Below are 51646 nucleotides of genomic sequence, written 5' to 3'. Positions count from 1 at the left end.
CTGGCACTTATTTTTTATGATAATTAATAAATTTTGAAATTATCTATACCTTTTACAGATTCTAAATATTTTATGAAATCTTCTTTTTCTTTACAATCTTTTGCTATAAATTGAAAACTTAATATAAATTTTTCATTATCATAGGTTAAATTGTATGATTCTTTTTCTATCCTTATATTTTCAATATATTTATCTATATAGTTTACTGTATCTGAAATTTTAGACTCAATAATTACTGTATAAACCATATAATGAAATTTCATAAACTCTCCTTTGTAGAGAAATGTTTGTAAAATTAAGATAATAAATGAGGATATTATACCTATAAAATACATTCCTGCCCCAAATGCCATTCCAATTAAGGAAGTTGTCCAAATTCCAGCAGCGGTTGTAAGTCCTGTAACGTTATTATTGTAGACAAAAATTATTCCTGCACCTAAAAATCCTATGCCTGAAACTATTTGAGCCGCAACTCTTGCTGCATCAAATTCTGCAGAATCAGCAAAACCATACTTTGATATAATCATACCTATACATGCACCTAAAGCTACAATTGTATGAGTTCTAACTCCTGCAAATTTATGCCTATTTTCTCTTTCAAATCCTATTAAAAAGCCACATATACAGGCTATTAATATTCTTATAAAAAAATCAAAATAAATATCAATTTTATAATACATTTAATCACTACTTTTCTAATCAATAACCTTATTATAATACATTATAAATTTCTTTGAAACTTTTATATATTAAAAAACCTTAAGATGGGCTTAAGGTTTTTCCTTTATTATTATAATAATCATATATATTTAGCAATATAAAAAATCAATTCATCATACTTCCATAGTTTTTTTAATTTCTTTTCTCATTTTTTCTAAAACTTTTTTTTCTATTCTTGAAACTGTCATCTGAGAAATATTTAATTTTTTAGCTATGACTATTTGAGTTTTTTTATTAAAATATCTGTCTATTAATATAGTCTTTTCAACTTCATTTAGATTTTTCATTGATTTTAGAAGAAAATCTTTTAAATCAATTTTATCAAAATATTTTTCATCTTCGCCTATTAAATCTTGCAAAGACATCTTCTTATCATCACCAGAATCATAAACTATATCCAATGACTGAGGAGTATAAACTTTTGATGCTTCCATTGATTCTATTATTTCTTCAGGACTAGCATTTAAAAATTCAGCTATATCTTCTACTGTTGGTGTCCTCTGATATTCTTGAGATAATTTATTTTTGGCAATCATAATTTTTTTTGAGAGTTCTTGAATTCTTCTAGGTACTCTTATAGTCCAACCCTTATCTCTAAAATATTTTTTGATTTCACCTATAATTGTTGGTGTGGCAAAGGATGAAAATTCATAACCCTTAGTTGGGTCAAACCTATCTACTGAATAGATTAAGCCTATAGAAGCTACTTGATATATATCGTCATAGTCTATGCCTTTTCCTATATATTTTTTTGATAAGATTTCCGCTATATATAAATATTCTTCGATCAATATAGTTCTTAAATCTTGATCTTTTGTTTTATAGTATTCTAAAAAAAGTTCTTTTTTCTCTTCTTTTGTAAGTTTCCTATCTAATTCTTTTATATTCATAAGCTTATAAATTTTTAATTAAATGAATACTCATATCTTGAAAATAAACTTTATCAACTAAGCATTCAATTATAGTTATGGCAAGTTTAAGTTCATCAAAATTATCTAATAAATTTGAATCTATATTAGATATTTGAATTTCTAAATTATCTTTTTCAATTTTAAATTCTATATCTATTTGTGGAGATAGACTTAAAGTTAAACAGATATTTAAACATTCTGTTACAGATATTTTCATATCTTCTATTTCTTCTATATCTCTTTTTAAAGTATTTAATATACCCCCTACAACAAGCCTTACAGAAGAAAAATATATTGCGTTGTTTGGTATAGAATATAATATATTTTCCATCTTAACTCCTTATTTCAAACATTTCGTCTAATTTTGTTATTTTAAATAATTTTAAAATTTGTTTATTTAAATTACTTATGGAAATAGTATTATCGTCATCATTTACAGTTTTCAAAAGAAATATTAAAGCTCCTAGACCTGTAGAGTCTAAATATTCAAGTTTTGAACAATCAAGTTCAATATCAAATTTGTTATCATTATAAGCTTTAAGGGCTTCTTCTTTAAATTTATCTGTTGAATAAACATCAAGTTCTCCTGATGGTATTAATATTAACTTTTTATCTTTTACTAAAGAACCAATTTTAAAATCCATAATTCCTCCTAGTCACCTATATATTTAGCTATGGCTACAATTTTAGAATCATTAAGATTCATGAGTTTTACACCCATTGTATTTCTTGATGTTACAGAAATATCATCTATTAAAAGTCTAATAATAATTCCTGAATCTGCAATTAGCATTATATCATCTGATTTATTTACTACACTTGCTGCACTTACCTTACCTGTTTTTTCACTTATCTTATAGGTGAATATACCTTTACCACCTCTATTTTGAGGTCTGTATTCTTTAAGTTCAGTTAGCTTTCCAAAACCATTTTCAGAAACTGTTAGTAAGTAATTTCCATCTCCTACAATATCTGATGATACGATAGTATCATCTTCATCAAGATTCATAGACTTAACTCCCATAGTGTTTCTACCTTGATCTCTTAATTCATCTGTAGAAAATCTTATAGATTTTCCTTCTTTAGTTACAAGAATTATTTCTTCATCGCCTCTAACCAGATGAACACTTATTAATTTATCATCATCTCTAAGTTTAATACCTATTAGACCATTTTGCCTAATATTTTTAAATTCTTTATTAGATGTCTTTTTAATCAATCCTTTTTCTGTTACCATCAATAGATAATGATCAGGGTCAAATTCTTCAACATTTATTACAGATGTTATTTTTTCACCCTTATCAAGATTTAAGAGATTAACCACTGCTGTTCCCTTAGCATTTCTTCCAGCTTCAGGTACTTCAAAAGCTTTTAGCCTATAAACTTTTCCTTTATTTGTAAAGAATAGTAGTCTATCATGAGTTGAAGTAACAAATAATTCTTTAACAAAATCATCTTCTTTTTGTGTTAAAGCTGTTATACCTCTTCCTCCACGTTTTTGTGGTTTATAAGTTCCCTCTGGCATTCTTTTTATATAACCAAATTGAGTTAATGTAATTATAACATCTTCTTCTTTAATAATATCTTCAATATCAATATCCGATTCACTTGATTTTATTACAGTTCTTCTCAAATCTCCATATTTATCTTTGATTTCTAAAAGTTCAGTTTTTATCAGTTCCATCAAAACATGATTATTTTCAAGAATTTCTTTAAATCTCTTTATATCTTCTAATAATTTATCATATTCATTTTGCAACTTTTCTCTTTCAAGTCCAGTTAGCCTTTTCAATCTCATATCTAAAATAGCTTGAGATTGAATTTGTGTTAAAGAAAATTCCCTATCAAATTTTTCTATTACTTCCTTATCATCTTTTGATGATCTAATTATTTTTATAACCCTATCTATATTATCAAGGGCGATAAATAAACCCTCAACAATATGAGCTCTAGCTTCTGCCTTATTTAAATCAAATCTTGTTCTTCTAGTAATAACTTCAACTTGATGGTCAACATAATATCTTATAAGTTCTTTTAGATTTAAAATTTGTGGTCTTCCATTAACTAAAGCTAGATTAATAATTCCATAAGTTATTTGAAGTTGAGTTTCTTTATAAAGTTTATTTAAAACTACATTGGCATTGGCATCTTTTTTCAGATCAATTACAATTCTTATTCCTCTCTTATTTGAAGAATCTGTAATTTTACTGATTCCATCTATTATCTTATCTTTTGCCAATTCTGCAATTTTCATGACTAAAGCAGATTTATTAACTTGGTAAGGAAGTTCTGTTATTAAAATTTGTTCCCTTCCTTTTTTGGGCTCAACAATTTCTGCAACAGCCCTTACTGTTATTTTTCCTCTACCTGTTTTATAAGCTTTATTTATACCATCTCTTCCCATGATTAAAGCTCCTGTTGGAAAATCAGGTCCTTTAATCACTTCTTGAAGATCACTGATTGAAATATCATCGTCATCAATATATTTTACAATTCCATCTATGACTTCATTCATATTGTGAGGTGGCATATTTGTAGCCATACCAACAGCTATACCAGAAGATCCATTGACAAGTAGGTTTGGAAATCTTGAAGGTAAAATCGATGGTTCTTCTTGGTCATTATCAAAATTAGGAACAAATTCAACAGTATCCTTATTTATATCCCTAAGCATTTCCTCTGCAAGTTTTGTCATTTTGACTTCAGTATAACGCATAGCTGCTGCGCCATCACCATCTATATTACCAAAGTTACCTTGACCATCAACAAGAGGATATCTCATGTTAAAATCTTGGGCAAGTCTTACAGTTGCTTCATAAATTGATGAATCACCATGAGGGTGGTATTTACCCATTACATCCCCAACAAGTCTTGCAGATTTCTTGTAGGAACCTCCTGAAACTAAGTTTAATTCGCTCATCCCATAAAGAATTCTTCTGTGAACTGGTTTTAGTCCATCACGCACATCAGGAAGGGCTCTTGCAACTATTACAGACATTGAATAGTCTAAATAGGAGGAACGCATTTTTTTACTTATATCTACATCAAATATTCCATTTTCAAATTCTTTTGTATCTGTCATATTTCCTCCTATGCATCTATATAATCTGCATATTGTGCATTTTCACTAATAAATTCACGTCTAGGTTCAACTTCTTGACCCATAAGCATTTGGAATGTATCATCTGTTTCATCAAAATCTTCAATATTTACTCTTAAAAGTAGTCTGTTGTCAGGATTCATTGTTGTTTCCCAAAGCTGGTCATAGTTCATTTCACCAAGACCCTTATATCTTTTTATATTAATATTTTTTTCACTCTCATGAGCTTTTAAGGCAAGATTTAATTCTTCTTCATTATGGCAATATCTTAAAATTTTAGAATTTTTTTCAAGTCCATAAAGAGGAGCTTGTGCCACATAAACATGACCATTTTCTATTAATGGTCTCATATATCTGAAGAAAAATGTTAAAAGTAGGGTCATTATATGAGCTCCATCGACATCGGCATCTGTCATGATTATAATTTTATTATATCTCAACTTGCTAATATCAAATTCACCTGAATATCCTGTACCAAAAGCAGTAATCATAGCCTTTATTTCTGATGAATTTAGCATTTTAGCTTCTGTAGCTTTTTCAACATTCATAATTTTTCCACGAAGGGGTAAAACAGCTTGAAATTCAGGATCACGACCATCTTTTGCACTACCACCTGCGGAATTACCTTCGACTAGAAATATTTCACTTTTTTCGCTACCAACATCACTACAGTCAAAAAGTTTTCCGGGCAAAGTCATATCTAAATTATTTTTTGCCCTTGAAATTTCTCTTGCACGTCTAGCTGCATCTCTTGCACGTCTGGCTGCGACAGCTTTTTCTAAAATTACCTTAGATGTTTTTGGATTTTCTTCTAAAAACATAGAAAGTTTTTCAGACACTACAGAATCTACAACACCCTTTGTTTCAGAGTTACCAAGTTTAGCCTTAGTTTGTCCCTCAAATTGAGGATTAGGAAGTTTGACACTTAAGACTGCTGTCATACCTTCTCTTATATCATCACCAGATAAATTTTCTTCTTTTTCTTTTATAAAATTATATTTTCTTCCATAATCATTTACAGTTTTAGTAATAGCTGATCTAAATCCAGATAAGTGACTACCACCTTCTTCTGTATTTATATTATTTGCAAAAGTCAAAACTTCTTCTGAATATGATTTTGTATATTGAATTGCTACTTCTATAGAAGTATTTTCTCTTATTTCGTCAATATATATAATTTCATCATGGATGGGTTCATATTTCTTTTTGCTATTTATATATTCAACAAAAGATTTAATTCCACCTTCATAATGGTAAATCTCATTTTTATTTATTCTTTCATCAGTAAAATCAATTTTTATTCCCTTATTTAGAAATGCCATCTCTCTAAATCTTTTTGAAAGAATATCAAAAGAAAACTCTACAGTATCAAATATCTCAGGATCCGGTGTAAATTCAATTTTAGTTCCAGTTTGATTTTTATCCACTTTACCAATTTCTTTTAAGCTTGAAATAGCTTTGCCTCTTTGAAATTCTTGCGAATAAATTTTCCCGTTTCTTTTTATTGTCGCTTTTAAATGAGTTGACAAGGCATTTACAACTGAAACGCCAACTCCGTGAAGTCCTCCCGATACCTTATATGCTTTGTTATCAAACTTACCACCAGCATGAAGTATTGTAAGTACTGTTTCTACCGTTGATTTTCCTGTTTGTGGATGTATTTCTACTGGTATACCGCTACCGTTATCTTCCACATAACAAGAGCCATCTTTAGTAATAACAATTTTTATATGGTCACAGATACCTGCAAGGGCTTCATCAATAGAGTTATCAACAACTTCATATACAAGATGATGTAGACCTTTTTCTCCGGTAGAACCTATATACATCCCAGGTCTTTTTCTTACAGGTTCAAGTCCCTTTAAGACTTGTATATCTCCTGCATCATAATGTCTCTTTTTTTCTGCCATTATTTCTCCTATTCTTTATTTATATCTTCTATATTGTAAGAACTGATATTTAAATTTTTAAAATAATCTTTAAATTCAGTAGTTGTAATAAATGTCTGTGTATCTTTAATTGAATCTAAAAGATACATAGTCCTTTTTTCATCTAATTCTGAAAAGACATCATCTAATAAAAGTATAGACTTATCATTAAATTTTTTATAAATTAAATCAAATTCAGAAAGTTTAAGGGATAAGACTACACTTCTTTGTTCGCCTTGTGAGCCAAAAGCTTTTGTTGATTTATCATTAATTTTAAAATCTATATCATCTCTGTGAGGACCTATACTTGTATTTTTTCTTTGAAAATCTTTATATTGATTTAATTTTAAAAAATTATAAAAATTCTCTCTTATTTCTTCTTCATTTGACGATAGAGGAATGGTTGAAAGATAAGTAGTTTTTAATCTATCATTTTTTGAGAGATTTTGGTAATGCTTATTCGCATATTTATTAAGCTCTTTTATAGCTATTAACCTCATAATAATTATTTTTGAGCCAATTTTTGACAATTCTCTATCATAAATTTCAAGCAAAGACATATTTTTAGAAATTTTTAAAAGTTTATTTCTTTCCATTAAAATCTTTCTATATTGAGATAAATAATAATCATAAGAAAGATCTATGTTTGAAAGACTCTCATCTATGAATCTTCTTCTATCCGATGGGGAATTTTTTATAATATTTAAATCCACAGGTGAAAATAAAATTATATGTCTTGCTTGTCTAAAATCTTTAGAATTTGTTTTTTGTTCATTAATAAAATATTTTTTTACATTATTTCTTGTGATCTCTATCCTATAATTGTCTTTATAGCAATTATTTTCATAAGTTCCCAGGATACAAGCCTCATTTTTTGAAAAATTTATTAAATCATTATCCCTGGGATTTTTAAATGAATATGCTTTACATGTCATATAAATAGCTTCTAAAAGATTAGTTTTCCCACTTGCATTTTTACCATAAATAATGTTAATTTTGGGACCGGTATTTAATTTTAAACTTTTATAATTTCTAAAATTATATAGACCTATAAAGCTTAGGTTCATTTCTCACCTATTACATATTCTTTATTTTGAAATTCTACAATATCTTTTGGATAAAGTTTTTTGCCACGCCTATATTCAACTTCACCATTAACTTTGCAAAGACCTTCTTTTATAACTTGTTTTGCAAATCCTCCACTTTCAACTAAACCTTGAAATTTTAAAAAGGAATCTAGTTTTATATATTCATCATTAATTATTACTTTTTCTTTCATCATTGTGCTAACCTTACAGGAAGAACTAAATATATATAATCTTCATTATCTTCTTCTTTTATAATGCAAGGATTAATAAAATCAGTTAAATTTAAAATTATATTATCTGTTTCCATAATCTTTATGCCTTCCAAAATATATCTTGAATTAAAAGCTATCTTTAAATTTTCACCAATTTGTGAACAATTTATTACTTCATGAACATTTCCAATTTCAGATTTAGAATCAATATATATTTCTTCATTATTTAAAGTCATCTCTACTAAATTTGCTCTATCTTCTCTTGCAAGAAGAGAAGCTCTTTCAAAGGCTGATTGAAATTCACTTCTTATTACACTTGTTTGAATTTTATAGGAATCTCTTAATAAATTTTCATAGTCAAAAAATTTGCCACTTATTAGAGTTGAATAAAATACTGTATTGCCAAATTCAAAAACTATATTGTTTGATTCCAAATTTATAACTATATCTTTTTTATCATCATCTAATATTTTTTCAAGTTCTACAAAGGACCTTGATGGAACTATAGCTGAAGATGTAAATCCTGTATTTTTATTTATTTTCATTATAGCCATTCTAAAACCATCTAGGGCTACAAAATTTATATGGTCTTGTAAAAAGTCCATATAAACTCCCGTAAATTCCATTCTTGTTTCATCAAGTGATACAGCAAAAGATGTTTTTCTAATTGCTGATTTTAATTCATCTACAGAAAGAGAAAATACTTTATCCTTTTTAATATTAGGAAGAGCAGGATATCCTTCAGCATTTTGAACTGAAATATTAAATTCAGAATTACCACATTTTATATTCATGTTGAAGTTTTCAACCTTTATGAATATATCATCATTATTTAATTTTCTAATAATATTTCCAAATAGTCTTCCGTTAACAACTATTTGACCTTCTTCTTCAACAAGAGCTGAAGTTTCTGTGACAATTGATATTTCTGTATCAGTTGCAGTTAAACTTATTTTATTGTCCTTTGATTTAATCAGAATTCCTTCTAATATCTGCATAGTGGTTCTAGCAGAGATTGCTCTTTGAACTATAAAAATATGTTTAGCTAAATCCTTTCTATTAATTTTAAATTTCATTTTTTCCTCCTGAATAAAGTATATTAATTAGTAATAGTAGTAGGGCTTGTTAATATGTGTATAAGTATCAGAAAATTCCAAATATTAAAAAAGTTTATTTTAATAACTTGTGGATAAGTTACTTATACTTTTATTATTTATTCACTACATTTTTATTTTTTTTATAATATCATTAACTTTAATTTTAAAAACTGGGTCTTCCTGCATATCCTTTTCTATTTTATCATATGCATGAATAACTGTTGAATGATCACGCCCTCCAAATTCTTCTCCAATTTTAGGAAGAGAAAGATCTGTTATTTGTCTAGTTATATACATAGCTATTTGTCTTGGATAAGCTATCTGTCTAGTTCTTTTTTTAGAATCAATATCACTGATTGTAATATCAAATTCTTTGCAAATAACTTCCTTTATAAGTTTTACATTTATAACTTTCTTCTTTTTAGATTCAAAAATATCTGCTAAAACTATAGCTGTATTTTCTATTGAAATATCTCCGCTTGTAAGCTTAGAATAAGCTACAACCCTTGATAAAGCTCCTTCTAACTCTCTTATATTACTTTTTACATTTTCAGCAATATAATTAATTACATCTTCACTAACATCAAAACCTTCAACATTAGCTTTAGATCTTAATATAGCAATTCTAGTTTCAAGATCTGGTTGACCAATGTCTACCACAAGTCCCCAGGCAAATCTTGAGATTAACCTATCCTCTAAAGATTTAATTTCTTTAGGAGGTTTATCTGATGTCAAAACTATTTGTTTATTAGCCTCATGAAGCTCATTAAAGGTATGAAAAAATTCTTCTTGAGTCCTATCTTTATCAGCTATAAACTGAATGTCGTCAATTAGAAGTAAATCTACTTTTCTGTATTTATTTCTAAATTCTTCATTCTTATTTTTTTGAATTGAATTTATTAATTCATTTGTAAACTGTTCACTTGTTACATATAATATTTTCTTTGTGGGGTCCTGATTAATAATAAAATTACCTATCGCGTGCATAAGGTGAGTTTTTCCAAGTCCCACTCCTCCGTAAATAAATAAGGGATTTGAATAAGACTTTCTGGGATCTTCATAATTTTCTGCAACTGCAAGAGAAGCAGCATGGGCAAATTCATTAGATTTACCTACTACAAAAGACTCAAAACTATATTTTGGATTCAATCTAGTGCTTTGAAAATTATCATCAAAGCTATCATTATTTTTATTCAAAACTACATTTTTTGCTTCATCTTCAGAAATAATATTTAGGTCAAAGTCAATCCCTGTAACTTCAAAAAGACACTTCTTAACCAAATCAAAATGCCTCTTGTTGTTTACTAAATAATCTCTTATGAATTGAGATGGTACACTAATTATTATTTTTTTATTTTCATAATCCCAGGATTTAGGCAACATTCTGGAAAACCAAGTATTATATGTAACAGATGACATGGATTTTTTTTCAATATCTTTTAAAAAAAGTTCCCAAATAGTGGAAAAATCATTATCCATATAGCCTCCTGTTAACAATTTAATATTTGTGAATAAAAATAGAGTATAGACTTATCCACAAATGTTCATAAATTGTGAAAAATTTTTATTAAATTTCAAAAAATATTTAATAATATAAATTAAACTGTGAATAAATAAAGAAAACAAAAAATCTATTAAAGTTTTCAACAAGTTATTAACAGACTGTTAATAAATATATTTATTAACAATTTTTAAATTTTCCACAAGATTAAATAATTATCCACATATATTTTAACAAATTTACTATAACTTATCAACAAGCTAACTCTGTTATTAGGGTTAAAATGACATTATTTCTTGACAAATTGCTAATTCATACATATAATTTTAAGGATGAAAGAGGTGAGATTATGAAGAGAACTTTTCAACCAAAAAACAAACAAAGAAAAAGAGAGCATGGTTTTCGTGCAAGAATGAGAACTAGAGCAGGAAGGAATGTAATTAAAGCAAGAAGAAGAAAAGGAAGAAAGAGACTTTCAGCTTAATTTTAAATGGATAGGGATTGTTTTATAAGAAAAAATAGTGAATATCAAAAGGTTTATAGGGCTAAAAAAATATCTTCTTGCAGATATATAACTTTATTTACAAAAAAGAATAATTTAAATATAGCAAGGGCTGGCTTTACTACTACAAAAAAGATAGGCAATGCTTGTAAGAGAAATTTTGTAAGAAGAAGATTTAAAGCAATATATAGGGATTTGTATCCTTTAATCTATAAGGGTTATGATTATGTTTTTGTTGCTAAAAAAGAAGCAGTAGATTGTGACTTTACAGATTTTAAAAAAGACTTTTTGAATGTTTTAAAAAGACAAAGGAAAGTGAAAAATTGAAAAATATTTGTGTGCTTTTAATTAAATTTTACCAAAGGGTTATATCTAGATATTTATTGCCTGGAAGCCACTGTAGATTTACACCGACTTGTTCACAATATAGTATTGAAGCCTATGAAAAGTATGGTTTTTTTAAAGGAACTTACCTTACACTTATAAGATTAAGTAAGTGCCATCCTTTTCACAAAGGTGGTTACGATCCTCTTATCTAAATTTTGGAGGGATAAATGACAAAACCGATTAGTGTTGTTTTAGGTATATTTATTCGTTATGTCTATAATCTTATAGCTCAAATTATACCTAATGAACCTACAAATATTTCTTATTATGCTCTTTCTATTATTATTACTACATTAATTTTAAAGATATTAGTTTTACCATTAACTATATCACAGATGAAAAATCAAAAGAAAATGGCTGAACTACAACCAGAGATAGCAAAGATCCAAAAGAAATATAAAAATGATCCACAGACTCTTGCTATGAAGCAACGACAACTATATAAAAGTGCTAATTATAATGTTCTTAGCGGATGTTTACCAATGATTGTACAGTTGTTAGTTTTATTTGGTTTTTATCGTTGTTTTTATAAACCACAAACTTATATTTTTAGTCAAGCGGGTTTTTATCAAGCAATGAATAAAAATTTCTTTTATATAAGTAATTTAGGAGTTGCTGATAAGACAATGATATTACCAGCACTAGCTGCTATTACAACATTTTTTACAAGTTATTTAGCTACTAAATCTCCAGCAGCAGGAGCAGGTCAAGATCAAGCAAAATCTATGATGAATTCAATGATGGTTGCAATGCCTATTATGATTTTCTTTATGGGTAGAACTTTACAAGCTGAACTAATTATTTATTGGACAGTATCTAATATTTTTGCTATTGTTCAACAACTTGTAGTTAATAATTTTGTAAAAAAATCAGTGGAGGAGTCTAATGAATTACGTAATTAAAACGGGAAAAAATGTCGATGAAGCCGTAAATGAGGCTCTAAAAGAATTAAATATTTCAAAAGAAGAAGCTAATATCGAAATTTTAGAAGAAGCTACAAAAGGATTTTTGGGTATTATAGGTACCAAAGATGCTACTGTAAAGGTCACTAAAAAAGAAGAATCTACAAGTGACATTTTAAAAGAAATATTTGATAATGATATTGAACCAGAGAAGAGCCAAGAACAGGAAAAACCTGAAAAAGAAATAGAAAATAATTTTTCTTCATATGTTGATTCAAGTGATGAAAAAAACACTTCTGATGAAGCAAGTTTAGATTTAGATGAAGAAAATGAAAATATTATAAAAGTTGCCAGGGAGTTTATGAATAAAATTATAAATGTCCTTGGCTTAGAAGCAGACCTTTCTTTAGGTCTAGAAGATAATGTTTTATGTGTAAATATTATAGGTGATGAAAATAAACTCGGAATCATTATTGGAAAAAGAGGCGTAACTCTTGATTCTATACAATATATTTTAAATTTAATTGTTAATAAACACAGTTCAAGATATATAAAGGTTAACCTTGATTCCAGTGGTTATAGAGAAAAAAGAAGACAAACTTTAAGGGAACTTGCCATTAAAATGGCAGATAAGGTAATAAGAAACAATAGGTCCATAAGACTTGAACCTATGAATGCTTATGAAAGAAAAATAATTCATGAAGCACTTCAAGATTACGAAGGTGTTATTACACATTCTGAGGGTAAGGATCCTTACAGAAAAGTTGTTATTCAAAAAGAAAGAAAGTATTGATTAGAGGGACCTTAAAAGTCCCTTTTTATTTTAAAGGAGCTTTATGGATACTTATGACACAATAGCTGCCATTTCAACTGCTGTCGGCGAGGCAGGAATTGCCATTGTAAGGACGAGCGGAGATAATTCTGTTGAAATTGTAGACAAAATTTTCAAGGCTAAAAGCAAAAAAAAGTTAAAAGATAGCGAGAATAGAAAATTTATTTATGGTCACATCTATGACAATGATAAGATTATTGATGAGGTTTTGGCTGTAAAAATGCTTGGACCTCATTCCTACAGTGGAGAAAATATTGTCGAAATTCACTGTCATGGAGGTATTGTTGCTGTAAGAAGAATTTTAAATTTACTTTTAGCTAATGGAGCTAGGCTTGCTCAAAAAGGAGAATTTACAAAAAGAGGATTTTTAAATGGAAGAATTGATTTATCCCAAGCTGAAGCTGTAATTGATTTAATCAAAGCAAAAACAGAAGATTCTTTTGATATAAGCATGAAACAATTAAAGGGTAGCATCTCCAAAGAAGTAGAAAAAATTGAAAAAAATCTTGTAGGTATGCAGGCTCTTATTGTTGCTAATATTGATTTTCCTGAAGATGAGGTTGAAGATGCCACTTATGATGAATTAAAAAGAAGAAATGATGAGATTACTTTAAATATAAGAGAACTTCTAAATAATGCAGGCAGAGGAAAACTTTTGAGAGAAGGAATAAACACATTAATATTAGGTAAGCCTAACGTAGGTAAATCTTCACTTCTAAATGGAATGCTTAAATATGAAAGAGCCATAGTAACAGATATACCCGGAACAACAAGAGATACAATAGAAGATTATATCAATCTAGATGGTTTATTACTTAAGGTTACAGATACTGCAGGGATCAGACAAACTGATGATGAAGTAGAAAAAATTGGTGTTAAAATTGCAAGAGATAAGATTAAGGAAGCTGATCTTGTAATTGTTATTTTTGACTTATCTAGGCCTTTTAATAAAGATGACAGGGAAATTTTAGATTTAATTCAAAATAAAAAAGCACTTTTCATTATGAATAAAGATGATTTACAAGCTAGAGTTAGTGATGAGGATATAAAAGAATTATTAAATGATAGAGATTACCTTAAACTTTCAGTTAGAAATCCTGAAGAAATTAAGCTTGTAGAAAATGCAATAAAAGATATGTTCTTTTCAGGAGAAATTATTCAAAAAGACCAAGTCTATGTCAATAATATAAGGCACATAGATGCCTTAAAGAAAGCTTTGAAAACAATGGAAGAAACAAGACTAGATTTGGAAAATGAAGTTTTTTTAGATTTAGTTGAAGTTAATTTAGAAGAAGCTCTGGAAGAGATTTCAAAAATCACAGGTGAAATTACCACTGAAGATGTTTTGGACAGGGTTTTTAGTGAATTTTGTATTGGGAAGTAGGACTTATGACACAAGTAAAATATTTTGATGCTGGAGATTATGATTGTATAGTAATCGGAGCAGGTCATGCAGGAAGTGAAGCAGGTCTTGCTGCCGCTAGAATGGGCTGCAAGACTTTAATTTTATGTATTAATTTAAATGCTGTAGCTAATATGGCATGTAATCCAAATGTAGGTGGTACTGGCAAGGGTCATTTAGTTAGAGAAATTGATGCTCTAGGCGGAGAAATGGCTATAAACATTGACAAAACTTTTATTCAATCAAGAATGCTAAATACTTCTAAGGGGCCTGCTGTCCATTCTTTAAGAGTACAAGCTGATAAAAGAAAATATCATGAAACAATGAAAAGAGTCTTGGAAAATCAAGAAAATCTTGATTTAAAAGAAGATGAAGCTGTAAGGATTTTAAAAGAAGACAACAAGGTTTGTGGTGTTTTAACAAGAAATGGGGCCAGATACAAGGCAAAAACAGTAGTTTTGTGTTCAGGTACCTACTTAAGAGGTAGGGTTTATATGGGTGAGGTTAATTATTCATCTGGACCGACTGGTTTTGGACCTGCAAATGAACTCTCAAAATCTTTAGAAGAAGATTTTTCTATGAAATTAATGAGATTAAAAACTGGAACACCCGCAAGAGTATTGAGATCATCAATAGATTTTTCCTGTATGGAGGAACAAAGAGGAGATGAGAAGATCGTTCCCTTCTCTTTTAAAAACTATGATAAAGATATGAATATTGACCAAGAGCTTTGTCATTTGACATATACCACAGAAAAATGTCATCAAATTATCAGGGATAACATAAATAGAAGTGCATTAAGCCTTGGAGATATTACAGGAAAAGGTCCAAGATATTGCCCTTCTATTGAAGATAAGGTTACAAGATTTAAGGATAAAAACTCTCATCAAGTTTTTATAGAACCAGAAGGCTTAACTACTGATGAAATGTATATCCAAGGAGTATCATCCTCTTTACCAGTTGAAGTTCAAAATGAATTTTATAAGGAAATTATAGGCTTAAAAAATTGTAAGATATTAAGACCAGCCTATGCCATTGAATATGACGCAATTGATGCAACTCTATTGAAAAGAAATTTGGAACACATGGACTATGAAGGTTTATTTTTTGCTGGTCAAATTAACGGTTCAAGTGGATATGAAGAAGCAGCATCACAAGGGCTTGTTGCTGGAATAAACGCAGCTTTAAAAGTTCAAGGAAAAGAACCCTTTATCATTGATAGGTCCCAAGGTTATATTGGTGTCTTAATTGATGACTTAGTAACAAAAGGCACAAAAGAACCATATAGAATGATGACTGCTAGGGCTGAATATAGACTGACATTAAGACAAGATAATGCTGATCTAAGACTTACTCAAATTGGTTACGATTTAGGGCTTGTAGATGAAGATAGATATAAAAAATACCTTTATAGAAAAGAAAATATAGAAAAGGAACTTGATAGGGTAAGAAGTATCCGAATAAATCCAACTGAAGAAAATAATAATATAATTAGAAAATTAAATTCAACTGAGCTTAAAAATTCTTTAACCCTTACTGAACTTTTGAGAAGACCTGAGCTTAACTACGAAAAACTTGCAGATTTAGACAAAGATAGGCCAAAACTTAGAAAAGATATTATTGACAATGTTGAAATTGAAATCAAATATGAGGGATATATTAAAAAACAAGAGATACAAATTCGTCAATATAAAAAATTGGAGAACAGAGTGCTTTCTAAAGACTTAGATTATAAAAAGATTGATGGTTTAAGACTTGAAGCAAGAGAAAAATTATCAGATATAAGACCGGAATCTATAGGTCAAGCAGGAAGAATAACAGGAGTTTCTCCTGCAGATATCAATGTTTTGTTGATATATTTAGAAAGTCAAAGGAGAAGGCATGACGCTTAAAGATTATTTTATAGATTATAAACTTAATAATGAAAATATAGAAGATTTTGAAAAATTCAGAAAATTTTTATTAGAATATAATAAAATAACAAATATAACAAGAATTGTAGATGAAGATGAATTTAATGTAAAGCATTATTTAGATTCTCTCTCTATCTTTAAGACGGGTCTTATAAGAGATAATATGAAAATATTAGATTTAGGGACAGGCGGAGGCTTTCCTGGTGTGCCTTTAAAATTATATAAAAAAGATCTAGATATCTCTCTTGTAGATTCGTTAAATAAAAGAATTGTTTTTTTAAACAAAGCAATAGAAGAGCTTGATTTAAAAAATATAAAAGCTATACACGCTAGAGCCGAAGAATTAGCCTTTGATAAAGACTATAGAGAAAAATTTCAATTAGTAACTTCAAGAGCAGTTGCAAGATTAAGAACTCTACTTGAATATGCACTTCCCTTTGTAGAAGTTGGAGGCTATTTCATAGCTATGAAAGGTCCAGAATATAATGAAGAAATAAAAGAAGTTTCAAATACCTTTAATATTTTAGGTGGCAAATTAATAGAAGTTATGGAAATTGATTTACCTTTGGACATTAAACATTATTTATTGATAACAAAGAAAATAAAACCAACACCTATGAAATACCCGAGGCAAGGTGGAAAACCAAAAAGTAAACCCTTATAAATTAATAAATGCTCCACGTGGAGCTTAAAAAAATTAATGCTCCATACGGAGCATTTTTTAAATTTTTATCTATTTAAAAAAATTTGTAAATCTGTTATTATTAATATAGAAGTGAGGTTTGAAATGGCGAGTGTATTTACTGTATTTAATCAAAAAGGTGGAGTTGGGAAAACAACTACTGTCGTAAATCTTTCTCATGCCCTTGCAAAAATTGGTAAGAAAGTTTTAATTGTAGATATGGATCCTCAAGGAAATTCCACATCGGGATTAGGATTCTATGATTTTGACCTTATGATATATGACTTTTTGATGGAAAATAATGGCAAAGCCCTTTATAAAACTAATTATGAAAATGTCCATATTATACCTGCAAATAGAGAATTTTCTGGAGTTGAAATTGAACTTGCAAAAGGTGGAGATTGGCAATTTAAGTTAAAAAATGCCCTTGAACCTGTTATAAATGATTATGATTATGTATTAATAGATTCCCCACCATCTTTAGGGATATTATCAATGATGAGTTTGATTGCGTCTAATTATATAATAATTCCTGTTCAGTGTGAATATTATGCCTTAGAGGGAGTAAGTCAGCTTATGGATACAATTAATCTTGTAAAGGATAATTTTAATCCAAACCTTGAAATTGGTGGAGTTTTAATGTGTATGTTTGACAGCAGGACTAATCTTTCACTGCAAGTTGTTGAGGAAGTAAAAAATTTCTTTAAAGGAAAAGTTTACAAAACAATAATTCCTAGAAACGTAAGATTAGCAGAGGCTCCATCATTTGGAATGACTATTCTCCAATATGACCCTCTCTCAAAAGGAGCAAAAGCTTATTTGAACTTAGCAAAAGAGATAGAAGGTGAAGTATGACAAAAAAAAGGTCATTAGGTAGAGGTATAGGAAATTTTTTATCATCTGAAGAAAATATAGCACAAATTATTAATTCGGATAAGGAAAGAAACTTTTTATATATAGATATAAATTTAATTGAAAGAAATTCTGACCAACCGAGAAAAGTTTTCGATAAAAAGTCATTGGATGAATTGGCAGAATCTATAAAAAATTATGGAATAATTCAGCCTTTACTTGTAAAAGAAAATGGTGATTCTTATATAGTAGTTTCTGGCGAAAGAAGGCTAAGAGCAGCTAAAATTGCTGGATTAGAAAAGGTACCTGCAATAATAAAAGATGTTGATGAAGAAATTTCTGATAAGATTTCTTTAATAGAAAATATACAAAGAGAAGATTTAAACCCAATAGAAGAGGCAAAAGCCTTTAGATATTTGTTAGATGAATATAATTTAAAACAGGAAGATTTAGCTAAAGAGATAGGTAAATCAAGGCAATATGTTGGAAATACTATAAGACTTTTAAATCTTGATTCTAGGGTAATTGATTTGATACTAAATGGAGAATTATCCCAATCTCACGGAAAAGCTCTCCTAGCCATAAAAGACAAGGAAAAGCAGTATAAAGAGGCTTTAAAAATAGTTAAAAACTCAATTTCTGTATCAAAAACTGAAAAAAACACTTCAAAAAACAGATATGAAAAGCTAGATATTTTTACAAGAGATATTAAAGATAGATTAAGTTCTCACCTATCTACTAAAGTCAATTTTAAAGGTAGAGGTAAACATAAAAGACTGGAAATAGAATATTATAGTGAAGAAGATCTAGAAAGAATTTGTGATTTAATATTGGGAGGAAATTTAGAAAGATGACTAGATTTTATAATATGTACTTGGTTTCCGCCTTTACAGATAAGCCCTTTAAAGGCAATTCTACAGGTGTAATTATTGATAAAGGAGATTTAACTGAAGAAGAAAAGTTAAATATAGCTAAGGATATTAATCAATCAGTTACAGTATTTATAAGAAGAATGGATACTGGTGTTTATGAAACTAGATTTTATACTCCTCATGGAGAAATAAAACTCTGTGGTCATGCCACAATGGCAACTTTTTATGCAATAGCTAAAAATGAATATATATTACCTATTGAAGAAGGAATAAACAAAATAAAGCAATTTACAGCCTTAGGAAAGGTAAGTGTAGAATTAGAATACGAAAACTATCAGATTAAAAATATCTATATGAATTTGAAGATGAAAAATGAAGAGAAAGTTGAAAATTTGGATAAAGTTTTATCTATTTTAGGTTTAAAAAAAGAAGACATAGGTCTACCCTATGTAGATTGTATGCCTAAAAAAATTTCTACAGGACTTTGCGATATAATAATTCCTGTTAAAAATGAAGATATTTTAAAAAATGTTCAAGTTGATTTTAAAGAAGCAAAGAAGCTTTCCGAAATTGAAGACATAATTTCCTACCATGTATTTACTACTAAAGATGGGATAAATATTCATCAAAGAACATTCTCTCCTGTTATAGGAGTTAACGAAGAAACAGGATCAGGTACATCAACTGCTGCTACTATGTATTATCTTCATAATAATTCATACACTAAATCAAATGTGATATATTCAACACAAGGAACCTATGTGGATAGAGTTTCTAAAGTTATTGCTCAGTACAAGGAAAAAGACGGTATAGTGAGAGTCGGAGGTCGTGCTTATACTTTCATGAACGGGGTTTTAGAAATATAATGAGAAAAAATAAAAAGAAGAGTAATTTGTGGAAAATAATTTTAATTTTATTTTTTGTTATACTTCTATTTGTTGGGACTTCAATAATATCTTCCAGAAATAAATTGGTAGATATTGAAGTAAAAGATGTAGATTATATAGAAATTATTGCAAATAAAAGTCAGGTTATGCAAACTATAAAAAATAATAAAGAAATTAAGGAAATTGTATACTCATTGAACAAACTAAGAGGAAAAAAATCCAACAGAGATACTTCTGCAGATACTATAAATTATATCAATGTTTATTTCAACTCAGGTAAAAAAATTGAATTCGTAAAAAGCGGACAAGTAATTAGAGTTGATAATAAGTGGTATGCTTTAAATAGAAGAAATTCTAAATTAATAGAAAAAATAATAAATAAATATCAAACAATTGATTAAAGTGATCTTTATCAAATATCCTTGGTAAAGATGAGTTTATAAAAATATGGTCTGAGAAATAAAACTTGGACCATTTTTTTATGGGATAAATTTCAAATAAAAATATTTTTTATAATTTCTCACCAAAATAAAAAAAAAGACTCCATAAAAATTTTTTAATCAAAAATCTATGAGCCTTCTTCCATTTTTTATATTTAAAAAATTTTAACTTAAATTTTTTAAATTGGTCTTTTATCTGCAGGAATAAAGATATCAACAATTCCTAAAATTACGGCACCAACAACTGCTCCAATAATAGTAACGTGGAAACCATCAACCAATTTACCTGTTATGAAAAGAATAATTGCAGCTGCAATAAAACCTACACTACCTCTACCAAATGGTGAAGCATCAATTCCTGTGAATCTATTTATTGCCCAGTCAAGTAATCCAATCACAACGGCAGCGCTAATAGCTACACCAAAACTATCAACCTTAAAACCTCCTGGTAGCCATGAAGCCACCAAAATAGCTAGTGCACTTACTAAAATTTTAATAATTAATTTAAACATAATTACCTCCTATAATTTTTATATCCCAAATATAGGTATTTCAAACATTTTTATGTATAATTAATTAAGGTGATACTATGAAATATTATAAATTTGAAGTTTTTATTCCACAAGAAAGTTCCAAAATTTTAATTAAGGCCCTTAATGATAGAGGTTTACTTAGGGATGGTTCCTATGATTATTGTTATTCCAAAACAAGTGTAAAAGGTCATTTTAGACCACTTAAAGGAGCAAACCCCTATATAGGAGAAGTTGGAAAAATAGAAGAGCTTTGTGAAGATAAGTTAGAATTTAGGATAAGAGAAAAAGATAAGGATATAGCTTTAAAGATAATAAAAGAAAATCACCCTTATGAAGTTCCAGTAATTAATATAATTCAACTCTTAGATTTATAAAAAAATTATTGGGAAATATAAATAACAAAATAATTTAATATAAAATTGTGAAAGGATGATATTATGTGTACTACAATTCTTGTAGGCAAAAATGCAAGTTATGACGGTTCTACCCTTGTTGGTCGTATAGAAGATTCAGGTTCAGGTATGTTTAAGGCTAAAAAATTTATAGTTGTAAGCCCTGAAGAACAACCTATAGATTACAAATCTGTTAGAACTGATTGTCAAATTAAATTACCAGAAAAATCTATGGCATACACCTGCCTACCAAACGTAAAAAAATGGAGAGGTGTTTGGGGTGCTTGTGGTGTTAACGAAAAAAATGTTTCAATGACAGCAACAGAAACTATAACAACAAATGAAAGAGTTTTAGGAGCAGACCCCTTAATAGAATACGAAGAAGGAGTAGTTAAAAAAGGTGGTATAGGCGAAGAAGATTTTGTAGTTATAACCCTTCCCTATATTGAAAATGCCCGTCAAGGAGTTGTAAGGCTTGGAAAATTAATAGAAGAATATGGAACTTATGAAAGTAATGGTGTAGCTTTTCAAGATGTGAATGATATTTGGTGGTTTGAAACAATAGGAGGACATCATTGGATAGCCAAAAGAGTACCAGATGATGTTTATGTTGTAATGCCAAATCAATTCGGTATTGATGACTTTGATTTCGATGATGCCTTTGATAAAAAAATAAATTATATGTGTTCTGATGACCTAAAAGAATTTATAGAAGAAAATCATCTTAATAGAACTTTAAATGGTCAATTTAACCCAAGAGAAGCTTTTGGAAGTGACACCTATAATGATCTTTTATACAACACTCCCCGCGCCTGGGCTATATATAGATATTTCAACAGAAATTCTTATATTTGGGATGGTCAAGATGCTGAATTTTTGCCTACTAGCAATAATTTACCATGGTCTATGGTTCCTGAAAAAAAGATAACCATAGAAGAATTAAAAACAGCATTCTCAAATCACTATGAACTTACACCTTATGACCCCTATATGATATATGGTGATAAATCACAAAGCGGAAGATTTAGACCAATTGGCATAAACCGTTCAGATGTTCTTGCTTTAACTCAAATAAGACCCTATGTAGACGAAGAAATAAGCGCAATAGAATGGTTGGCATTCGGTTCTAACGTATTTAATGCAATAGCACCTTTTTATGCAAATATAAAAGATACACCCCAATATCTGAAAAATACTACACTAAAGGTAACGACAGAAAATTTTTATTGGGTAAATCGAATTATAGCAACTATGGCTGATGCACATTTTCAAGAAACAGCAGCAGATGTAGAAGAATATCAAAGTGACATCGCAGCTAAAGGACATTACATCATTAAAAAATATGACAAAAAATTCAAAGAAATTAAAGGACAAAATGATGATGTTCAAAAACTATTAGAAGAAGCAAATCAAGAGATGGCAGATTATTTAAAAGAAAGAACAGATAAATATTTAGATTCAATACTTTACACTGCATCTATGGGTATGAAAAATTCATTCCAAAGGTCAGATGCTTAAAAATTAAAAAATAGAAAATAAAAGGTCAGTTCAAAAGCTGACCTTTTGTGGCATTTGTAAAAGAAGTAGAAACTGTGAGCAAAAATACAGAAAATACTTTGCAAGAAAAATAAATAGGACGCAATTTTATAAAGGTTTGTATAGCTGTTAAAATATTGGAAAATACAGCATTGCAAGACTTACAAAATATAAATCACTTTTCAAAACTCTAATTTTACTATAATTTATTTATTAAAAATCTAATTAATTAAAAAATTTTTTGGCAATTAATCTGCTTACTATTTATTTTAATTTTTCTTAGTTATAAATAATTTTTCAATTCTTTTTTGGACATTTTACTAATATCTTTTTTTCTTATTTGTTTTGTAGAAAGGCGGTGTTGCCTTATTATCTTCTTAAAAATGTGTCATTAATAGTCATTTTGGTTATTTTTATAAATAATCTTGTAATTCTTTTTCAGACATTTTACTAAAGTCCAAATCAGATAGTGGTGTCAAGCCATTTTTTCTATCTTCTTCCATTAATCTGTCCCCATCCAATTCATTTTTTATGTTTCCATTAATTAGTTCTGGTGCCCATTTTTCATAACAACCATACCAGCGTGCATTTGGATCTGTAATGATACCATTTACCCTATCTAAGTATGCTTGTCCGTATTCTTGTAGTAAGTCTGGGTTTACGATTGGTTGTTTCTTTATTTTATCTGTGATTTCTGGGTCATTGTCAAATGCTGTTGGCCTATTTTCTGGGTATTTGTCTACTATTGCTTGTTGAATTTTATATGGCTTTCCATATTTGTCTTTACCTTCTAATGGTAAAGGAAAAGTTCCTTGTGCTAGTGGTTTTGGGTCTGGTTTGTTTGGTGTAGGTGTTGATGTACCACCACCTAAGCCTTTTATTATTACTGCTGTTTCTGCTCTTGTTAGTGATTTACTACCATTAAAGTTTTGGTTTTCATCACCTTTTATAAGTCCAGCATTTACTACACTTGCCACCAAATCTTTGTATTCATTTGGAATGCTATCAAAGTCTTTTATACTTGCTGGTGTTGTTGTATCTATCTTTTGATTTTTTAATTTTTCTAGTCCTAATGACAAATATTTTGCCATTTCGTTACGAGTGATTTCTGCGTTTGGGTTTTGGATGTTTGTAATTACTCCCTTTTGTTTTAGATAATCAAATGTTGGCTTGTACCATTCTTCTGAGTTTTTGTAATCAGGACTTTGTTTTTCTCCTATTGAGTTGTTTTGTAGTGTTAAAAATTCAGCATAGGATACTGCTTTTTGTGGTTTGAATGTATTATCTTCATAACCTGAAATGATGCCTTTGTCTGATAATTCATTTACAACACTGTAAAACCAGTCATTATTATTAACATCACTAAAAGTCTTTGCCAAAATATTTGTAGGTGCTATTAAAATAGCACTCAGTGTAATGGTTGAAATTAGTTTTTTGTTCATTGGTTTTTCTCCTTTATAATTATAAATCGTATATACCTTATTTTTAATTATAAGCTTTAGGTAGGTTTAATAAAAGTTTAATATATGATTATTTTAAACAGATCTTTATTAGCAAAAATAGCCTCAAATCTTTTATTCATTTCTCTAAGCAGTTTATTGTAAATTTTAAAAAATTGTGAAAAAAAATCACCTGCTAATGCAAGTGATTTGTGGCGTCCGCGAGAGGAGTCGAACCTCCGGCCCCACGCTTAGGAGGCGTGTGCTCTATCCAACTGAGCTACGTGGACATAATAAAAATATTTTAAAACATTAGTAAAATTATGTCAAGTAAAAGACTACTTGACATAATTTTTTAATTTTTAAATGAATGAATGGGGCTTGGTATAAAGCCACCACGATTTGAAAAATTAGTTGATTTGCTTTTTCCAATGTCCATTATAGGTGCATGACCTAATAATCCACCAAATTCAGCACTTTGTCCTACATCTTTACCTATAACGGGGATAAGTCTTACGGCAGTTGTTTTTCCGTTAATAACACCAATAGCGGCTTCATCTGCAATAATTGCAGCTATAGTTTCACTAGGAGTTGAACCAGGAATTGCAATCATATCAAGACCAACTGAGCATACACATGTCATGGCTTCAAGTTTATCAAAGGAAATATATTTATTTTGACTTGCTTCTATCATACCCTCATCTTCTGAAACAGGAATAAAAGCACCGCTAAGTCCACCAACATGAGAAGAAGCCATGATGCCACCTTTTTTCACAGCATCATTTAGCATAGCAAGAGCAGCAGTTGTGCCATGACCGCCAACGTGTTCTACTCCTATTTCTTCTAAAATTCTTCCAACGCTATCGCCTACGGCAGGGGTTGGGGCTAGAGATAAATCAATTATGCCAAAAGGAATGTTAAGCTCTTTTGCAACTTCTTTTCCAACAAGTTCGCCCATTCTTGTTATTTTAAAGGCAGTTTTTTTGATAGTTTCAGAAACTTCTGTAAAAGATTTATCCTTCACTTTTTTTAAGGCACCAAGAACAGTTCCTGGACCTGAAACTCCAATATTTACTGTGGAATCTTTTTCACCTACTCCATGAAATGCTCCAGCCATAAAAGGATTATCCTCTACTGCGTTAGCAAAAATAACTAGCTTTGCGCAACCAGATGAATCTGAATCTTTAGTAAGTTCTGCAGTTTTTTTAACAATTTCACCCATTTTTTTGCAGGCGTCCATGTTTATGCCTGATTTAGTTGAGCCTATATTTACAGAAGAACAAACTAAAGAAGTTTCTGCCATAGCTTGAGGAATAGAATTTATTAAAACAAGATCAGAATCTGTGTATCCCTTTTGGACCAGGGCAGAAAAACCACCAATAAAATCCACTCCTAAATTATGGGCGATTTTATCAAGAATCTTTGCATAGGGTACATAAGATTTTTCTGAAGTTGCAGCACCTATAATAGATATTGGACTTACAGAAATTCTATTGTTGATAATAGGAATAGAATATTTTTGCGAAATTCTTTCTGTTACGTTTAATAAATTATATGCAATTCTATTTATTTTTTCATAAATTTTTTTACAAGACTTATTGATATCTGGATCTATACAATCAAGAAGAGAAATGCCTAGAGTGACAGTTCTGATATCTAAAAGTTCATTATCCAGCATATTTATAGTTTCTAGAATATTATCTTTATTATTCATAAGAAAAAAACCTCAAATTTTGTGCATAGCATTGAAAATATCTTCATGCATTACTTTTATCTTAACAGATAATTTTTTTGATAAAATATCATAATCATTGATTAAATTTTCAAATTTATCACCTAAGTTAGAAATATCAACAATCATAATCATTGTGAAGAAATCTTCTAATATTGTTTGGGTGATATCAATAATATTAATATTATATTTAACTAAAAGCCCAGTAGATTCATGAACTATACCAGGTTTATCTTTTCCAATAATAGTTATAACAGCTTTCATAAATACCTCCAAGAATAATATCTATTATATATTATTGACATAATATTTTCATTAGTATATATAGAAAATAAAATATTTTATAAAATAAAAAGAATGAATAATTATTTTATAGACCTTACTATAACCAATAATAATTATTCATTCTTAATAAAGACTCATTTGCAATTCCATCCTATGAAAATTTTCTGGTTCTATCACTTATTCTATCACCTATTACCTTCGACTATTAAACTTATATGATTAGGACAATTTATTATGCTAATACTCAAATTTCTAACTCTCAAAATTTGTAGCCATCTAAAAGTCTTATCAATATAAATAATACTGTAAATTTTTTTATATAATCAACAAATTTGAATTTAATTTATATTCAGAAACTTTTAACATACAATTCAAAACCTAAATGTTTTAAATTTAATTTATATCAAAGTCAATGACTGATAAATTTTAGCACATATTATTCTGTTCTGGTCTTTAATCTCTCTATTTTGCTTAATTTCTTAATTAAATTTTTGATAAGTTTATCCTTAAATATAATAAACACAACTACCTATGCTAATTAAAATTTTAGTAAAGGTTAATCATATTACAAATAAGCTCTGATAAAATTTTAAAATCTTTACTAATTTTAAAATTTATATCTGGACTATTAGTTTTAAATAAATATTTAAAATCTAACATCTTTAAATTTAATTTCAAGAACTAAATAATGATTAAAGTCACAAAATAAATATTTTTTGATATAGGATGTAATTGTCATGATTCGAGCCACCAAGATGCGTTCTCTTTATCGCACTAATGAGTTACCGTTCTTGGTATTTATATTATACCCTAAATAAAAAAAATAAACAAAATATTTTAAAATTTTTGTCTATTTTTTATTAATCTTATAAAATTAATTTTTACATTAATATAAATTGAGATTTTCTTTAAAGAAATTTTTTGGAAACTTCATTTTTAATTTTTGCCAATCATTCTCATCAATTTTTAAAATCTTAATGAAATCTTTATCAGCCTTTATATCTTTTGCAAAGGCATAAAAATTGAATTTAATATCTTTATATTTATATGGTCCTTCTACATTGATTTTTGAAGTAAAATAATAATTTTTCTCTAAGGAATCAAATTTAACTTGAAACCTATCTATCCTATTCCAGGCTAATATTTTATAGTTTTGTGGATAGTATGAAATTCTAAAAAACTTTCCCTTGTAGTAGCCTTTAATCATGTTTCTGTTTTCATAATTTTCTCTTATAAAATCAAGAGATATTGTTGGAAATTTAAAATTAAATCCATTAGTGAAATCTAGCAAGTATTTATTATCTGCTGTATATATTTTTTTTATTTCTTTATTCTCATCTATACTAACATTTAGGATAATAATAGAATTATCCTCTATTTTTTCCATAAGTCTATTAAATCTTATTGAAATATTAGGGTATCTGTCAAAAATGTAAGAGTTTTTCTCCTTAAGATATTCAAAAGTTTTTAAGAAAAGAGATTTGGAATCCTTACTATTTAAAATAAGTTGGTAAGAATTATCATCAAGTCTTTTGACCCTTGTGGTCTTAATAAAGTCTACCCATTCTTTTGCTACATATTTTTTTAAATCAACCTTTAAGTCCTGAAAGCTTTTAGGATAGGAAAAATTTTCTTCTTTACTAAAATCCCAGCCCATATCCTTAGAAACATTATTATTTTTTGAAAAGCTTTCAGCAGTATTTTTGTCTATGTAAAAACTTTTATCAAATATTTGAGGATAGGCGATATAAATATCTGAGTTTATAATTTTCTCACTATATTCATTAATATTCTTGTCCTCAACCTTATTATAATACAAATATTTTTCCTTTTTAGTGGCATCAGAAGTATAAATAATATTAATCTTATCATTATTTGAATTTTCTGTATTTCCCAAAAGGGAAAAAGTAAAATTCCCAGAATCACTTATTTTATCAGCCATATTTTTTAATCCTATATTAGGGAAAAAATTATCTATAGATATTAATATTTTATCGTCAAGGGAATAAAATGCTTGAGCAATAATTTTTTTGGGATTATTTTTATAAGAATTGTAGCAATAGGCACTAGCTAAAAGCACTATAATTGATAAAATTATATATTTTTTCTTTCTTTTCATCTCAACACCTGTAATAAATTATTCTTACAAATTAGTTATCTTCATTTATTTCAATATTTAAAGGTATTAAAATAAATTTATTTAAAAGTGCAAGGGCAACAATAAAGGTAATAAATTCTGATATTGCCAAAACATACCATATATTATCTCCACCTGAGAATTTTTCATACAAAAACATAACCATACTTATATTTATAGGAGTTCTAAGTAGAGAGATTATAGTTGCAATTTTTCCCTTTCCAAGAGAGGCAAAAAGAGTAACCATTAAAATATTGGCACCAAGAAACAAAAAGGCTAAGGCGTATTTCTTCAGAGCCTTGTCTGCCAAGTTTAAAAGTTCAACATCATCACTTAAAAATATAAGTGATAAATCTCTGGAGAAAAAGTAGCATATAAGTATTAGAATTATTGCGATACTTGTAACAAATATCAAACCTCTTTTAAGAGATTTTTTTATGTAAGAGTAATAAGCTCTGCCATAATCATATGCAAATAAAGGAGCAAGCCCCTGACTGATTCCAGACATTGTAGATTGACCAAAGGTTGATATATAAGATAAAACTGTATAAACAATTACACCCCTTTGACCAAAATTTCTTAAAAGAACATTATTAAAAAGAAAAACAGTATAACCCATTGAAAGTTCAGAAATGGAATCACCAAAACCTAGGGGTATTATTTTTTTTAATTTTGAAAAATCAAGTTTTTTAGAAAATCTCAGCCTACCTTTTTTTAAAATAAAATGAGAAAGCATAAGAACAGTTGAAACAATTTGACTCATTCCCGTAGCTAGACCAGCTCCAAAAACTCCCATTTTTAAAGGAACAATAAATAGATAATCTAAAAAAATATTAGATATAGCAGCTACAACCACAGAAGCAACCGCAAGTTGGGGATATCCATCCACTTTTACAAGAACTTCTAATTGATAGGTAACCATAAAAAACACGCCAAATACAAGTATTATTCCCAAATATTCTAAAATAAAATTGTGAGTCAAATTATTAGCACCTAATATGGTTGAAATGGGAATTAAAAATATTTTAAGCAATATGGATACAATAATACCAACAATTACAAGACTAATAAGACCAGTTGAAAATACTGTATTTGCAATATCAAATTCCTTTTTGCCCAGCTCATAACCAACTATTGCCTGAGTTCCTATAGAGAAAAGAATACCCAGGGCAAAAAGCAGAGTAACCAGGGGCATAGAAATATTTACGGCTGAAAATTGTATTTCTCCCACATAATTAGCCACAAAAAAACCGTCAACCATTGTATATAAGGAATAGACCCATAAAGACAAAATTGACGAAATTGTAAACTTAAAAAAACGTTTCATGATTAACCCCATATATAGTATATTACATTACATTAATATTATAGCATAGGTAATTTTTAATTGAAATAGAGGGATTTGTTAATAATAAAAGATATATTAGTTTGGGAAAATATGAACTTTAATTATAAAAAAATCCCGCCTTAGCGGGACTTTAATTTTAAATTATCTAATAACTGAAAATAAAAGTTTAGAAGCTTCTTTTGCAGAATCTTTGATATCTTCACTTACATCTTTAGATTCTTTTTTATCTTCTTCTTTTTTTACATCTTTATCATTTGCTGGAGCTTTATCTTCTTTTTTAGCTTCTTCTACTGATTTTTTAGCTTCTTCAAGTGCCTTTTTTTCTTCAGCCTTTATAAGTTCATCAAGTTTAGAATCTTCAACATTATATAAATCAACAGTACTAAAGAAATCTTCTTTTTGATATTTAACCTTATAGCCTAAAGATTCAGCTACAAATCTTACAGGTAAATAAGTTTTGTTTTCAATTATTGTTGCAGGAGTATCAAGCTTAACTTCTTTGCCGTTAACAGTTGCAACATTTTTGCCTATAGTTAATTTGATTTCATTTTTGTCAGATTTTAAAGTAACTTCTTTTTTAGCTTTGTCATAAGAAACTTTAGAGCCTAAGCTTTCAAATAAAGATCTGCAAGGAATCATTGTTCTGTTATTAACGATTTTAGCTTGGTCAGGTGTATCAAGAACTTTGCCATTAACTCTTATAATAACAAAACTTTCAACGTCTGAACCCATTATAGACATTAAATCTTTTTGTGTTAATTTCTTAACGTCTGTAGGAATAACAACCTTGGCATTTTCATCTTTTTCAGTAACTGCTTTCATATCTAGAGTAAATTTAAATGAATTTTCTACATTAACAGTTATTTTTGAATTTTGTGTAACTTTGTTGTCTTCAAAAGTTGTAGTTTGATTGATGCTAGAACCTTTTAAAATATTTTTAATTTCAGCGAAAGTTTTATTTAAATCTTCTTTTTTATAAGAATCTTTAAATTTAGAAATTTCATCTTTATTGATAAGTTCATTTGGCATTTGAGCTTTTTCAAGCATTGGCATTAATTTTTCAACAACTTTATCCCAATTAGATACTGAAAGTTCAATAGCCTTAGAAAGGTCGGCTAAAATATCATCAATATTTGCTTTATAAGTGTAAGTATTTCCTTTTACTTGAATATCAGTGCTTGGTTTGAAGTTTGGAAGTGCAGTTTTATAAAGATCTATTAAATCTGCCTTGAATTCTTCAGAATCAAAATATTTTATTGAATTTTGGTTTTGACCATAAGAACTTGGAAGTTCAATATAGTTTTCCTTGATATCTTTAGCAAATTCAGGACTTAAAGATGTGAAGAAATCTTTAGAGAAGATAACTCTATCTTTATCAACAAAGATATCAAAAGATAAACTATCTTTTACGTTTTTAAGTTCTTCAGCTTTTGCACCCAATTTTGTCATTTGAGCTTTAAAGTCTTTAAGATTAGCTGTTACAGTAACTTTAGCTTTTTCTTGACCTTCGCTTTGTCCCTTAAAGCTAGCAGGTAATTTGAAAGTTACTTTTTGACCATTTTCAGGGTTAGTAACTTCAAAATTATAAGTAAGTTCAGCATTTACATTTGAACCTTTCCAGCTTGATACTTTTTTACTAGCATCTAAATAAGCTGTAGTATTTGGTGTACAAGCAACTAATGACATAAGCATTGCTAGTACTAGAAATATACTAATTAATTTCTTTTTCATATAGATCCTCCTAATTCATATACTATAAGCTATATTTTAACTTATATCCGTACACAATACAATAAATTAATCATTAAGTAAATATTAAGTTTTTATTAAAAACCAGAAAAAATGAAAATAATATTTGCAAAAACTAAGAATTAAAATTTAATTTATTTTGGTCAAGTTTTCCATTTTTTGCAGCATCTTCTAAAATTAGTACAGCACGGGCTGCAGAATTTAAAGAATCAATGTTTACCCTATAAGTACCAAATTGGTCTTTACCTTTTATAAATATGCCAATTTTTTTCTTAGCAGTAGCACATGATTTAATTGATTCATAGGGAAAATAATAATCACCTAAGACAATCCCATCATCATAATAGCCAACAACTGTCGCATACTTATCTCTTCCATTTTTAAAAGAACCCTTAGCAAGAATAGTATAAACATTAGTTTGTCCATCTTCTTTTATTGGGAAATTTCCAAATTGTAGGTTCATTATATAAAATATAAATAGGAATATAAGCACATAAGGACTGGCTAAATTTTGGAAGAGCTTATCTTTTGGGAAAAATAGCATTGCAGAAAAATAAATATTTACAAAAACAATTATCAAAGTATAAAGAATCATATTAGTGTAATACGTAGCTTTTCTAATTTTTAATCCTGGAAGACTTAAAATTTTTTTATAAGATGAAAAAATACTTATGATTGTTGATAAAAATAAGTAATTTATCATGACCCACATAAAAAGATATAAAACTCCGCCTTCCCCTACAATATTGGTATTATAAAAAAGCTCCAGTCCCAAGGGTATGAGAGCTGAAATAAACATAATTAATAAAGTTTTTGATTTTGGCAAAATTATCCCTCCATAAAAAAATTATATCATTTATAATATTATTAAAAAAGAGGTCTTATATGAATTTTAAAACTTATGGAAATATAACAAATGAGAAAATTTTACTACTCGCACCAGTTCTTCCTAAGGATCAAGAACTTACAAATATTTTAAAGCCCTTAAATGATTATTATTTAATAATTCCAGATTTAGCTAAAAGAGATGAAGATTTTATTTCATTTCAAAGAGATGTAGATAGCATTTATAAATATTGTAGAGATGAGAATATAAAAAATTTTAAATATATTTGTTCTTTTTCATATTGCTCAAACATTGCTATTTATATGCTAGAAAGAAATTTAGTAAAGGTGGAAAAAGCAGTATTAGAGGGAGTTATAAATATAAATATTAATTTTATTTTTAAAAAAATATTAAAAATGAAATTTTCAAATTATAGGAAAAAAATTGAAAAAGATGAGCATACAATTGAAAAGATAAATAATCTTTATCCCAATATGTATAAAGAGATAAAGGAACTTGCAGAAAATATAAATGACAAAAGTTTAGACAACTTTTTAAGCGAAGTTTCTAATTTTAAATTTAGTAAAATAAAAATACAAGTCTTTTATTTATATATGGGAAAAAAGATCCGTCTTTAAAAAATATTGAAAAATTAAAAAAGAAATACCTTCAAGCAGACTTTTTGAGCCTGGAAGGTATTGAACATGGAAATATAATTTTTAAAGATTCAAAAACTTATTTTAATCTTCTCAAAAGTTAGGTCTATCAAATTGACCTAAGTGGTATTTTTCAACAATTGCAATAATTTTTTCTGCGTAATGCTTATCTGTAGCATAACCTGCATCTTGAAGATATTGAGAAGCTTCTCTAAAATCACGAGCTTCTTTAACCTTTTTGTATCTTTTGCTTTGACTTATAAGTTTACCATAATGGTTGAATGAGTCGCTTTTTGAAAGATATTTTTTAAAAGCCTCATTTACAGAAGTTGTCTGTCCATTTATAACTTCATTTGTTTTTAAAACTACAGAATCTTCATTAGACCTTGCCTTGATTCCAAAATAATTATTATATTCAAGCGATAACAAACTCCTGCCATAATCACTTTCTAAGGCTGATTGTGCCAAGACAACTGACGTAAAAAGTCCAAACCTATCGGCTGTTGATTGGGCAAGTTCAAGAGTTTCATCGAGATATTCTTTTTTGTAGTCACTAAAATTATTAGGACTTTTAAAAGTTAGGAAGAATAAGGCAAAAAGCACACATATTATAAGTGGAAAAAATAGTAAGCATCCACAACCTTTTCTGATCATAAAAAACCTCTCTTTTATTTTATTATAGCATAGCTTATTAGGTTAAATATTTAAGAAATTCTTAAAATCATTGTCTTATATGGTTTTACAATTAAAATATTATTTGTTAAAATAAGTACCGAGGTGCTTTATGAGAAGATTTACAGCCCTATTTTTATTAGGAATAATACTTATTTTAAATATAAATGTCTTTGCACAAAAAGATGTTTCTATTGACAAGAATACTTCAGTAAAAGCTACTGAAGAGGCTAAGGAAGAAAAAAAAGAAATTAGAGATCAAAATATTCTTGTACCTACAAAAGACGGAGTGCAAAAAGCAACGGCTGAAGAAGCTGGAAAAATTGAAGAATATGAAAAATATTCTTTAGAAGAATTATCTAAGTCTTATCTTTTGGGAGATTATCAATCAGGAAAAATTCTTGAAGCCTATAATATTGACGAGGTTAGACCCATGGCCTCAACATCAAAACTTGTAAGTATTTTTGTAGTTTTTGATAAGATTAAAGACGGGACCATTTCAAAATCTGACGAGCTGACAATAGATAGAGAATCATCAATCTTAGGAGGCTCAACTTTTAAACTTAAAGAAAATGATAAGATGACAGTGGATGATTTAATTAAGGCTAGTATGGTAGTTTCAGGAAATGATGCTATTACAGCCCTAGCTAAACATATTTCTGGTTCTGTTGAAGCTTTTAGTGTTCTTATGAATAAAAAATGTAAAGATTTGGGACTTAAAAATGCACATATGGTTAATCCAACAGGACTCACTAATTATGCTATTGAGGATTACAACAAAATGACCACAAGGGAAATGTTTATCCTTTCCTGCGAGCTTATAAAATATTATCCTGAAATTCTTAATTATACTAAAGAGGCTTATTTAAAAGATGAAGACAGAAACTTTTTGGAATACAATACAAACCCGATTTTGGGGATAGTACCAGAAATTGACGGATTAAAAACAGGATATACTAACGCATCAGGAAGGACAGTAATTTCTACAGGTTTAAAAAAAGGAATTGAAGGCAAGTCAAAAGATTTAAGATTAGTAGGCATTGTAACAGGATGTAACGGTGATTGGCAAAGATATGTTGCAATAAAAAGGTTAATGAGCAAGGGCTTTGACAATTATGAATATACAATTTTTGGGACTGAATCAAAACCAATTCAAAATATAAATGTTGAAAATGCACAAGACGCGCAGACGCCAGTATTTATTAAGAGCAAAGGCTATGCACTTGTAAATAAAAAAGAAAATATTAAAAAAGATATAAAAATTATCAGTGAACTTAAGGCTCCTATTGAAGCCGGAAAAAAAGTTGGAACCATTAAATATTACTCTTCAGGAGATTTAATTTTTGAAAGTGATTTAATAGTTAAAGATAAAGTTTATGAAAAAGGCATATTACAAAGATTTGTAAGAATTTATGAAGATATATTTAAGAATATTGAAAGGGAAGTTAGTTGAATATAATAGCAGTTTCTTTGGGAGGAGCTTTAGGTTCAATATCTAGGTATCTCTTAGGCTTTATACCAATAAAAATATATGACAATAATATTATTACTATAATAATAAATATTTTAGGCTCATTCTTAATAGGTCTAATAGTAGCAGCAAGTTTAAAATCAAGCATAAGTGAATTTAAGATTAATTTTCTAAAAACTGGATTTTGTGGAGGGTTTACAACATTTTCCACCTTTTCCCTTGAAATAATTAATTTATTAGAAAAAGGGAAAATAATATTAGCCCTATCATATTTGTTGTCATCAGTAATATTTAGCCTTCTAGCAATATACTTTGCATTTAAGCTTGTAAAATAACCACACCACCAATTAAATTTGGTGGATTTTTTTGTTTTTTTAGATAATTGAAATAGGATATATAAAAATATTAATAAAATAAAAATATATAGGATATTATCTTTAAATAAAAAAGGTTTTCACATATATTAGATTAATATGGTTAGGAAAAATAAAGAAGGAGAATATACTTATACAAATAAGTATAGAGAAATTAAGGAAAAAAAAGAAAATAAAAATTTAGATGAAGACTTTATTTGTTATATAAAATATTTAGAAAAGAAAAATATCTTTTTAAAAGATATTTTTATTGAAGGCTTTAAAGAATACGTAAAGATAATAAAAAAACTTAGCTACCTATTTTCACTCCACTAGAAAATTTTTATGTGATAATTTATTATAAATCAATAAAAATTTCAATAAAAAAATCTCGAGATTTTTCTCTCGAGATTTAAAAAAATATTTTATTCTTCTTCTGATTCTAATATTTTGGCAGCCATTTCTTTACCGAGATTAATCAAGTCTTCTAATTCTTCTCTAGTTGCAGCGCCTTGAATTTCTGGTTGATGTTCTAATACATTGTACTTTCCATCTTCCATATATTTTTTAAGATTCTTTAAGGCTCCACCGCTCCATGAGTAAGAACCGAATATTGCCCAGAAATTATTTTTCATTCTTTGGTGAGATATTTCTGTAAGAAGGAAATTCATTGGTGGGAATAGAGAATTATCGTAAGAACAAGAACCTAAAATAACACCTCTATATCTCCAGGTATCTGTTAATAAATAGGATAATGGAGTTTTTGCCACGTCCCTAATTTTTACATCATTAAGCCCGCCACGAACTAGACCTTTTGCAACGGCTTCAGCCATTCTTTCAGTATTTCCATACATTGAGCCATAAATTACAACACAGCCCTTAACGGTTTCTTGTTTTGCAAGAGAAATATAAAAATCTACAATTCTTTTTGGATCTTTTCTCCAAATGGGACCATGAACGGTACAGATTGTAGAAATTTCTAAATCTTTAAGTCTTTCTAAGGCTTTAAGAGCTTGTTTTGCATATTTACCAACTATATTTATAAAATATCTTGCAGCTTCTTCTTTGTAGTGGTCATCAAATTGAATTTGATCATCGAAAATGCCACCGTTTAAAGTTCCAAAACCACCGAATATATCTTGTGAAAATAAAACTTTACTTGCTTTTTCGTATGTTACCATGGATTCAGGCCAGTGAACCATCGGTGTAAGATAAAAATCAAATTCTCTATCTCCTAATTTTAAATGTTCCCCATCTTTAACAACCCTTACATTTTCTGTAACTCCATAGAAATTTTTAAGCATTGGCACAGCCTTTGGTGAAACTATAATTTCTACATCGGGATATAGATCTATAAGTTCAGGAACAGAAGATGAATGGTCGGGTTCAAGGTGGTTCATAATAATGTAATCGACTTTTTCATCACCAAGAATTTCCTTAATTTTTTCAATATAAACGGAAATAGTATTTATCTTTACCAAATCCACTATAATGTTTTTTTCTCCCTTAATTAGAAATGAGTTGTAAGCAACTCCGTTAGGTAGTGGCCACATTCCTTCAAATTTTTCTGTTTGCCTATCATTAGTTCCTATATAATAAATATTATCCTTAATGGGGGCAGTTACTAAATATTCCATATTTTCTCCTTTCAACAAAAATTTTAATTTATACATATATTCCCTTTCAATAAAGGGAATATAGATTTGTATTTAAATTATTAAGTATTGATAAATTTAACTACACTTTACCACATATATTTTTTATTGAAAAATATAAAATTATTCATAAAATTCTGTAAATAAATGTTTTTGTCCTTTATGTTTATAGCCTAGAATTTGACCTAAATTTACATTTTCGCTAGATCTTAGTATGTTAATATCAGCATTTTCATTTTCTTTAAGCAGACTCTTTACAAGTTCTTTAACATAATATCTTTTGTTACCTGATTTTTTCTTTGTTACTGTGCAGGCACAGTCAAGAGGATTAAGACCTGTTGATTTCATGAATCTAATTATAGCTTCTTCTTTAACAAGATACATTGGTCTTATGAGTTCCATATCAGAGAAATTTTTAGCCTTTAATTTTGGCATCATAGTTTTATAATCTCCTGCAAAGATTATATTTAATAGTATTGTTTCAATAACATCGTTAAAATGATGACCTAAGGCTAGTTTATTACATCCAAGCTCTTTGGCTTTTGAGTAAAGATTACCCCTTCTCATTCTAGCACACATATAGCAGGGAGAATCTCCATTTGTTAATTTTTCAGCAACTTCAAAAATATCTGATTTGTATAGTTTAACGGGTATGCCAAGTTTTTTGCAATTATAAAGTAGATTATCAGAATTTTCTTTTATATAGCCAGGATCCATTGCTATAAATTCTAGAGAAAAATCCACCTGCCTATGTTTTTTTAGTTCTTGCATTAATTTTGCAAGAGTTAGGGAGTCTTTTCCTCCGGAAATGGCAACAGCAATTTTATCTCCGTCTTGTATAAGTTCGTATTCTTTACAAGCTTTAATAAATTTTCTAAATATATCTCTTCTGTAAGTCTTAATTAATGACTTTTCTATATCTTTAATTTCTTTAACTTCATTTTCTTTTTCCATCATATTACACTTTCCCATTTAATAGATTATATCATATTATTAACTTATTTTTTATAAAAATTACTAAGACATTGTTGCAGATAATACTGGCTAAAAGTTATTTTTTTGCCCATTTTTGTTAATGTGTTATAATTAAAGAGAATATAATTTTATAAGAAGGGAAAAAATGAATAAATATAATATTGAAAAAAATTTCACCCTATTAACCGATTTTTATGAATTCACCATGGCTAATGGGTATTTTCAAGAAGGCATTGGAGAAAAGATTGTTTATTTTGAAATGTTTTTCAGAAGCGTTCCTGATGACGGTACATATGCTATTATAGCTGGGCTTGAACAGTTAATTGAGTATTTTGAAGACTTGCATTTTGCAGAAGATGATATTGAATTTTTAAGAACAAAAAAAATATTTTCAGAAGAATTTTTAGATTATCTTAGAAAGTTTGAATTTAAATGTGACGTATGGGCATTAGAAGAAGGCTCTGTTGCATTTCCGCAAGAACCTCTAATTATTGTTAGGGGACCTGCCATTCAAGCTCAAATGCTTGAAACTATGGTTTTGTTAACCATTAACCACCAATCAATGATTGCTACAAAGACTAATAGAATTGTAAAGGCTGCTGGCGGAAGACCTGTTTCTGAATTTGGTTCAAGACGTGCTCAAGGATATTCTGGAGCAAATCTTGGAGCAAGGGCTGCTTATATAGGGGGAGTTATAGGTTCTGCTAACACACTTTCCGATAAACTTTTTGGAGTTCCAGCTCTAGGAACAATGGCTCATTCTTGGGTACAAATGTTTGATTCAGAATTAGAAGCGTTTCGTGCCTTTGCAAAAGTTTATCCGCAAAACTGTTTATTGCTTGTAGATACTTATGATACTTTAAAAAGTGGTGTTCCAAATGCTATTAAGGTATTTAATGAAGATGTACTACCAAAGGGATTTAGACCAAAGGGCATAAGAATTGACTCAGGAGATATAGCTTATCTATCTAAAAAAGCTAGAAAGATGCTTGACGATGCAGGATTTGAAGACGCTTTAATTATGGCATCAAATTCTCTTGATGAATTTACTATAAAAAATATATTGGTTCAAGGTGCCAAGATTGATGCCTTTGGTGTTGGTGAAAGACTTATCACTTCAAAGTCTGACCCTGTATTTGGTGGAGTTTACAAGATGACAGGAATTGAAGGAAAAGATGGTAAAGTTATTCCAAAGATTAAAATTTCTGAAAATGTAACAAAAATTACAATACCCGGCTTTAAAGAAATTCATAGATTTTATGATAAATCTTCAAACAAAGCTATTGCAGATGTTGTTTCTTTGCATGATGAAGTTTTGCCTGAAGATAAACTTGAAATCTTCCACCCAATTTATACATGGAAGAGAAAGACTTTAAATAATTATTACAGCAAAAAATTGTTAGTACAAATTTATGATAAGGGTAAGTTAGTATACAAGATGCCAAGTCTTGATGAAATTAGAAATAAAGCTCAATCTGAAATTGATTCTCTTTGGGATGAAGTTTCAAGAATTGACAACCCAACTGAATATATAGTGGATTTATCCGAAGAACTTTGGAAGACTAGAGATGCATTACTGAAAAAGTATGGCAAAAACTAGCTTTTAAAAAATTTAAAAAGGAAAGAAATAAGACTGATTAGAAAAGAGGAAGTATGCAATATTACGGAAATGTTTTTAGACCGCCCAGTGAGGCAAGATCTTTAATTATTCAAGCAACTGTTGGATGTGCTCACAATAAATGTAGCTTTTGTTATATGTATAAAGATGATAATTTTATAATTAGACCCTTAGAAGATATAAAAAAAGACCTCATCGAAATGAGCCAATATGGAAGTTACTGGAGAAGGATTTTTCTAGCTGACGGTGATGCTCTTGTTTTAAAAACAAGTGATCTTTTGGAGATTTTAAAAACCATCAAGCAATATTATCCCAATATTGAAAGAGTTTCATCTTATGCTACTGCAGGGGATATAAATAGAAAATCTATAGAAGAGCTTACGGCTCTTAGGGATGCAGGCCTTGAAATGTTATACATTGGCTTTGAATCTGGTGATGATGAAATTTTAAGAAAAATAAATAAGGGCCTAACTTATAAGGATTATGTATCTGCAATGGCTAAGTGTAAAGAAGTTGGTTTTAAAACTTCAATCACTATAATAGCTGGTCTTGGTGGAGTAGAACTTATGGAACAAAACGCTAAAGGTACAGCGAAAATTATTTCAGAAACTAAGCCTGATTATGTGTCTTATCTTACTATGAGAATATATAAAAATACACCACTTTATCTCGATTATATAAATGGCAAATTTAATATGCCAAATGCTGAAGAGATTTTACAAGAAATGAAAATATTTTTAGAAAATGTGGACTCAGAAGGAACAATTTTTAGGTCCAATCATGCCTCTAATTATGTGTTATTAGCTGGTACATTGAACGAAGATAAAAAGGGACTAATTGAAGCTATAGACAAAACCTTAAAAAAGAAGAATTTTGTTCCTGAAGTTTTAAGAGGTTTTTAACATATGAAAGTTTACAGATTTAACTTAGATTTAGAAAAATTTGATAATTTTTTAAACACAAATAGACTTTTTATTCTTGAAGATAAAAATATTTTAAGCAAAAAAGATTTAGATGATTTTTTGCTAGAAGAAAAAAATAAGAAATATAAAAGCCTTGTCAATAATTTTTTGAAATTAGATGTGGGTGATTTTGTTTGGCTAAGGGCAAAAGAAGAGTATGCCCTTGGCAAAATTAAAAGTAATGTTTTTTATAATGAAGCTTTGGAAGTTTCTTTAGATATTAAAAAAGTTTCTTATGAAGAAGTCCCACAAAAACTTAAAAAAGTGACAAGGGGTTCAAAACTTATCAGTATTAATGATGAGTATATATTTAGTGAAAGTAAGAAAATTTATGATAAATCTTACGACTATTCATCTTATGTGGACAGCGGACTTATAACTATAAAAAATAATAGGGCTGCCTTAGATGTAGGTTATGAAAATACCAATAGAGGAAATTTCCCACCAGCTTTAAGAAAAAGTGGGCAAGTTGCTATATATAAAGACAGGGAAAATATTAAAATAAACTATAAGAACCATAAAACTCCAGAAAAAGAAAAGCATGAAGAAAAAAATTTTGACTTAATTTTTGAGATGAATCCAAAGGAAGAGAAGGAAGAAAAAAGCTTACTTCCATTGAGAGCGTCTGATATAAATATGGAAAGTCTTCCCCTAGTTTACTCAAAATTTTTAAAATTACAGTTTGACTTTGCCAAAGAATTTACAAAAACTTCCATGGAAAATTTAGCTAAAGTAAATATTAAATTTTGGCAAGAATATTTAAAGTTGTTAAAAGAATGAAATTAATACTAAGTTTGGAAAAATTTCTCATTGACTGCTCAATGGGCATGAAAAAAGCTGCACAAATTGCTGGTTCAGTGATGGACTATAAACCACTAGATGAAATTAATCTAGAAAAGTTTTGTTCTCCATCTATAATTAAGAGTGCTATGGAAGTTTATAATATTAAAGAAATTGAGGCTAAGGTTTTTTTTAAGTGGTATGGAGATTATTTCAACAGGATTGGTAAATATGAAAATGAATATTATAAAGGTGCTTTAGAACTTTTAAATGATTTAAAAAAAGATTATGATATTTCTGTATTTACCGAGCTTTATAGTCTTCAAGCCAGACAAATTTTGAGAAAAAAGGATATTCTTAAAGATTTTGAGCTTGTTGGCGGAAAAGAAAAAGATAGAGAAAATAATGAAAAATACCATATTTTGGAGACTCTTGTTAAGAATTTAAAAACAAAGGATGAGATTGTTTTTATTTCCTCTGATATGGAAGATATAAAAGTTGCAAGTGAATTGCTTCTTAATAATATATATTATGATTTTAGTGAGAATAAAGAAATAAATGTAGATTTTATAAGGGATAAGTTGGAGCAAATAAAATGAAAATTAATAAGGATGATAAAGATAAAGATTTAGAAATTGAAGAAGAAAAACTCCACTCATCTGAGGGGAAAATAAGTTTTTCCAATGATGTATATAGAAATATTTTTCTTGTGCTTTTAGGTTTTTCTACAGTTTGTTACTTATTTTTAAATCAAAAAGGAATTTCAAAAATTTTTATAACTTTACTAAGTATAATGTTTCCCTTTATACTTGGTGGAGTTCTCGCATTTATGATAAAAATTGTACTGAATTTCTTTGAAGAAAAATTATTTAATAAGATAAAAAGTGCTAGATTTCAAAAACACAAAAGAAAAATTTCAATATTAGTTTCAATTTTTGTAATATTTTTAATAATTTTTATAATTTTAAGAATAGTTGTACCTCAATTTATATCATCTATATCAAAACTGCAAACTGCTCTACCGCCTTTAATTCAAAAGGCTATAGATAAAAGTAGAAATATAGCTTTTATAAATGAGTATTCAGATAAGATGCAAAAAATATATGATCATTTGTCTGTTTCAAAGATTTTTGATCAAATTAGAGAATTTGTTAAAAACCAAGGAGATAATTCTTCAATAAGCACGGCTTTTCAAAGAGCTTATTCGACGGCTACAAATATCTTAGGTGGTATAGTTAATTTTGTTCTTGCCCTTATAACGGCAATCTATATTTTATCTGATAAGGAACACTTGGAATATCAATCAAAAAGAATAGTTTATTCAATTTTCTCCAAAAAAACCTCAGGAAAAATATTTCATGTATTTAAGCTTTTACATCAAAATTTTGAAGGATTTATCAGGGGACAAATCATTGATTCAACTGTTCTGGGAATAATTGTCTTTATATTTTCTTTTTTGGCAAAAATGCCGAATGCTACAACTCTAGGAGTTCTTGCAGGAGTTACAAATCTTGTTCCTATTATTGGACCATTTATCGGTGGCTTTATGGGATTTGTTTTGATTGTAATTGATGATTTTTCAAAGGCTATAATATTTGTAATTTTTATTTTCATTATGCAGCAAGTTGAATCAAATTTAATCTATCCAAAGCTTGTCGGTGGTGCCGTTGGTTTACCAGCCCTTTGGACACTAATTGCAATTACTGTTGGTGGTAGCCTTTTTGGAGTTGTAGGAATGTGGGTTTTCATACCTTTAACTTCAACTATATACACCCTTATTGGCGAATATACCAAATATAAGATAGATAAAAAAGATATTGATTTAAGAATGCGAAAGGTATAGAATAATTTATCAAAAGTTAACATAATTTTAAGAAAAAAATCTATTTAATATTAAATCACTATAACTATAGTGATTTTTTACTTTTGAAAGGAAATTGATAATAAAAATCTATTAAATCTAGTTTTCTTCTGCTACAATAATTATAAAAAGGTGGTTTATGACTGATAATAAATATAAAAAAAATATAGGAAAAATAAATAGGGTAAATGAACTTACGAAGACTTCTGTATTAGGATTATTAAGTAACTTATTTTTATTTATGACTAAAGTTTTAATGTATTTTTTTACCGGTTCAATGTCTATTTTATCCGAAGCTTTAAATAATCTTAGCGACTGTTCATCATCTATTATTTCAATAATGGGTGTAAAATTTGCTCAAAAACCCAATGACAAATCGCACCCCTATGGACATGGACGTATAGAGTATTTAATAACACTTGTTATTTCAGGCATGGTTTTAGTTGTAGGGGGGAATTTTGTTTACTTTTCTTTTAAGAAGATAATCCATCCCCAAGCCTTAAACTATCCTTTTTATACTTTGGTACTTTTATTTTTATCTTTACTTGTAAAAATTTGGCAGTCAGGTTTTTATTTAAAAAAATCTAAACTTCTTAATTCTTTAGCTTTGAAAGCTCAAAGCAAGGATTCTTTATCAGATTGTCTTATAACTTCTGTAGTTTTAATTGGTGTAATAATTCAAAAATTTACCGGACTTAAAATAGATAGCTATATAGGTCTTTTAGTTGCACTATTTATAATATATACGGCAATAGAACTAATTAATCAGACAATTTCTATTTTAATCGGTAAGGGTCTAAGTGAAGAATTAAGACAAGAGATTATTTCTAAGGTTTCATCTTATGAAGGAATATCTAATGTTCATTCCATTATTGTAACTGATTTTGGACCGGAAAATATCATAGTTATACTTGATGCTGAAATTGCCTACAACTTAAGCCTAGAAGAAGCGCACAATATTGTAGATAAGGTAGAAAGAGAAGTTTCAAAACTTTTAAATATTAAGCTAATAATTCATACTGATCCTCATGGCTCAGCAAGTAAATTAATTGAACAGATAAGGAAAAAACTCCATATAATAATAAGAGAAAACTTAAATCTTTATTCTGTATATGATATAGTAAATGATGGTGATACTTTCCATATTGAGTTGGATTTTAACGGAAGAATAATAAGAGATGAAAATGCAAAGGAGGAGCTTAAAGAAACTGTTGTAAAATCTTTGAAAGAAGAATTTCCTGATTATAATTTTGTGATCAGATTACTAGCAGTTTTTTGATTATTATGAAGGCATTGATTGTTGGAGTAGGTAAACTTGGCTTTAAACTTGCCGGTGCCCTACTCGATGAAGGTTATGAAATTTGCGTTATAGATAACAATGAGGATGTAATAGAAAACGTTTCAAATGTGTTAGATGTATTTTCAGTTTGTGCAAATGCTCTAGATTTTGGGGTGTTAATGGAACTAGACATATCTACTTTTGATATAGTAATTTCTACAACAACTAATGACGAAGCTAATGTAATTTTATGCTCCATTTCTAAAAAATTAGGGGCTAAATATTCTATTGCAAGAGTTCGTGACCCTGAGTACAGAAAATATTTGAAATTTATGTCTGATGAGTTAGACATTGATTATATAATAAATCCTGAATATGCTACTGCAAAAGTTATAGATAAGTATTTATTAAAAAAATATCAACTCTATGCTAATGAAGTTGCGGGTGGAAAAATAAGGCTTGTAGAGTTTAATATTGGTCAGGATCCGGAATTTATTGGTAAAAAACTTATAGACTTAAATACTTTTGATAAATTAATTGTAGCTGCTATTTCTAGAGATGGAAAAGCCATAGTACCTAATGGTATGACGGAATTAAAAGCTGATGATGTTATACTTCTTTCCGGAATTACTGAAGATATTGAAGCTTTTGATAAAAAATACTCTGGCATATCTAAAGAAAAAACAGTCAGAAAAGTAATGATACTAGGGGGAGGTAAGGTTGGATTTTACCTTGCAAGCCTTCTTGTCAATGAAAAAATAGATGTTACAGTTATAGAACTTAATAGGGATAAGTGTGTAAACATTAAAGAGAAACTTCCTGGTGTTGAAGTAATAAATGGAGATGGAACAGATATAAATTTATTGGAAGAAGAAATGTTTCATACTTTTGATGCCTATGTTGCAGCAACTGGCATTGACGAAGCAAATTTACTTATGAGCCTTGTAGTTAAAAGAGCAGGAATTTATAAATCTGTTGCAAAAATTTCCAGGACAAATTATGACGGTATTATTGATAAGCTAAATATTGATGCTGTTTTCAATAAGTCTTACATTACAGCCTCAGAAATTTTAAAGGTTATTAGGGGTAATGACTCCCAAGCAGTCAGCCTTCTTTTAAATGCTCAAGTTGAATGTAATGAATTTATTTTAAAAAAGAAACTTGCCATTTGTGGGCAGTCACTTAAAGATTTAGCCTTACCCAAGGGCATTCTTTTCATAGCCTTGATTAGAGGTGAAGAAACTATTGTGCCAAATGGTGATACTGTTCTTGAAGATGGTGACAAGGCAGTAGTTTTTGCAACAAAAAATGAGATAAGTAATATGAAAAATTTATTTAAACGTACAAAAATTATTGATGGAATATATAATAAACTAACTAAGAATTGATATAGAGGTTAAAATGAATCGCTCGTTAATTGTTAAAATTTTAGGTATAATTTTGTTAATTGAATCCTTTTTTATGATTCCTTCTTTAGCTATATCACTTTATATGCAAGATGGCTCATCGATAGGTTTTATAGTCACAATAATTCTTCTGATTATAGTTGGTGCTTTAACAAGATTTATAGAAACTAAACATAGGACACTTGCTCCGGCAGATGGTCTTGTAATTGTAACTTATGCTTGGATACTTGTTTCAATTTTTGGATCTTTACCATTAATTATTGATATGAATATGTCTTTTCCAGATGCTTTTTTTGAAATAGTTTCAGGTTTTACTACAACAGGTGCTAGTGTAATAAATAATATTGAATCTTTTCCAAAATCTGTTGTATTGTGGAGAAGTATAACTCACTGGATTGGTGGGATGGGGATTTTAGTTTTTACAGTTTCTCTTCTTCCTAAACTTGGTGTTGGAGGTTTTCAAATTTTTAAAAGAGAATCGCCTGGACCTGTAAAGGGAAAAATTGAGGCGAAAACTTCAGACACAGCTAAAAAATTATATATTATTTATGTTGTTATAACTATTTTGCTTTTTCTATGCCTTAAATTTTTTGGCATGGATGTTTTTGATGCCTTGGTACATACACTAGGTGTTGTAGGTACAGGAGGTTTTTCTTCTAAAAACACATCTATTATGGGATATTCAACACCGATTATATTTACTATGTCCTTTTTTATGATTGTTTGTGGAAATAATTTTTCAATATATTATTCTCTTTACAGAAGACGATTTAATGAAATTATTAAAAATGAAGAATTGAGATTATATTTATTCATAACTATAGCAGCAATTTTACTTATCAGTATAGATTTATATTTAAAAGGAGTCGCAAGTCCCTTTAAAAGTTTTAGAGATGCAACATTTCAAGTGACATCAATTGAGTCTACTTCAGGTTTTGTATCTACAGATTATGACTTGTGGCCTTCATTTTCAAAATATATATTATTTGTGCTTATGTTTATAGGCTCTTGTGCAGGTTCAACTGCAGGAGGTCTTAAGGTCATAAGAATTGTCGTTTTATTTAAGTCAATAAAAAGAGAAATAAAAAGAGTTATACACCCTAGGGCAATACTTCCAATTTCTTTAAATGGTAGAATTTTAAGTGAAGAATTGGTTCAAGGCATAAATGGATTTTTTGGAATTTATATGATTGTTTTTGTTTTTTCAGTAGGTCTTATTACTCTGTCAGGAGAGGACCTAATAACTTCAATGTCTTCAGTTGTAACAATGTTATCTAATGTTGGACCAGGTTTTGCATCCGTTGGTCCTACGAAAAATTTTTATTACTTCAATGATTTCTTTAAAATTTATTTTGCTTTTTTAATGCTCTTAGGAAGGCTTGAATTTTTCACAGTTCTTGCAATTTTCTCAAGAAAAAAATATTTTAAAGAGAAGGTATTGAAATGAAAATATTGATAATAGGAGCAGGACGTGTAGGTAGCGAGCTTGTAGATGTGCTTTCCTACGAAGATGCTGAAATTTTAGTTATAGATAGGGATTCAGGAAATCTACCTTCATTAAAGAAGTCTAATGTTTCATACATTAACGAGGATATATTAGATGGGGACACATTAAATGAAATAGATTTTTCGTCATTTGAATATGTTTTGGCAGTTACCGATAAGGATAGGACAAATATATTAATTGCCTCATTAACAAAAAATTTATCCACTAAGACAATAATTAGACTTAATATTGTTGATTCTTTAGATGAAATAGAATATCTTAAAAAATCTCTTAATATTTATGAAATTGTAAATCCCGAATATGAAGTTGGAAAATTTATTAAAAACATAATCGGAAATTCATCATACTACACGGCTGATTATTTTGGTAAGGGAAAAATAGAAGTTGCCGGTCATTTAGTTGATACAGACGGGGAATTTGATAATATAGCCCTAAAGGATATCGGCTCTTTGGCAACAATTTTAGTTGTCGCTATTTTAAGAGATGGCAAATTTTTTACACCCAATGGTCAGACAATTTTACAAAAGGGAGATTATTTGTATCTCATGGGTCTTTCTAAAGATATTTCCAATTTTAAGATGGAGCATTTTCTAATAAAATCTACAAGAAAATCAAGAGATGTAACAATAATTGGTGGAAATCTCATAACCAATAAAATGATTAGTGAAATTGAAGACATCAATTTAAAAATTATAGAAGAAGACAGCAAAAAAGTTAGACTTTTTAGGGATAAAATACCAAAAGCTTTTGTAGTAAATAGACCTTATAGGGATGAAAATTTATTAAATGAAGAAAATATAAGAGAAGATAGTATTTTTATTTCTATGACAGATAATGATGAGTTAAATATAGTTTTAGGACTCATGGCAAAAAGCTTGCGCATAGAAAGGACAATAATCTCTTTAAACACAAATATTTATTCAAAAATTTTAGACCCCTTAAATATGTATAGCCATGTCGAACCTTTTACAGTAATGGCAAATGAAATTGTCAACAAAGTTTCACAAGGTTCAAAAATTTCTGTTAACTTTATGTTTGCAGGTAAGGCTCAAGTTTTTGAAATCTCAACGAGCGAAAAATTCCCTCACATAAACAAAAAAATTAAAGAGATGAATATTCCTAAGGGAATTATAATTGGTGGAATAATAAGAAGTGATGGTTTGGCTATAATTCCTAGGGGAGAAACTATTATAGAAAAAAATGATAAGCTTGTAGTTTTTTGTACAGATGATAAAAAAGAAGAATTAAAAAATTTCATAGATACAAAAAAGAAAAATTATCTTTCGTCTTTATTTAAGTAGGAGAATTTATATGGATTTTTTAAAAAATGATTGGCAAGAGCTTTTAGAAGATGAATTTCAAAAAGATTATTACAAAAACTTAAGAGAGCTACTGATAAATGAATACAAAAATTATCAAATATATCCCAAGGCAAGTGATATTTTTAATGCCTTTAACTATACTTCATATAAAGATTTGAAAGTGTTAATTTTAGGTCAAGACCCCTATCATAATCCAAACCAAGCTCACGGACTCGCCTTTTCTGTTAATAAAGGTATAAAAGTTCCCCCATCTCTTGTAAATATTTATAAGGAGCTTCATGACGATTTAGGAATAGGACCTTTTAAGGATGGTTATCTAAAATCATGGACACAAGAAGGAATAATGCTTTTAAACACAACATTAACAGTTAGAAAAAATGCCCCTATGAGTCATTCAAAAATTGGTTGGGAAATTTTTACAGACAGGGTAATTGAAATTATTGATGAAAAAAAGGAACCTATAGTTTTTATCCTATGGGGAGCTCATGCAAGAAGTAAGAAGAAATTAATAAAAAATAAAAATCATCTTGTTATTGAAGGACCACATCCATCACCTCTTTCCGCACATAGGGGATTTTTTGGCTCAAAGCCATTTTCAAGAGCAAATAAATTTTTAATGGAAAGAGGAATTGATTCACCAACTTGGGAGGTAAAATAATAGAAAATTATGCATAGGAATAGAAAACAGAGGAATTTTACGTTCTCTTAGAAAAAAATAGATCATTAAAAACTATAGCCTTAATTTAAGGCTATTTTTTATAAAATGTTTTTAAATAAAAAGTTTTTATAAAAAATACTTGCTTTTTTTATTTTATATGATTATAATGTTAAAAAGCTTTGAAGAGAGGAGTACCTTTAAGGAAGATTTTAGAGAGTGCACATAAGGTGAGAGGTTGCATAGTTGGAATTTTAGGGAATAAAGGCTTGGAGCTTAATCGTTTGGCTTACGTTACAAAGCTCACAATGAGGCTTTATGCAAAATTGGGTGGTACCACGAAACTTTCGTCCCATAGGGATGGAAGATTTTTTTATTTTAGGAGGAAAAAATCATGAGAAAAATTTTTAAATTATTAGTAGCTTTATCATTAGTTCTGACATTGGTGGCGTGTGGTAAAGATAAAAAAGAAGATGAAAATGTTCTTAAAGTAGGAATGGAATGTGGTTATGCACCATTTAACTGGACTCAACTTGATGATAAAAATAATGGGGCACAAATTGATGGAGCAAAGGAATATGCAGGCGGCTATGATGTTATGATGGCACAAAAAGTTGCACAAGCCTTAGGAAAAAAATTGGTAATAGTAAAAACAGAATGGGATGGTCTTCCACCAGCTTTACAAGCAGGAAAGATTGATTTAATTATGGCAGGGATGAGCCCTACACCAGATAGAGCAAAAGAAGTTCAATTTACTGAACCATATTGGCAAAGTCAATATGTAATGATAGTAAAAAGAGGTTCTAAATATGAAAATGCAAAATCATTAAATGATTTTAAAGGTGCAAAAATTTCTGCTCAACTAAATACAGTTCACTACGATCTTATCGACCAAATAGATGGAGTTATAAAAGAAGAAGCACAAAGTTCTTTCCCTGAACTTAGAGTTGCTTTACAATCAGGAGTTATTGATGGATATGTTGCTGAAGTGCCTGAAGCAAAGTCAGTAGAATCTGCAACAAAAGATTTAGTTTCAGTAAATTTCCCAGAAGGTCAAGGATTTACAGTTAAAGATAATTCAAACCTTGTGTCTGCAGCAGTTAAAATTGGCAATAAAGAATTATTAGATGCTTGTAACAAAGTATTCTCAAATATTAGTGAAGATGAAAGACAAGAAATAATGAATACTGCAGTTAAGAATCAACCAGCTAATAATTAAGGTGAATTATGACAAAAGTATTAGAACTTTTTACTAGATACAAGCCCTTATTTTTTAATGGCACTTTAAATACTTTAAAAATATCAATTGTAGCTACAATTTTTGGACTTATTATAGGACTTATCACTGGAACAATAAGAACTCTACCAAAGAAAAATGGTTTTGGCGGATTTTTACAAAAAGTCGTTAATTTATTAATTTCGGCATATATTACTCTTTTTAGAGGAACACCAATGATGGTTCAAGCATCACTTTTATTTTACGGATTTCCCTTGTTCTTGGGAGTAGATGTAGATAAGATACTCACAGCTTATATAATAGTTTCTGTAAATACTGGAGCTTATATGTCTGAGGTTGTACGTGGAGGAATTATATCAATAGATAAGGGACAATGGGAAGCCTCAAGAGCATCAGGACTTAGTCATATACAAACAATGCTATATGTAATAGGACCGCAAACTTTGAGAAATATCTTGCCTGCAACAGGAAATGAATTTGTAATAAATATAAAAGATACATCGGTATTAAATGTAATTGGAGTTGGAGAATTGTTCTTTGCTGCAAAAACTGTAGCAGGTCAATCTTATTCATACTTTGAAACTTATTTTATAATTTTAATTATTTATTTACTGCTAACTACAGTAATTACAGAAATTTTGAGGCAAATAGAAAAAAGATTAGAAGGTCCTGTATCTTTTGAGTTAAAAATGGGAAATCAACAACAGGTGTAAAATGGAAATATTAAGAATTGAAAACTTAAGAAAGAAATTTGGGACAAATGAAGTCTTAAAGGGAATTTCCCTTAATGTAAATAAGGGAGATGTAATTTCTATAATAGGCAAGTCAGGAAGTGGCAAGTCCACATTTTTAAGATGTATAAATAGGCTTGAAGAAGCAAGCGAAGGAAATATATATTTTGAAGGAAAAAATATCATGGATAAGGACTGTGATTTGAAAAAAATCAGGTCTAAGATGGCAATGGTTTTTCAAAATTTTAATCTATACAATAATTTAAATGTATTAGATAACTGCACCCTTGCTCCTACAAAA

52 protein-coding genes and 1 tRNA gene are annotated in these 51646 nt (G+C 28.7%); 31 read left to right on the top strand and 22 right to left on the bottom strand.

Annotated features, from left to right (window positions below; translation table 11 throughout):
- Positions 1-23: 23 nt before the first annotated feature.
- The 10 genes from HMPREF9131_RS07220 to dnaA form a co-directional block, all read right to left on the bottom strand.
- Complete coding sequence (locus HMPREF9131_RS07220; protein WP_009346184.1) at positions 24-680, bottom strand: MgtC/SapB family protein; 657 nt, start codon at positions 678-680, stop codon at positions 24-26.
- A gap of 153 nt (positions 681-833) precedes the next feature.
- Positions 834-1610, bottom strand: coding sequence for a SigB/SigF/SigG family RNA polymerase sigma factor (locus HMPREF9131_RS07215; protein WP_009346159.1), 777 nt, complete (start codon positions 1608-1610; stop codon positions 834-836).
- 4 nt (positions 1611-1614) lie between these two features.
- Complete coding sequence (locus HMPREF9131_RS07210) at positions 1615-1962, bottom strand: anti-sigma B factor (RefSeq protein WP_009346166.1); 348 nt, start codon at positions 1960-1962, stop codon at positions 1615-1617.
- Between the two features lies 1 nt (position 1963).
- Positions 1964-2275, bottom strand: a complete 312-nt coding sequence (locus tag HMPREF9131_RS07205; RefSeq protein WP_009346171.1) for an STAS domain-containing protein — start codon at positions 2273-2275, stop codon at positions 1964-1966.
- An 8-nt stretch (positions 2276-2283) separates the two neighbouring features.
- Positions 2284-4713 carry a DNA gyrase subunit A gene (gene gyrA, locus HMPREF9131_RS07200; RefSeq protein ID WP_009346135.1) on the bottom strand — a complete coding sequence of 810 codons (2430 nt, stop codon included), beginning with the start codon at positions 4711-4713 and terminating at the stop codon, positions 2284-2286.
- An 8-nt stretch (positions 4714-4721) separates the two neighbouring features.
- A complete protein-coding gene (gene gyrB / locus HMPREF9131_RS07195) occupies positions 4722-6641 on the bottom strand; it encodes a DNA topoisomerase (ATP-hydrolyzing) subunit B (RefSeq protein WP_009346138.1) in 1920 nt (639 codons plus the stop codon).
- Between the two features lie 8 nt (positions 6642-6649).
- Entirely contained in the window at positions 6650-7726 is a 1077-nt protein-coding gene (gene recF, locus HMPREF9131_RS07190) for a DNA replication/repair protein RecF (RefSeq protein WP_009346191.1), read from the bottom strand.
- A complete protein-coding gene (locus HMPREF9131_RS07185; RefSeq protein WP_004823735.1) occupies positions 7723-7938 on the bottom strand; it encodes an RNA-binding S4 domain-containing protein in 216 nt (71 codons plus the stop codon). The genes recF and HMPREF9131_RS07185 overlap by 4 nt, the downstream gene beginning before the upstream one ends.
- Entirely contained in the window at positions 7938-9035 is a 1098-nt protein-coding gene (gene dnaN / locus HMPREF9131_RS07180; protein ID WP_009346173.1) for a DNA polymerase III subunit beta, read from the bottom strand. The genes HMPREF9131_RS07185 and dnaN overlap by 1 nt, the downstream gene beginning before the upstream one ends.
- A gap of 144 nt (positions 9036-9179) precedes the next feature.
- A complete protein-coding gene (gene dnaA / locus HMPREF9131_RS07175; protein WP_009346187.1) occupies positions 9180-10535 on the bottom strand; it encodes a chromosomal replication initiator protein DnaA in 1356 nt (451 codons plus the stop codon).
- 371 nt (positions 10536-10906) lie between these two features.
- Between dnaA and rpmH the strand changes: the two genes are divergently transcribed.
- The 12 genes from rpmH to HMPREF9131_RS07120 all read left to right on the top strand — a co-directional run bounded on the left by rpmH (position 10907) and on the right by HMPREF9131_RS07120 (position 20189).
- Positions 10907-11041 (top strand): 50S ribosomal protein L34, encoded by a 135-nt coding sequence (gene rpmH, locus HMPREF9131_RS07170; protein ID WP_004823743.1) that lies wholly within the window; start codon positions 10907-10909, stop codon positions 11039-11041.
- Between the two features lie 6 nt (positions 11042-11047).
- Positions 11048-11386: a ribonuclease P protein component gene (gene rnpA / locus HMPREF9131_RS07165; RefSeq protein WP_009346178.1), complete on the top strand. Its 339-nt coding sequence runs from the start codon at positions 11048-11050 to the stop codon at positions 11384-11386.
- Positions 11383-11598: a membrane protein insertion efficiency factor YidD gene (yidD, locus tag HMPREF9131_RS08305; RefSeq protein ID WP_004823744.1), complete on the top strand. Its 216-nt coding sequence runs from the start codon at positions 11383-11385 to the stop codon at positions 11596-11598. Before rnpA ends, yidD begins: the two co-directional genes overlap by 4 nt.
- Before the next feature lie 15 nt (positions 11599-11613).
- Positions 11614-12348, top strand: a complete 735-nt coding sequence (locus tag HMPREF9131_RS07160) for a YidC/Oxa1 family membrane protein insertase (protein WP_009346132.1) — start codon at positions 11614-11616, stop codon at positions 12346-12348.
- The gene (jag, locus tag HMPREF9131_RS07155; RefSeq protein ID WP_009346193.1) at positions 12332-13141 is read left to right on the top strand and encodes an RNA-binding cell elongation regulator Jag/EloR; all 810 of its coding nucleotides are present in this window, start codon (positions 12332-12334) and stop codon (positions 13139-13141) included. The genes HMPREF9131_RS07160 and jag overlap by 17 nt, the downstream gene beginning before the upstream one ends.
- A gap of 43 nt (positions 13142-13184) precedes the next feature.
- Positions 13185-14564 (top strand): tRNA uridine-5-carboxymethylaminomethyl(34) synthesis GTPase MnmE, encoded by a 1380-nt coding sequence (mnmE, locus tag HMPREF9131_RS07150; protein ID WP_009346140.1) that lies wholly within the window; start codon positions 13185-13187, stop codon positions 14562-14564.
- 5 nt (positions 14565-14569) lie between these two features.
- Positions 14570-16474, top strand: a complete 1905-nt coding sequence (gene mnmG, locus HMPREF9131_RS07145; protein ID WP_198002577.1) for a tRNA uridine-5-carboxymethylaminomethyl(34) synthesis enzyme MnmG — start codon at positions 14570-14572, stop codon at positions 16472-16474.
- Positions 16464-17159: a 16S rRNA (guanine(527)-N(7))-methyltransferase RsmG gene (rsmG, locus tag HMPREF9131_RS07140; RefSeq protein WP_009346175.1), complete on the top strand. Its 696-nt coding sequence runs from the start codon at positions 16464-16466 to the stop codon at positions 17157-17159. The genes mnmG and rsmG overlap by 11 nt, the downstream gene beginning before the upstream one ends.
- Before the next feature lie 123 nt (positions 17160-17282).
- Complete coding sequence (locus HMPREF9131_RS07135) at positions 17283-18032, top strand: ParA family protein (RefSeq protein ID WP_009346165.1); 750 nt, start codon at positions 17283-17285, stop codon at positions 18030-18032.
- Positions 18029-18883 carry a ParB/RepB/Spo0J family partition protein gene (locus HMPREF9131_RS07130; protein ID WP_009346194.1) on the top strand — a complete coding sequence of 285 codons (855 nt, stop codon included), beginning with the start codon at positions 18029-18031 and terminating at the stop codon, positions 18881-18883. Before HMPREF9131_RS07135 ends, HMPREF9131_RS07130 begins: the two co-directional genes overlap by 4 nt.
- Positions 18880-19767 carry a PhzF family phenazine biosynthesis protein gene (locus HMPREF9131_RS07125; protein WP_009346157.1) on the top strand — a complete coding sequence of 296 codons (888 nt, stop codon included), beginning with the start codon at positions 18880-18882 and terminating at the stop codon, positions 19765-19767. The genes HMPREF9131_RS07130 and HMPREF9131_RS07125 overlap by 4 nt, the downstream gene beginning before the upstream one ends.
- Positions 19767-20189 carry a hypothetical protein gene (locus HMPREF9131_RS07120; RefSeq protein WP_009346167.1) on the top strand — a complete coding sequence of 141 codons (423 nt, stop codon included), beginning with the start codon at positions 19767-19769 and terminating at the stop codon, positions 20187-20189. Before HMPREF9131_RS07125 ends, HMPREF9131_RS07120 begins: the two co-directional genes overlap by 1 nt.
- Positions 20190-20407: 218 nt before the next feature.
- Here the strand turns inward: HMPREF9131_RS07120 and HMPREF9131_RS07115 are convergent, their stop codons facing one another.
- Entirely contained in the window at positions 20408-20740 is a 333-nt protein-coding gene (locus tag HMPREF9131_RS07115; RefSeq protein ID WP_009346147.1) for a phage holin family protein, read from the bottom strand.
- 77 nt (positions 20741-20817) lie between these two features.
- On the opposite strand from HMPREF9131_RS07115, the gene HMPREF9131_RS07110 reads away from it, so the two are divergent.
- Positions 20818-21135 (top strand): hypothetical protein, encoded by a 318-nt coding sequence (locus HMPREF9131_RS07110; RefSeq protein ID WP_009346146.1) that lies wholly within the window; start codon positions 20818-20820, stop codon positions 21133-21135.
- A gap of 63 nt (positions 21136-21198) precedes the next feature.
- Positions 21199-22671, top strand: coding sequence for a C69 family dipeptidase (locus tag HMPREF9131_RS07105; protein WP_009346170.1), 1473 nt, complete (start codon positions 21199-21201; stop codon positions 22669-22671).
- 431 nt (positions 22672-23102) lie between these two features.
- Here HMPREF9131_RS07105 and HMPREF9131_RS07100 read toward each other — a convergent pair whose 3' ends face one another.
- The 8 genes from HMPREF9131_RS07100 to HMPREF9131_RS07065 all read right to left on the bottom strand — a co-directional run bounded on the left by HMPREF9131_RS07100 (position 23103) and on the right by HMPREF9131_RS07065 (position 32205).
- On the bottom strand, positions 23103-24131 hold the full coding sequence (locus tag HMPREF9131_RS07100; protein ID WP_009346141.1) for an S-layer homology domain-containing protein: 1029 nt from the start codon (positions 24129-24131) through the stop codon (positions 23103-23105).
- A 210-nt stretch (positions 24132-24341) separates the two neighbouring features.
- A tRNA-Arg gene (locus tag HMPREF9131_RS07095) sits at positions 24342-24418 on the bottom strand.
- Positions 24419-24483: 65 nt separating this feature from the next.
- Positions 24484-25842, bottom strand: a complete 1359-nt coding sequence (locus HMPREF9131_RS07090) for a PFL family protein (RefSeq protein WP_009346189.1) — start codon at positions 25840-25842, stop codon at positions 24484-24486.
- 12 nt (positions 25843-25854) lie between these two features.
- On the bottom strand, positions 25855-26124 hold the full coding sequence (locus HMPREF9131_RS07085; RefSeq protein ID WP_004824309.1) for an ACT domain-containing protein: 270 nt from the start codon (positions 26122-26124) through the stop codon (positions 25855-25857).
- Between the two features lie 907 nt (positions 26125-27031).
- Complete coding sequence (locus tag HMPREF9131_RS07080) at positions 27032-28264, bottom strand: hypothetical protein (protein ID WP_009346156.1); 1233 nt, start codon at positions 28262-28264, stop codon at positions 27032-27034.
- Between the two features lie 31 nt (positions 28265-28295).
- Positions 28296-29609 (bottom strand): MATE family efflux transporter, encoded by a 1314-nt coding sequence (locus tag HMPREF9131_RS07075; protein WP_232202603.1) that lies wholly within the window; start codon positions 29607-29609, stop codon positions 28296-28298.
- A gap of 162 nt (positions 29610-29771) precedes the next feature.
- Positions 29772-31361, bottom strand: a complete 1590-nt coding sequence (locus HMPREF9131_RS07070; RefSeq protein ID WP_009346160.1) for a copper amine oxidase N-terminal domain-containing protein — start codon at positions 31359-31361, stop codon at positions 29772-29774.
- Between the two features lie 133 nt (positions 31362-31494).
- Positions 31495-32205: a hypothetical protein gene (locus HMPREF9131_RS07065; protein WP_009346162.1), complete on the bottom strand. Its 711-nt coding sequence runs from the start codon at positions 32203-32205 to the stop codon at positions 31495-31497.
- Positions 32206-32264: 59 nt separating this feature from the next.
- Here HMPREF9131_RS07065 and HMPREF9131_RS07060 point away from each other — a divergent pair, with 59 nt between their 5' ends.
- Positions 32265-32843, top strand: coding sequence for a hypothetical protein (locus tag HMPREF9131_RS07060; protein WP_009346149.1), 579 nt, complete (start codon positions 32265-32267; stop codon positions 32841-32843).
- Positions 32844-32954: 111 nt separating this feature from the next.
- Here HMPREF9131_RS07060 and HMPREF9131_RS07055 read toward each other — a convergent pair whose 3' ends face one another.
- Positions 32955-33515: a glycoside hydrolase family 73 protein gene (locus HMPREF9131_RS07055; protein WP_009346163.1), complete on the bottom strand. Its 561-nt coding sequence runs from the start codon at positions 33513-33515 to the stop codon at positions 32955-32957.
- 130 nt (positions 33516-33645) lie between these two features.
- On the opposite strand from HMPREF9131_RS07055, the gene HMPREF9131_RS07050 reads away from it, so the two are divergent.
- The 3 genes from HMPREF9131_RS07050 (at position 33646) to HMPREF9131_RS07040 (ending at position 35693) form a co-directional block, all read left to right on the top strand.
- Positions 33646-34986, top strand: coding sequence for a D-alanyl-D-alanine carboxypeptidase family protein (locus tag HMPREF9131_RS07050; RefSeq protein WP_009346180.1), 1341 nt, complete (start codon positions 33646-33648; stop codon positions 34984-34986).
- Positions 34983-35339, top strand: a complete 357-nt coding sequence (gene crcB, locus HMPREF9131_RS07045) for a fluoride efflux transporter CrcB (protein ID WP_009346192.1) — start codon at positions 34983-34985, stop codon at positions 35337-35339. Before HMPREF9131_RS07050 ends, crcB begins: the two co-directional genes overlap by 4 nt.
- 138 nt (positions 35340-35477) lie before the next feature.
- Entirely contained in the window at positions 35478-35693 is a 216-nt protein-coding gene (locus tag HMPREF9131_RS07040; RefSeq protein WP_036744527.1) for a hypothetical protein, read from the top strand.
- Between the two features lie 89 nt (positions 35694-35782).
- Here the strand turns inward: HMPREF9131_RS07040 and HMPREF9131_RS07035 are convergent, their stop codons facing one another.
- Both HMPREF9131_RS07035 and HMPREF9131_RS07030 read right to left on the bottom strand, forming a co-directional pair.
- The gene (locus HMPREF9131_RS07035; RefSeq protein ID WP_009346150.1) at positions 35783-36994 is read right to left on the bottom strand and encodes an FprA family A-type flavoprotein; all 1212 of its coding nucleotides are present in this window, start codon (positions 36992-36994) and stop codon (positions 35783-35785) included.
- Positions 36995-37135: 141 nt separating this feature from the next.
- Positions 37136-37969 (bottom strand): ATP-binding protein, encoded by an 834-nt coding sequence (locus HMPREF9131_RS07030; protein ID WP_198002576.1) that lies wholly within the window; start codon positions 37967-37969, stop codon positions 37136-37138.
- Positions 37970-38132: 163 nt separating this feature from the next.
- Here HMPREF9131_RS07030 and HMPREF9131_RS07025 point away from each other — a divergent pair, with 163 nt between their 5' ends.
- The 13 genes from HMPREF9131_RS07025 to HMPREF9131_RS06965 form a co-directional block, all read left to right on the top strand.
- Positions 38133-39587: a nicotinate phosphoribosyltransferase gene (locus tag HMPREF9131_RS07025; protein ID WP_009346186.1), complete on the top strand. Its 1455-nt coding sequence runs from the start codon at positions 38133-38135 to the stop codon at positions 39585-39587.
- Positions 39588-39640: 53 nt separating this feature from the next.
- Positions 39641-40507, top strand: a complete 867-nt coding sequence (locus tag HMPREF9131_RS07020; protein WP_009346185.1) for a radical SAM protein — start codon at positions 39641-39643, stop codon at positions 40505-40507.
- 3 nt (positions 40508-40510) lie between these two features.
- The gene (locus tag HMPREF9131_RS07015) at positions 40511-41347 is read left to right on the top strand and encodes a hypothetical protein (RefSeq protein WP_009346181.1); all 837 of its coding nucleotides are present in this window, start codon (positions 40511-40513) and stop codon (positions 41345-41347) included.
- A complete protein-coding gene (locus tag HMPREF9131_RS07010; RefSeq protein ID WP_232202602.1) occupies positions 41344-41946 on the top strand; it encodes an HAD hydrolase-like protein in 603 nt (200 codons plus the stop codon). The genes HMPREF9131_RS07015 and HMPREF9131_RS07010 overlap by 4 nt, the downstream gene beginning before the upstream one ends.
- Entirely contained in the window at positions 41943-43190 is a 1248-nt protein-coding gene (locus HMPREF9131_RS07005) for an AI-2E family transporter (protein ID WP_009346142.1), read from the top strand. Before HMPREF9131_RS07010 ends, HMPREF9131_RS07005 begins: the two co-directional genes overlap by 4 nt.
- Positions 43191-43347: 157 nt before the next feature.
- Positions 43348-44487, top strand: coding sequence for a cation diffusion facilitator family transporter (locus HMPREF9131_RS07000; protein ID WP_009346143.1), 1140 nt, complete (start codon positions 43348-43350; stop codon positions 44485-44487).
- Between the two features lie 5 nt (positions 44488-44492).
- Positions 44493-45875 (top strand): Trk system potassium transporter TrkA, encoded by a 1383-nt coding sequence (trkA, locus tag HMPREF9131_RS06995; RefSeq protein ID WP_004823842.1) that lies wholly within the window; start codon positions 44493-44495, stop codon positions 45873-45875.
- A gap of 13 nt (positions 45876-45888) precedes the next feature.
- Complete coding sequence (locus HMPREF9131_RS06990) at positions 45889-47340, top strand: TrkH family potassium uptake protein (protein WP_009346182.1); 1452 nt, start codon at positions 45889-45891, stop codon at positions 47338-47340.
- The gene (locus tag HMPREF9131_RS06985) at positions 47337-48701 is read left to right on the top strand and encodes an NAD-binding protein (RefSeq protein ID WP_009346161.1); all 1365 of its coding nucleotides are present in this window, start codon (positions 47337-47339) and stop codon (positions 48699-48701) included. Before HMPREF9131_RS06990 ends, HMPREF9131_RS06985 begins: the two co-directional genes overlap by 4 nt.
- A 10-nt stretch (positions 48702-48711) precedes the next feature.
- Entirely contained in the window at positions 48712-49380 is a 669-nt protein-coding gene (locus HMPREF9131_RS06980) for a uracil-DNA glycosylase (protein ID WP_009346164.1), read from the top strand.
- 391 nt (positions 49381-49771) lie between these two features.
- Complete coding sequence (locus HMPREF9131_RS06975; RefSeq protein WP_009346134.1) at positions 49772-50596, top strand: transporter substrate-binding domain-containing protein; 825 nt, start codon at positions 49772-49774, stop codon at positions 50594-50596.
- An 8-nt stretch (positions 50597-50604) separates the two neighbouring features.
- The gene (locus HMPREF9131_RS06970) at positions 50605-51327 is read left to right on the top strand and encodes an amino acid ABC transporter permease (protein ID WP_004823819.1); all 723 of its coding nucleotides are present in this window, start codon (positions 50605-50607) and stop codon (positions 51325-51327) included.
- Position 51328: 1 nt separating this feature from the next.
- Positions 51329-51646: ATP-binding cassette domain-containing protein (locus tag HMPREF9131_RS06965; RefSeq protein WP_009346137.1), on the top strand; the 318-nt coding region annotated here is incomplete at its 3' end.

It is taken from the genome of Peptoniphilus sp. oral taxon 836 str. F0141, from assembly GCF_000179335.1.
Taxonomy (GTDB): Bacteria; Bacillota; Clostridia; order Tissierellales; family Peptoniphilaceae; genus Peptoniphilus_A; species Peptoniphilus_A lacrimalis.
Note: the sequence above shows the minus strand (reverse complement) of the source record. Positions and strands in the feature narration are given on the sequence as shown.

What these genes read in the sequence shown, in the direction of transcription:
- HMPREF9131_RS07220 (WP_009346184.1), bottom strand. Translation starts at nt 680, where the DNA reads ATGTATTATAAAATTGATATTTATTTTGATTTTTTTATAAGAATATTA.
- HMPREF9131_RS07215 (WP_009346159.1), bottom strand. Translation starts at nt 1,610, where the DNA reads ATGAATATAAAAGAATTAGATAGGAAACTTACAAAAGAAGAGAAAAAA.
- HMPREF9131_RS07210 (WP_009346166.1), bottom strand. Translation starts at nt 1,962, where the DNA reads ATGGAAAATATATTATATTCTATACCAAACAACGCAATATATTTTTCT.
- HMPREF9131_RS07205 (WP_009346171.1), bottom strand. Translation starts at nt 2,275, where the DNA reads ATGGATTTTAAAATTGGTTCTTTAGTAAAAGATAAAAAGTTAATATTA.
- gyrA (WP_009346135.1), bottom strand. Translation starts at nt 4,713, where the DNA reads ATGACAGATACAAAAGAATTTGAAAATGGAATATTTGATGTAGATATA.
- gyrB (WP_009346138.1), bottom strand. Translation starts at nt 6,641, where the DNA reads ATGGCAGAAAAAAAGAGACATTATGATGCAGGAGATATACAAGTCTTA.
- recF (WP_009346191.1), bottom strand. Translation starts at nt 7,726, where the DNA reads ATGAACCTAAGCTTTATAGGTCTATATAATTTTAGAAATTATAAAAGT.
- HMPREF9131_RS07185 (WP_004823735.1), bottom strand. Translation starts at nt 7,938, where the DNA reads ATGAAAGAAAAAGTAATAATTAATGATGAATATATAAAACTAGATTCC.
- dnaN (WP_009346173.1), bottom strand. Translation starts at nt 9,035, where the DNA reads ATGAAATTTAAAATTAATAGAAAGGATTTAGCTAAACATATTTTTATA.
- dnaA (WP_009346187.1), bottom strand. Translation starts at nt 10,535, where the DNA reads ATGGATAATGATTTTTCCACTATTTGGGAACTTTTTTTAAAAGATATT.
- rpmH (WP_004823743.1), top strand. Translation starts at nt 10,907, where the DNA reads ATGAAGAGAACTTTTCAACCAAAAAACAAACAAAGAAAAAGAGAGCAT.
- rnpA (WP_009346178.1), top strand. Translation starts at nt 11,048, where the DNA reads ATGGATAGGGATTGTTTTATAAGAAAAAATAGTGAATATCAAAAGGTT.
- HMPREF9131_RS07160 (WP_009346132.1), top strand. Translation starts at nt 11,614, where the DNA reads ATGACAAAACCGATTAGTGTTGTTTTAGGTATATTTATTCGTTATGTC.
- jag (WP_009346193.1), top strand. Translation starts at nt 12,332, where the DNA reads ATGAATTACGTAATTAAAACGGGAAAAAATGTCGATGAAGCCGTAAAT.
- mnmE (WP_009346140.1), top strand. Translation starts at nt 13,185, where the DNA reads ATGGATACTTATGACACAATAGCTGCCATTTCAACTGCTGTCGGCGAG.
- mnmG (WP_198002577.1), top strand. Translation starts at nt 14,570, where the DNA reads ATGACACAAGTAAAATATTTTGATGCTGGAGATTATGATTGTATAGTA.
- rsmG (WP_009346175.1), top strand. Translation starts at nt 16,464, where the DNA reads ATGACGCTTAAAGATTATTTTATAGATTATAAACTTAATAATGAAAAT.
- HMPREF9131_RS07135 (WP_009346165.1), top strand. Translation starts at nt 17,283, where the DNA reads ATGGCGAGTGTATTTACTGTATTTAATCAAAAAGGTGGAGTTGGGAAA.
- HMPREF9131_RS07130 (WP_009346194.1), top strand. Translation starts at nt 18,029, where the DNA reads ATGACAAAAAAAAGGTCATTAGGTAGAGGTATAGGAAATTTTTTATCA.
- HMPREF9131_RS07125 (WP_009346157.1), top strand. Translation starts at nt 18,880, where the DNA reads ATGACTAGATTTTATAATATGTACTTGGTTTCCGCCTTTACAGATAAG.
- HMPREF9131_RS07120 (WP_009346167.1), top strand. Translation starts at nt 19,767, where the DNA reads ATGAGAAAAAATAAAAAGAAGAGTAATTTGTGGAAAATAATTTTAATT.
- HMPREF9131_RS07115 (WP_009346147.1), bottom strand. Translation starts at nt 20,740, where the DNA reads ATGTTTAAATTAATTATTAAAATTTTAGTAAGTGCACTAGCTATTTTG.
- HMPREF9131_RS07110 (WP_009346146.1), top strand. Translation starts at nt 20,818, where the DNA reads ATGAAATATTATAAATTTGAAGTTTTTATTCCACAAGAAAGTTCCAAA.
- HMPREF9131_RS07105 (WP_009346170.1), top strand. Translation starts at nt 21,199, where the DNA reads ATGTGTACTACAATTCTTGTAGGCAAAAATGCAAGTTATGACGGTTCT.
- HMPREF9131_RS07100 (WP_009346141.1), bottom strand. Translation starts at nt 24,131, where the DNA reads ATGAACAAAAAACTAATTTCAACCATTACACTGAGTGCTATTTTAATA.
- HMPREF9131_RS07090 (WP_009346189.1), bottom strand. Translation starts at nt 25,842, where the DNA reads ATGAATAATAAAGATAATATTCTAGAAACTATAAATATGCTGGATAAT.
- HMPREF9131_RS07085 (WP_004824309.1), bottom strand. Translation starts at nt 26,124, where the DNA reads ATGAAAGCTGTTATAACTATTATTGGAAAAGATAAACCTGGTATAGTT.
- HMPREF9131_RS07080 (WP_009346156.1), bottom strand. Translation starts at nt 28,264, where the DNA reads ATGAAAAGAAAGAAAAAATATATAATTTTATCAATTATAGTGCTTTTA.
- HMPREF9131_RS07075 (WP_232202603.1), bottom strand. Translation starts at nt 29,609, where the DNA reads ATGAAACGTTTTTTTAAGTTTACAATTTCGTCAATTTTGTCTTTATGG.
- HMPREF9131_RS07070 (WP_009346160.1), bottom strand. Translation starts at nt 31,361, where the DNA reads ATGAAAAAGAAATTAATTAGTATATTTCTAGTACTAGCAATGCTTATG.
- HMPREF9131_RS07060 (WP_009346149.1), top strand. Translation starts at nt 32,265, where the DNA reads ATGAATTTTAAAACTTATGGAAATATAACAAATGAGAAAATTTTACTA.
- HMPREF9131_RS07055 (WP_009346163.1), bottom strand. Translation starts at nt 33,515, where the DNA reads ATGATCAGAAAAGGTTGTGGATGCTTACTATTTTTTCCACTTATAATA.
- HMPREF9131_RS07050 (WP_009346180.1), top strand. Translation starts at nt 33,646, where the DNA reads ATGAGAAGATTTACAGCCCTATTTTTATTAGGAATAATACTTATTTTA.
- HMPREF9131_RS07040 (WP_036744527.1), top strand. Translation starts at nt 35,478, where the DNA reads ATGGTTAGGAAAAATAAAGAAGGAGAATATACTTATACAAATAAGTAT.
- HMPREF9131_RS07035 (WP_009346150.1), bottom strand. Translation starts at nt 36,994, where the DNA reads ATGGAATATTTAGTAACTGCCCCCATTAAGGATAATATTTATTATATA.
- HMPREF9131_RS07030 (WP_198002576.1), bottom strand. Translation starts at nt 37,969, where the DNA reads ATGATGGAAAAAGAAAATGAAGTTAAAGAAATTAAAGATATAGAAAAG.
- HMPREF9131_RS07025 (WP_009346186.1), top strand. Translation starts at nt 38,133, where the DNA reads ATGAATAAATATAATATTGAAAAAAATTTCACCCTATTAACCGATTTT.
- HMPREF9131_RS07020 (WP_009346185.1), top strand. Translation starts at nt 39,641, where the DNA reads ATGCAATATTACGGAAATGTTTTTAGACCGCCCAGTGAGGCAAGATCT.
- HMPREF9131_RS07015 (WP_009346181.1), top strand. Translation starts at nt 40,511, where the DNA reads ATGAAAGTTTACAGATTTAACTTAGATTTAGAAAAATTTGATAATTTT.
- HMPREF9131_RS07010 (WP_232202602.1), top strand. Translation starts at nt 41,344, where the DNA reads ATGAAATTAATACTAAGTTTGGAAAAATTTCTCATTGACTGCTCAATG.
- HMPREF9131_RS07005 (WP_009346142.1), top strand. Translation starts at nt 41,943, where the DNA reads ATGAAAATTAATAAGGATGATAAAGATAAAGATTTAGAAATTGAAGAA.
- HMPREF9131_RS07000 (WP_009346143.1), top strand. Translation starts at nt 43,348, where the DNA reads ATGACTGATAATAAATATAAAAAAAATATAGGAAAAATAAATAGGGTA.
- trkA (WP_004823842.1), top strand. Translation starts at nt 44,493, where the DNA reads ATGAAGGCATTGATTGTTGGAGTAGGTAAACTTGGCTTTAAACTTGCC.
- HMPREF9131_RS06990 (WP_009346182.1), top strand. Translation starts at nt 45,889, where the DNA reads ATGAATCGCTCGTTAATTGTTAAAATTTTAGGTATAATTTTGTTAATT.
- HMPREF9131_RS06985 (WP_009346161.1), top strand. Translation starts at nt 47,337, where the DNA reads ATGAAAATATTGATAATAGGAGCAGGACGTGTAGGTAGCGAGCTTGTA.
- HMPREF9131_RS06980 (WP_009346164.1), top strand. Translation starts at nt 48,712, where the DNA reads ATGGATTTTTTAAAAAATGATTGGCAAGAGCTTTTAGAAGATGAATTT.
- HMPREF9131_RS06975 (WP_009346134.1), top strand. Translation starts at nt 49,772, where the DNA reads ATGAGAAAAATTTTTAAATTATTAGTAGCTTTATCATTAGTTCTGACA.
- HMPREF9131_RS06970 (WP_004823819.1), top strand. Translation starts at nt 50,605, where the DNA reads ATGACAAAAGTATTAGAACTTTTTACTAGATACAAGCCCTTATTTTTT.